The organism is Enterovibrio litoreus (genome assembly GCF_045679545.1).
Classification (GTDB): Bacteria; Pseudomonadota; Gammaproteobacteria; order Enterobacterales; family Vibrionaceae; genus Enterovibrio.
In genome coordinates, this window is record NZ_CP166195.1 from 519044 (window position 1) to 576714 (window position 57671).

40 protein-coding genes (2 of these 40 running past the window's edge) are annotated in these 57671 nt (G+C 46.7%); 26 read left to right on the forward strand and 14 right to left on the reverse strand.

Annotated elements, in window-relative coordinates; all coding sequences use genetic code 11:
- The 3 genes from AB8599_RS17870 to AB8599_RS17880 all read left to right on the forward strand — a co-directional run.
- Positions 1 to 3275: the 3' portion of a VCBS domain-containing protein gene (locus AB8599_RS17870; RefSeq protein ID WP_407334250.1), read on the forward strand. It extends 6994 nt beyond the left edge of the window; 3275 of the gene's 10269 nt are visible here — the last part of the coding sequence; its start codon lies off the left edge, out of view; its stop codon occupies positions 3273 to 3275.
- A 171-nt stretch (positions 3276 to 3446) separates the two neighbouring features.
- On the forward strand, positions 3447 to 4076 hold the full coding sequence (locus tag AB8599_RS17875) for a thiol:disulfide interchange protein DsbA/DsbL (RefSeq protein ID WP_407334251.1): 630 nt from the start codon (positions 3447 to 3449) through the stop codon (positions 4074 to 4076).
- 84 nt (positions 4077 to 4160) lie between these two features.
- On the forward strand, positions 4161 to 4469 hold the full coding sequence (locus AB8599_RS17880) for an antibiotic biosynthesis monooxygenase family protein (protein WP_407334252.1): 309 nt from the start codon (positions 4161 to 4163) through the stop codon (positions 4467 to 4469).
- Positions 4470 to 4544: 75 nt separating this feature from the next.
- Here AB8599_RS17880 and metC read toward each other — a convergent pair whose 3' ends face one another.
- A complete protein-coding gene (gene metC, locus AB8599_RS17885; RefSeq protein WP_407334253.1) occupies positions 4545 to 5732 on the reverse strand; it encodes a cystathionine beta-lyase in 1188 nt (395 codons plus the stop codon).
- 279 nt (positions 5733 to 6011) lie between these two features.
- Between metC and AB8599_RS17890 the strand changes: the two genes are divergently transcribed.
- Together AB8599_RS17890 and AB8599_RS17895 are read left to right on the forward strand one after the other, a co-directional pair.
- Positions 6012 to 6887: a phosphate/phosphite/phosphonate ABC transporter substrate-binding protein gene (locus AB8599_RS17890; RefSeq protein ID WP_407334254.1), complete on the forward strand. Its 876-nt coding sequence runs from the start codon at positions 6012 to 6014 to the stop codon at positions 6885 to 6887.
- A 21-nt stretch (positions 6888 to 6908) separates the two neighbouring features.
- The gene (locus AB8599_RS17895) at positions 6909 to 9545 is read left to right on the forward strand and encodes an ATP-binding protein (protein WP_407334255.1); all 2637 of its coding nucleotides are present in this window, start codon (positions 6909 to 6911) and stop codon (positions 9543 to 9545) included.
- A 99-nt stretch (positions 9546 to 9644) separates the two neighbouring features.
- Here AB8599_RS17895 and AB8599_RS17900 read toward each other — a convergent pair whose 3' ends face one another.
- From AB8599_RS17900 to AB8599_RS17910, 3 genes are all read right to left on the reverse strand, one after another.
- Complete coding sequence (locus AB8599_RS17900; RefSeq protein WP_407334256.1) at positions 9645 to 10583, reverse strand: aminoimidazole riboside kinase; 939 nt, start codon at positions 10581 to 10583, stop codon at positions 9645 to 9647.
- A gap of 133 nt (positions 10584 to 10716) precedes the next feature.
- Positions 10717 to 12105, reverse strand: a complete 1389-nt coding sequence (locus AB8599_RS17905; protein WP_407334257.1) for a PTS transporter subunit EIIC — start codon at positions 12103 to 12105, stop codon at positions 10717 to 10719.
- Positions 12106 to 12113: 8 nt separating this feature from the next.
- Positions 12114 to 13691, reverse strand: a complete 1578-nt coding sequence (locus AB8599_RS17910; protein WP_407334258.1) for a glycoside hydrolase family 32 protein — start codon at positions 13689 to 13691, stop codon at positions 12114 to 12116.
- A gap of 224 nt (positions 13692 to 13915) precedes the next feature.
- Between AB8599_RS17910 and AB8599_RS17915 the strand changes: the two genes are divergently transcribed.
- The gene (locus AB8599_RS17915; protein ID WP_407334259.1) at positions 13916 to 14863 is read left to right on the forward strand and encodes a LacI family DNA-binding transcriptional regulator; all 948 of its coding nucleotides are present in this window, start codon (positions 13916 to 13918) and stop codon (positions 14861 to 14863) included.
- Positions 14864 to 14914: 51 nt separating this feature from the next.
- On the opposite strand, the gene AB8599_RS17920 is transcribed toward AB8599_RS17915, so the two are convergent.
- The 3 genes from AB8599_RS17920 to mak form a co-directional block, all read right to left on the reverse strand.
- Positions 14915 to 15409 (reverse strand): NfeD family protein, encoded by a 495-nt coding sequence (locus tag AB8599_RS17920; RefSeq protein ID WP_407334260.1) that lies wholly within the window; start codon positions 15407 to 15409, stop codon positions 14915 to 14917.
- Positions 15409 to 16356, reverse strand: a complete 948-nt coding sequence (locus AB8599_RS17925; RefSeq protein ID WP_407334261.1) for an SPFH domain-containing protein — start codon at positions 16354 to 16356, stop codon at positions 15409 to 15411. The genes AB8599_RS17920 and AB8599_RS17925 overlap by 1 nt, the downstream gene beginning before the upstream one ends.
- 259 nt (positions 16357 to 16615) lie before the next feature.
- Complete coding sequence (mak, locus tag AB8599_RS17930; protein ID WP_407334262.1) at positions 16616 to 17515, reverse strand: fructokinase; 900 nt, start codon at positions 17513 to 17515, stop codon at positions 16616 to 16618.
- A 569-nt stretch (positions 17516 to 18084) separates the two neighbouring features.
- Here mak and AB8599_RS17935 point away from each other — a divergent pair.
- The 9 genes from AB8599_RS17935 (at position 18085) to AB8599_RS17975 (ending at position 29531) form a co-directional block, all read left to right on the forward strand.
- Positions 18085 to 18291 carry a cold-shock protein gene (locus AB8599_RS17935; protein WP_016959796.1) on the forward strand — a complete coding sequence of 69 codons (207 nt, stop codon included), beginning with the start codon at positions 18085 to 18087 and terminating at the stop codon, positions 18289 to 18291.
- 148 nt (positions 18292 to 18439) lie between these two features.
- Positions 18440 to 19300 carry an AraC family ligand binding domain-containing protein gene (locus tag AB8599_RS17940; protein ID WP_407334263.1) on the forward strand — a complete coding sequence of 287 codons (861 nt, stop codon included), beginning with the start codon at positions 18440 to 18442 and terminating at the stop codon, positions 19298 to 19300.
- Positions 19301 to 19314: 14 nt separating this feature from the next.
- Entirely contained in the window at positions 19315 to 20052 is a 738-nt protein-coding gene (locus AB8599_RS17945) for an AzlC family ABC transporter permease (protein ID WP_407334264.1), read from the forward strand.
- On the forward strand, positions 20049 to 20354 hold the full coding sequence (locus AB8599_RS17950; RefSeq protein WP_407334265.1) for an AzlD domain-containing protein: 306 nt from the start codon (positions 20049 to 20051) through the stop codon (positions 20352 to 20354). The genes AB8599_RS17945 and AB8599_RS17950 overlap by 4 nt, the downstream gene beginning before the upstream one ends.
- 127 nt (positions 20355 to 20481) lie before the next feature.
- Positions 20482 to 21477 carry a response regulator gene (locus AB8599_RS17955; RefSeq protein WP_407334266.1) on the forward strand — a complete coding sequence of 332 codons (996 nt, stop codon included), beginning with the start codon at positions 20482 to 20484 and terminating at the stop codon, positions 21475 to 21477.
- Between the two features lie 10 nt (positions 21478 to 21487).
- Positions 21488 to 25492 (forward strand): response regulator, encoded by a 4005-nt coding sequence (locus AB8599_RS17960; protein ID WP_407334267.1) that lies wholly within the window; start codon positions 21488 to 21490, stop codon positions 25490 to 25492.
- Between the two features lie 181 nt (positions 25493 to 25673).
- On the forward strand, positions 25674 to 26012 hold the full coding sequence (locus AB8599_RS17965; protein ID WP_407334268.1) for a hypothetical protein: 339 nt from the start codon (positions 25674 to 25676) through the stop codon (positions 26010 to 26012).
- A 427-nt stretch (positions 26013 to 26439) separates the two neighbouring features.
- Positions 26440 to 28026: an alginate biosynthesis protein Alg44 gene (locus AB8599_RS17970; protein ID WP_407334269.1), complete on the forward strand. Its 1587-nt coding sequence runs from the start codon at positions 26440 to 26442 to the stop codon at positions 28024 to 28026.
- A complete protein-coding gene (locus AB8599_RS17975; RefSeq protein WP_407334270.1) occupies positions 28023 to 29531 on the forward strand; it encodes a glycosyltransferase in 1509 nt (502 codons plus the stop codon). The genes AB8599_RS17970 and AB8599_RS17975 overlap by 4 nt, the downstream gene beginning before the upstream one ends.
- Here AB8599_RS17975 and AB8599_RS17980 read toward each other — a convergent pair.
- A complete protein-coding gene (locus AB8599_RS17980) occupies positions 29522 to 29845 on the reverse strand; it encodes a DUF4156 domain-containing protein (RefSeq protein WP_407334271.1) in 324 nt (107 codons plus the stop codon). The genes AB8599_RS17975 and AB8599_RS17980 overlap by 10 nt on opposite strands.
- Before the next feature lie 274 nt (positions 29846 to 30119).
- Here AB8599_RS17980 and imuA point away from each other — a divergent pair, with 274 nt between their 5' ends.
- The 4 genes from imuA (at position 30120) to AB8599_RS18000 (ending at position 42520) form a co-directional block, all read left to right on the forward strand.
- Positions 30120 to 30704 carry a translesion DNA synthesis-associated protein ImuA gene (imuA, locus tag AB8599_RS17985; protein WP_407334272.1) on the forward strand — a complete coding sequence of 195 codons (585 nt, stop codon included), beginning with the start codon at positions 30120 to 30122 and terminating at the stop codon, positions 30702 to 30704.
- Positions 30704 to 32107: a Y-family DNA polymerase gene (locus AB8599_RS17990; RefSeq protein ID WP_407334273.1), complete on the forward strand. Its 1404-nt coding sequence runs from the start codon at positions 30704 to 30706 to the stop codon at positions 32105 to 32107. Before imuA ends, AB8599_RS17990 begins: the two co-directional genes overlap by 1 nt.
- A gap of 30 nt (positions 32108 to 32137) precedes the next feature.
- Positions 32138 to 35224: an error-prone DNA polymerase gene (locus AB8599_RS17995; protein WP_407334427.1), complete on the forward strand. Its 3087-nt coding sequence runs from the start codon at positions 32138 to 32140 to the stop codon at positions 35222 to 35224.
- A gap of 336 nt (positions 35225 to 35560) precedes the next feature.
- Positions 35561 to 42520, forward strand: coding sequence for a VCBS domain-containing protein (locus AB8599_RS18000; protein ID WP_407334274.1), 6960 nt, complete (start codon positions 35561 to 35563; stop codon positions 42518 to 42520).
- A 75-nt stretch (positions 42521 to 42595) separates the two neighbouring features.
- On the opposite strand, the gene AB8599_RS18005 is transcribed toward AB8599_RS18000, so the two are convergent.
- The 5 genes from AB8599_RS18005 to AB8599_RS18025 all read right to left on the reverse strand — a co-directional run bounded on the left by AB8599_RS18005 (position 42596) and on the right by AB8599_RS18025 (position 50776).
- Positions 42596 to 43909: an HlyD family type I secretion periplasmic adaptor subunit gene (locus tag AB8599_RS18005; protein WP_407334275.1), complete on the reverse strand. Its 1314-nt coding sequence runs from the start codon at positions 43907 to 43909 to the stop codon at positions 42596 to 42598.
- Positions 43902 to 46064 carry a peptidase domain-containing ABC transporter gene (locus AB8599_RS18010; RefSeq protein WP_407334276.1) on the reverse strand — a complete coding sequence of 721 codons (2163 nt, stop codon included), beginning with the start codon at positions 46062 to 46064 and terminating at the stop codon, positions 43902 to 43904. The genes AB8599_RS18005 and AB8599_RS18010 overlap by 8 nt, the downstream gene beginning before the upstream one ends.
- On the reverse strand, positions 46061 to 47749 hold the full coding sequence (locus AB8599_RS18015; protein ID WP_407334277.1) for an ABC transporter transmembrane domain-containing protein: 1689 nt from the start codon (positions 47747 to 47749) through the stop codon (positions 46061 to 46063). The genes AB8599_RS18010 and AB8599_RS18015 overlap by 4 nt, the downstream gene beginning before the upstream one ends.
- A 342-nt stretch (positions 47750 to 48091) precedes the next feature.
- The gene (locus AB8599_RS18020) at positions 48092 to 49450 is read right to left on the reverse strand and encodes a hypothetical protein (protein WP_407334278.1); all 1359 of its coding nucleotides are present in this window, start codon (positions 49448 to 49450) and stop codon (positions 48092 to 48094) included.
- A gap of 381 nt (positions 49451 to 49831) precedes the next feature.
- Complete coding sequence (locus tag AB8599_RS18025) at positions 49832 to 50776, reverse strand: chemotaxis protein CheV (protein ID WP_407334279.1); 945 nt, start codon at positions 50774 to 50776, stop codon at positions 49832 to 49834.
- A gap of 333 nt (positions 50777 to 51109) precedes the next feature.
- Between AB8599_RS18025 and AB8599_RS18030 the strand changes: the two genes are divergently transcribed.
- The 5 genes from AB8599_RS18030 (at position 51110) to AB8599_RS18050 (ending at position 56255) form a co-directional block, all read left to right on the forward strand.
- Entirely contained in the window at positions 51110 to 52033 is a 924-nt protein-coding gene (locus AB8599_RS18030; RefSeq protein WP_407334280.1) for a chemotaxis protein, read from the forward strand.
- Between the two features lie 204 nt (positions 52034 to 52237).
- On the forward strand, positions 52238 to 52546 hold the full coding sequence (locus AB8599_RS18035) for a DUF496 family protein (RefSeq protein ID WP_407334281.1): 309 nt from the start codon (positions 52238 to 52240) through the stop codon (positions 52544 to 52546).
- Positions 52547 to 52672: 126 nt separating this feature from the next.
- A complete protein-coding gene (locus tag AB8599_RS18040) occupies positions 52673 to 53296 on the forward strand; it encodes a TnsA endonuclease N-terminal domain-containing protein (protein ID WP_407334282.1) in 624 nt (207 codons plus the stop codon).
- Positions 53296 to 55179 (forward strand): Mu transposase C-terminal domain-containing protein, encoded by a 1884-nt coding sequence (locus AB8599_RS18045; protein ID WP_407334283.1) that lies wholly within the window; start codon positions 53296 to 53298, stop codon positions 55177 to 55179. The genes AB8599_RS18040 and AB8599_RS18045 overlap by 1 nt, the downstream gene beginning before the upstream one ends.
- Positions 55179 to 56255 (forward strand): TniB family NTP-binding protein, encoded by a 1077-nt coding sequence (locus AB8599_RS18050; RefSeq protein ID WP_407334284.1) that lies wholly within the window; start codon positions 55179 to 55181, stop codon positions 56253 to 56255. The genes AB8599_RS18045 and AB8599_RS18050 overlap by 1 nt, the downstream gene beginning before the upstream one ends.
- Here AB8599_RS18050 and AB8599_RS18055 read toward each other — a convergent pair.
- Positions 56252 to 56566, reverse strand: coding sequence for a helix-turn-helix domain-containing protein (locus AB8599_RS18055; RefSeq protein ID WP_407334285.1), 315 nt, complete (start codon positions 56564 to 56566; stop codon positions 56252 to 56254). The two genes, AB8599_RS18050 and AB8599_RS18055, sit on opposite strands and share 4 nt — an antisense overlap.
- A gap of 101 nt (positions 56567 to 56667) precedes the next feature.
- Between AB8599_RS18055 and AB8599_RS18060 the strand changes: the two genes are divergently transcribed.
- Both AB8599_RS18060 and AB8599_RS18065 read left to right on the forward strand, forming a co-directional pair.
- The gene (locus AB8599_RS18060; protein ID WP_407334286.1) at positions 56668 to 57225 is read left to right on the forward strand and encodes a hypothetical protein; all 558 of its coding nucleotides are present in this window, start codon (positions 56668 to 56670) and stop codon (positions 57223 to 57225) included.
- On the forward strand, positions 57219 to 57671 hold the 5' end (the start) of the coding sequence (locus AB8599_RS18065; protein ID WP_407334287.1) for a DEAD/DEAH box helicase. Its footprint extends 912 nt past the window's final position; only the first 453 of its 1365 coding nucleotides appear in the window; its start codon is at positions 57219 to 57221; its stop codon lies beyond the right edge, outside the window. The genes AB8599_RS18060 and AB8599_RS18065 overlap by 7 nt, the downstream gene beginning before the upstream one ends.

The following is a 57671-nucleotide window of genomic DNA, read 5'->3' on the forward strand; positions in this document are numbered from 1 at the left end:
AAAACACCACGATTGAAGGAGAATACGGTTCGTTAACCCTGACTGACGGGGAATGGACATATACCCTAGACCCAGATAAATCTCAATCTGTGGGAGAAGACCAAACCGCAACAGACACCATCACACTGACGGCGACTGATGGCACAACCCAAGACATCGTTATCTCGGTAACGGGCTCAAACGATGCTGCTGTGATCACTGGCGATACCACCGCGGCGATCATAGAAGATGTGGGCACACAAAGCGCCTCAGGAACACTCAATATCGTGGATCCTGATTCGAACCAAACGCCGACTTTTACCAACGAAACCATCACGGGTGTATACGGTAGCCTTACGATGGTGGACGGCGAATGGACCTACACGGTCAACAGCGATGCGGTTCAATCGCTCAATCAAGACCAAGAAGTCACGGATACCATCACGGTGACCGCTAGCGATGGCTCAACACAAGACATCGTGATTTCGTTGACAGGTACGGATGATGCGGCAGAGATAAGTGGCACGACTACCGCAGCCTTGGCAGAAGGTAATGCTGGAGACACCATCACCGCAAGCGGCACACTCACGGTGACTGACCTTGATGGTGATGCGGTAGACTTCCCTAATAGCAGTCACAACGGCACTTATGGATCACTGGAAATGGTGAACGGCGAGTGGACCTACACCATGAACAACGACGCCACTCAGTCACTGAATGAAGGACAGGTGGTGCAAGACACCATCACCGTCACCGCCTCTGATGGCACGACCCAAGATATTGTTATCGATATCACAGGCACAGATGATGCTGCCGTGCTTTCAGGTACATCAACAGCAACCATCACCGATACGAGTGCTTCTTCTCAAAACGTCACGGTTGGTCGAGGAAGTGACGGTACGTGGGATGTTAGCAATGGCGATAACTTATACCTTAACTTGAGCAATGTTGGCTCTGACGCCTCTTATAGCAACAGTGTGGGTTACTACGTGCTGGATGCAGGCGGTAATGTCGTTCGCGCAGCCATCATCTTTGATAATGCCCATTACACCAACGGCACCAGCGTTAACATCAACACCGCAGGCGGCGAAAAAGTCGGGCTGTTTATAATCCCAGATGGCGACAGCAAAGGCTTCAATGTTGGCAGTGTCAGCCTCAGCTTTGGGGGAGGCGGTGTGACGGCCTCTCAATCCGGCGCATCAGGCACTGCCTTTGTCTCTGATGCATCGAAGAATGGCGGCTATGACTACGAGTATAATTCGGGCACCTATTCCGCTTGGGAAGATATCGTTGGCGGGGGTGATAGAGACCACAACGATGTCACCTTCTACGTCACCGCCACCCAACAGCAGGAAAGCCCGATTACCGCCAGTGGTTCAGTGTCTGTCTCGGATGTGGATTCTGGCGACACGCCAACGCTGCCAAACACCACCGTTCAAGGCGAGTTTGGTTCGTTAACCATGACCAATGGCAACTGGACTTATACCTTTGACCCAGACAAAGCCTCGGCGATTGACGAAGAAACATTAGAAACCATCGTCATCACGGACTCCGAAGGTGGCAAACATGAAATCGTGATTGCCATTCAAGGCACCGATGATGCGCCGATTGTGACGGGCGTCTTCTCGGGTGCCGTAACCGAAGGCGATGCGGATGATGTGATCAAGGTAAGTGGGACGATTTCGATTTCTGACGTGGATGCCGATGACACGCCCGAGTTTGAAAATACTACCATTAACGGCCAATACGGCTCGCTCACCCTGGTCGATGGCGAATGGACGTACACACTGGATCCTGTCAAATCTCAAGTCCTGTCGGACACGGACTTTGTGCAGGATACCATCACGCTCACCGCCACTGATGGCACAACGCAAAATGTGGTTATTTCGGTGACAGGCACTGATGATGCGCCGTTTGTGGTGGGAACAAATTCCGCCACCATTGTCGCGCCTGACTCAGCAACGCAGGATTACATAGACATCAACAATGCCTTTGTGCTCGGTGATGGTTATTCGTTCTCCGGTGGCGATATGCAGTACATCGGTAACGAGCCGACACTGAATTTCCATGACTCAGGTTCTACTATCCGAATTTATGATACCGACAGCCGAATGGATGGTGATGCCTATTCAAACGAGTACGTTCAAGACTCATCACAAAAAGTGGAAATCAACGGCGTGCTATACACCGCCTCCTATGATTATCAGTTTGATTACCAAGACAGCAGCGGCAACATTTATTCTTTCGCGGTTCTCGATGTGGACTTAGACCGGGACGGCGGCTACGAATACGATGCAAACGAACAAGGAAAAGTGATTATCCAGATTGATGGGCCAACTATCACACCGGGTATTTCAATGGAGTACATTCGAGATACACCCAACCAACCAAGCTCAATGGCATATTCCGACTTTGTCGATGGTGCCGTTGCTTCGCTAGCGGCTCATGGCACACTATCATTGCTCGATGTCGACGCCAACGATAGCCAAGCTGTATTTGCCAATACGACGGTCAGTGGACAATACGGCTCACTGGAGTTGGTTGATGGAAGTTGGACCTACACTCTGGACCCACGTTCGACACCTGCATTGGGCGACAACGATACTATTACCGAAGTCATTACACTCACGGCGACCAACGGGGCACAAACCGAAGTCAATGTGACGATTGGCGGTTCAGAGAACGCAATTACTAACGCCTCTCTGAGTGGTCTCAGCCAATCGTTGTCTGATGTCATTTCACTTGACGATGTGACCTTCTCGGGCGGTGACAGTAATGACCGCATCGCAGGAAGCAACAGCGCAGATGTTCTTCTGGGTAACGCAGGTCACGATATCATTCTTGGTGGCACGGGCAATGATTTCATTGATGGTGGACTCGGCGATGATCTGATCCTCGGCGGGCAAGGCAATGACGTCATGGCGGGTGGCGCGGGGTCAGATACCTTTGCTTTCCTTTATGGCGACCAAGGCACATCCAACGAGCCTGCGGTTGACCACATTGCCGATTTTGATACCGCGCAAGATGCGATTAATTTATCTGACTTACTGCAAGCCGAACAAGCTGACACGCTCGAAAGCTTTTTATCATTGATAGACGACGGTGAAGGCCATGCCGTGTTAAATATTTCAACCAACGGGGATGGCAGCGTCGACCAACAAGTTGTCTTCGATAACATGAGTTTGGAAGACATGGCATCCGCCTATAGCGTCGACATTTCCGGCATGACATCAGAGCAAGTCAGCACCTCGGTCATCGATGCAATGGTCATGCAAAGCAAGATGATCATTGATTAACCTAAAACAACAATAAGCCCAAGAGCCTGCGCTAAGCCTTTGCCAGTCAGTTCGCTGACTGGCTTTTTTATTACATTCTCCTAACCTACTAGCCGCAAAAATTGCGTTATAATCCCTGTTCTTAATTTCCCGCTTGGCCTGGTGCTGGCTAACAGAAAGTGATGAACAAACATGAAACTAACACGATTTTTACTGCCTCTTTTTGCCGCTGTTGCGTTGACCGCTTGCAGTGATGATGCTCCGTCTGCTTCTGAAAAATACACCACATTAGAAGTGCCTGTTACTGTGGAAAATTTACCCGCTGTGACCGAAGTATTTAGTCTTTCTTGCGGCCACTGTCGTTCCATGGAAAGTGCTATCCCCACCATTGAAGCCGCTGCCGGCGTTAACATCGGCAAAGCCCATGTCACTTTCAATGAAAGCGCCACCTTTGCAGCACTGATCTATTATGCCGCCGTCACTCAAACTGATGGCAAACCGTCTGAAGAACTGGTTCAAGCTCTATTTAAGTATGTCCAAGAAGGGCAGACAGATGACGCTGAAAAAAACAAAGCGCAGTTGGGCAAAGTATTTGAAGATTTCGGCTTAACTAGCCCGTACGATCTCAACGAAACACAACAAGCCGAGCTATTTTCTGCGCTAGAAGAAGCAGACCAAATCACCACTGAATCGGGCATTGTTTCAGTACCTACTTTCCTTGTTAATGGCAAATACATTGTCAATACCAGTGCTCATGATAGCGCTGAAGATTTGGCTGCAACATTGAAAATGCTGAAAAACAAAGACAGCCAAGCGAATTAAAAATACGCGCTGCTTTGTCTAGGAGGATTGTTTTAGCGACCAACGCCAAGACGATTGCGCGTCGATGATGTTCAAGGAGAGAAGATGATTCTAGAAGTCGCCATACTCAATGTCATTCCCGGACAAGAGGCAGAATTTGAAGCAGCTTTTGCCAAGGCACAAGCCATTATCGCGTCACAACGCGGTTATATCAGCCATGATATGCGCCGATGCATGGAACAGGCGAATCGCTATGTGCTGTTGGTGAATTGGAAAACATTGGAAGACCATACTGAGGGTTTTAGGCAATCAGAAGGGTATTTGGAATGGAAAGCATTGCTTCATCATTTCTATGACCCGTTTCCGACGGTCGAACACTATGAATCAGTAAAAACCCGACAACCTATCCCATAGAAAAACGGCGCATTGCGCCGTTTTTGTGTTTTTCTCGGAATCCTTTCCGCTTCTTTCGTTTGCCGCATTGCTCAATCAGGCAATGCGTTCAAAACCCGCTTGCAGATCAGCAATCAAATCTTCAACGTCTTCCAAGCCAATATGCACACGTACTAGCGTACCTTCAAAATCAACAGGCCCAGCGGGTCGAATGGCATTGAGCTCTTCGGGCTGATTCGCCAGAATCAAAGATTCATACCCACCCCACGAATACGCCATGCTGAAATGCGTGAAGTTATCCAAATACGCAGCGATTTGTTCATCAGTCAGCTTCTTGTTCAACACGAATGAGAACAAACCACAGCTTCCAGAAAAATCGCGCAGATAGTTTTCATGCCCTATTGCTTCAGGCAAGGCAGGATGATTCACTCGCGCCACGTCAGGGTGACCACTTAGCCATGTCGCCACCGCAATGCTGCTCTCGTGATGTTGCTTAAGACGAATACCTAACGTGCGAAGGCCACGAGATGCCATGTAGGCTGTATCGGCATCAACCATTTGTCCCATCAAGTAGGAACGTTCACGAAGACGTTCCCAACAACGTGCATTCGCTACCGCGGTTCCAATCATGGCATCAGAATGCCCCACGATATATTTCGTGCCCGCTTGAATAGAAATATCAATATCGTGCTCGAACGCGTTAAACAAAATACCCGCCGCCCAGGTGTTATCAATCATGATCACCACATCTGGGTTAACTGCACGAACAGCGCTGACAATCGCGGGAATATTTGGCACTTCCATGGTGATGGAGTTAGGCACTTCCAAAAATACCACCGAGGTGTTTGGCGTCATCAGCGTTGCTACATCTGCACCACGCATGGGGTCGTAATAAGTGGTCGATATACCCATGTCAGCCAATATCGTGTTGCAAAAACCCTGAGTCGGCTCATAAGCGCCACCTGTCATCAGTACGTGATCGCCGGCCTTAACGAATGAGAGCATACTGTTGGCTATCGCCGCTGCACCACAAGGATACAAGACGCAACCCGCCCCCCCTTCTAACTCTGTCATGGCATCTTGAAATGCAAAGTGGGTCAAGGTACCGCGACGACCATAAAACAGCCCTCGTTCGCCCCGCTGCTTGGTGGCGGATTTCTTTTGCTCAACTGACTCAAAAACAATCGACGAAGCACGTTGAATCACGCTGTTAACACTGCCGTGGCAATATTGTTTCTTCCTTCCTGCTGACACTAATTTAGTGTTCAGTTTTTCTGATGACATGAAATCTCCCTTTCAACCAAGCCCAGCTTCGTTTTGCGAGCTCAGTACAACCAATATTCCTGCTAACCCCAAAGGTTACCGTAGAACTTTGTATTTTGCAGCGCCTAATCATCACGTTGAAAAAAGCGCATCGTGATTTTTCTCGCCACACGAACAAAAAAACCATTACACCCAAATCACAAGTTGGTGTATTCACGGGCGAATCATGCAGCCAGCCAAGCGCAAAAGAGACACACTGTACTATAGTTAGGACATACTTATATTAAGGTGATATTTGCAATGAGATCAGTCAGTAAACGTCAGCTCGCCTCAATAACTTTATGGCATATTGCCCTACTTATTGCATCTATAATTTGGCTAGCCACGGCGCTATCCGCCCAAGCAGCAACGAAACTTGATGGGTCTGAACCCCTAGTGTTTGGCATTGTGCCACAACAGTCTTCTGCCAAGCTCATTCGTGATTGGAGCCCAGTGATAAAACAAGTCAGTGAGCTATCTGGCCTGCAAATTCGCTTCGCAACCGCCCCCAATATTCCTGAATTTGAAAAGCGGCTAGCGGCTGGTCAGTACCATCTGGCTTACATGAACCCTTACCACTTTACTGTGTTTAATCAATCTCCGGGCTACCAAGCCATCGCCCACGTGAAAGATAAGCGGATCAGAGGCATTTTAGTCACCAGCAAGCACTCCAACACTACCTCGCTGAAAGACTTGGACGGTAAAAATGTCGCCTTTCCCGCGCCTGCTGCGTTTGCAGCGACTTTGTTAACACAAGCAGCCCTAAAAAATGAAGGCGTCACGTTTAAGCCTTACTATGTGGGCTCTCACGATTCAGCCTACTTGGCCGTTGCCGATGGTTTGTTTGATGCGGGCGGTGGCATTATTCGTACATTGGGCGCAACGCCAGAGAATACAAAAAAGAAACTCAACGTCCTTTTCACCACCGAAGGGTTCACACCGCATGCAGTTGCCACGCACCCCTCGCTTTCCGATGACACCAAGAAACGTCTGCAAGCTGCGTTTGTTGCTCTCGCTGATAACCCCGAAGGAAAAGCTGCACTAAAAACCCTCAATATGAAGGGGTTTCAATCTGCGACCGATGCAGACTGGGATGATGTTCGAGCGCTTAATATTTCTGTCATTAACCCTGACTAGAAAGAAAAAGGGGCATAATTGATGACGTTTCGCCTCAAAACCATATTAGGCATCGCACTGATCGAAGTGGTGTTACTGGCCATTCTCATTGCCTCGGGTATCGGCTGGCTTCGTGACTCCAATGAACAACAAATCATCGCCAACGGTGAGCGTTTGTCTGACACCTTTGCCATTGCCGTTCGAGATGCCATTATCTCCACTGACTTGGCGAATCTCCGCGCCTTCAGCAAAGAGGCCACAAGCAACCGCGACATCGCTTACATTCGTATATTCAATGATCAAGGCCAACTGTTGGCACAATCATCAAGCGTTTCAGACGACACCCATATTCCTAATTACAACCAACTTCCTTCTGAAACCAAAGATGGCATTTATGATATCCGTGCTGACATCAAAATTGACCAATGGAAAGTCGGACAGATTGAACTGGGGCTAGACGTCAGAGCGTTTAGCCAGCTGATCCAAGACGCGCAGAAATACGCCGTCTCATTGGCATTGCTTGAAATGGTGCTGGTCGCATTATTCTCACTTGGATTTGGCTCACTGCTTACCAAGCAACTGCTTCAACTGCAACATGGCGCATTGGAAATTCAACAAAAGGGCCCTGGTATTTCAGTGCCTGTGAAGGGTAACGATGAGGTCGCACAGGTTGCCCGAGCGTTTAACAATATGTCCGTGACGCTGGCAAAAACCTATGAAGAACTCTCTCACGAAAAGAATCGGTACAAACAGCTAGCCGTGCAGAATAAATTACTCGCGGACATCGTCGAACAGTCGCATGAAGCCTATTTGATCACTGATTTGAACGGCCATATTTCCAGAACCAACAAAGCATTGAACGAATTGATTGGCTATGAAGAAGACGAGATTGTCGATAAATACGCTCAAACACTGCTATTTGGTGAGCATGCTGACGTTGAGGCGGCGTATGACATCGCTGACGCCATGGAAATTGGTGCAATCATTACCATCACGGCGAAATGCCTAACCAAAACTCACAAAACAATATGGGCTGAAATCAGTGCCTTTCCTATTCTCAACAGCGCAGGAACAATAGACCGTTACGCGCTGATTGTTCGCGACATTAGCGAACGTCACCATTTTGAACAAAAGCTCAAACAAGCCGTCGCATCCGCAGAATTGGCCAACAAGTCGAAATCTGAATTTCTCGCCAATATGAGCCACGAGATACGTACCCCCATGAACGGCATTATCGGCATGTCTGAAATGCTAAAAGAGTCTTCTTTAACGCGTGAACAGCAAAGTTTCGCTTCCATCATCAACGGCTCTGCAAAAGATTTACTTCAGCTCATCAATGACATTCTGGATTTTTCAAAATTAGAAGCAGGTAAACTCTCTCTCAACAGCGCCCCCTTTTCTGTTCGGGAACTGGTAGAAAGTACCGCCACGCTATGTTCTATCAACGCAACGAAGAAAGAACTATCGGTGGTCATTGATATTCCCCCTGAGCTCACCACTGACGTTATCGGAGACGAACTCCGGTTACGTCAAATCATGCATAATCTACTTGGCAATGCAGTCAAATTTACGGAACACGGATACATCAAAATACTCATTCGAGGCGAGCCCGCAGAGCGAGGCGGTTATCTTAAATTTACGTTCTGTATTGAAGACACGGGCATTGGCATTCCCCAGAGTAAACTCGGTGATGTCACCAAGGCATTTGAACAGGTTGATGGCTCAACCACGCGACGTTACGAAGGGACTGGGCTAGGACTGTCCATCACGCAAAGCCTACTTAAGCTGTTTGACAGTAAGTTAGACATCTCATCACAAGAAGGTAAAGGCAGCCGATTTTCGTTCACCATCACCTTGGCAGCCCCTAAAGCAAGCGACGCTGGCCAAGGTGTGTTGTCGGGTAAGAATATCGCCATTGTTAATGCCGATCCCCTGCACCGCGCTATTCTGGACCGATACTTTGCATATTGGCAGGGAGAGATTACGTATCTCACCTCGATTGAAGACATTGCACATACCCAGAAGCAGTTCGATGTTGCTGTCGCACTGCTGTCCATCGACAGCGAGTGGCAAACGACTCAGGTGTGTCCCGTTATTGGCGTCGTTCCCGAAACCAAGCAGTTAGAAATGGCAGCGAATCATTCCGAAGCACACTTCATCGCCAAGCCTCTCCGCATGTTGCAGTTACTCTCAGAATTGCAGTATGTGTTGAAAGAAACGCTCTCTGAATCGCCAAACTTATTACAAGGCAACGTGCTGCCAATGCTTCCTGAATCACTACAAACCTTGTCGATCATTGTGGTGGATGATATTGAGTACAACCGAGATGTGCTGCGTCTTTACCTTGCGGATATCGCAGACAATATTGAATTCTTTGCCGATGGCAGAGACGCCATTGCGCGATACAAACAAAACCTTTTCGATATTTTGATCACTGATGTGTCCATGCCGCACATGGATGGCTACGAAATCACCCATCAAATTCGCGCTTTTGAACAAGATCATAAAGTAGCGCCAATGTTCATTATTGGCCTATCCGCACATGCCAGTTCAGAAGATCATACGCGTGCAATTCAAGCTGGGATGAATGCGTATTTAACCAAACCTATCAATCGATCAGATCTGATCCAAACATTGAGTGATGCCGCAGACCAACGAGCATCCATACACAGCCATTAAGTGCCGCTATGACGGTAAAAAACGCGGGAACTTTTGTGTATCCCGCGCTTTTGTGAGCGTTTATCGATAAAGCTGTTGCTTGCTGCATGGCATGGCAATCTAGCCGGCAATAAAGGCCTCTAAACTGGTCAAGTCTGGCAATGCCGTCATTGCGCCTTTTTTCGTTGTCGCCAACGCGCCACAGGCATTTGCCCAAATCACCGCTTTTTTCGCTGTTTCAGGGTTAGCAAGTAACTGGGGTTCTGACGATTGTTCTTTGGCGAGATAAGCCAGCAATCCTCCTACAAAGGCATCTCCTGCACCTGTGGTGTCGATAGGTTTTACCACTTTACCTGTGATCAGTGTTTGTCGGTCACCTTGCACCAACAATGCCCCTTTCGCCCCTTGAGTGACCAAAATTAACGGGTTGCCTAACGTGGCCACCTCTTTCAGCGCGGATTGAAAATCTGGTTTTTGAGTCAAAAATAGCAGCTCATCATCAGAAAATTTCACCACGTCAGCCATGGCAACTGCGCGCATCACAGTTGGGATAATCTCGCTTTGGTCTTGCCACACTTCTTCACGAAGATTGGGATCAAAGCTAACAAAACCACCTGCCGCTTTGATCGCTTCCATTGCCATAAACGTGCTGCTTCGGCTTGGTTCATTCGCCAATGAAATCGAGCAAGTATGCAGCCACTCACCAGCAGAAAACGTCGGGATATCTTCCGGCATCATAAATTGGTCAGCGCTGGGTTTCACCATAAAGGTAAAACTACGCTCGCCATTGGCATCCAGATCCACCACCACGGTAGACGTGCGCTTGTCCTGATCCAGCACGAGATAATCAATGCCCACGCTTTCTTGTTTTAGTGTGTCAGCAAGAAAACGACCAAACGGGTCATCGCCAACACGCCCAAAGAAGCCCACATCACCACCAAGGCGTGATACCGCCACAGCCACATTCGCTGGCGCACCGCCGGGGCATTTTAGGTATGTCATCTCAGTATCAGGGATCAAATCTACTACCGCGTCGCCAGTCAACCACACTTTACTCATTGAATACGTTCCCATAAAAACATGTTCTAAAATCATAGACCGCATTCAAGCGGTCTATTCAAGCACGACTTAGCCTTTTCGTAAAAAGGCTGCCTTATCAAAAACAAGCGTTTTGCAGGCGATAAACGACGGGTTAACCTTGTGCAGTCTGCACTGGATTGTTGATGCGCGTAAGAACAAACGATGTACAGAACGCTGAAGCAATTACCGCAAGGTACATAAGTAAATCCATCACCGAACTGGTGTAAAGCAACATGCCAGGGATGAAAGTAATCCCCATACCCGACGCGCTCACATTGAAAATATACGCCACCATACCGCCGACAGAACCACCGATCATACCCATAAGGAAGGCTTTACCGTATTGCAGGTTCACACCGAACAACAGAGGCTCGGTAATACCAAACAAGGTTGAAACCGACGCACTATAGGCATTCGCTTTTTTCACTTTGTTTTTAAGCAGCGTCGCAATCGCAATGGCGGCACCAAACTGACCAGCCATAGACGCTGTGATCAATGGGTTAAGCGGATTTGAACCCGTTTCATTCAACAAGCCGATTTCAATCACGCCCAGCGCATGATGCAAACCAGAGATAGTGATGACTTGTTGCAATGCGCCCACCAGCATGTAGCCAATACCAAATGGCAAATCTAGACCAAGCACGACCAACTGAGTGGACTGATGCTCCACGGCTTGAAGCATTGGCCCAACGATAAATATAATGACACTGATAGCGATCAAAATGGTCAGAAACGGCGTGATAACCAGATCCATAACTGCAGGTACGACGCGGCGTAAACGCTGTTCTAACCACGCGACAAACCAACCTGCAAAAATCGCCGGCAATACCGTACCCTGATACCCCACCAGCGGAATCGTGAAACCAAAAACGCTGACAGACATCGGATCTACATGACCACCCGCCACTGCCCAAGCGTTGGGTAATTGAGGGGCAACCATCATCAAGCCGACCACAATACCGAGTACCGGATTGCCACCAAATCGTTTAACCGCAGAATAGGCAATCAGGACCGGCAAGAAGGCAAATGCTGTGTCTGTCAGCATACTGAACAAGGCCAAACCATTGTCAGTGAACGGCACCCCTAATTGCAGCATGAGCCCGCGAAGACCCATCAACAAGCCCGTAGTAACAAGCACAGGGATTAACGGGATAAGAATGTCGGCAAAGGTACGCACCACTTTCTGCATCACCGTCATATTTGCGTAAGCATCTTGTTTGAAGTCACCAGATGATTCACCCGAATCGTCGCTTTTACCTAGAAGCTGGCTGACTTCGGCATAAACGTGGCTTACCTTGCCTGTACCAATAATAAATTGGTGTTGGCCTGACTGCGCAAAATAGCCGCTAATTTCTGTGATGCCTTTGGCGGCATCCACATCCACCTTCTCAGGATCAACCAACACAATGCGCAAACGCGTGGCGCAGTGCTCAGCATTTTTTATGTTGTCTTTGCCGCCGACAGAAGCGATGATCTTCTCGGCTACGGAGATATAGTCCATGATTATTCCTATGATTCTCTGGTTGGTTCCGTGTGTAAATCCAGCTGAACAAGCGCCTCTGCGGTTATCGGGGCTGTGTTCACTGAAGGAGAAATTTCGAATGCATTGAAGCGGTAGTGAATATTCGACGTCGAATGCAGTTCAATCTGGCTGCGAGGCGATTGCGGAAAAACCCGTGCTGTAAACGCAAGCCGGCCGCCATCAATAAATATCTCCGCAATACTGCCGTCAATCAGCACATCGATTTCCAGCGTTTCACCCACTGGATAAAACACACTGCGCTGCTCGCCCCACTGCTTTGCAAAGCGCGAAGACATACCACTGCGATCGAGCGTGATGCGGTTTTCATCCGCATCGATGATGAGATCTAGTGATTCGTGTGCAGTCGCCAACAAACTCAGTGTGGTAAGGCGCTGCACGCCATCTAGCGTTAGTGTGAAGCGATAACGGTTTAGGATATCTGCTGCCAATGCCTTCATGCCTGAACCCATGCCTTCACCTTGCTGATGTTCAGCGTAAAGTGCTTGAATGGCGTCAACGGGCCGCTGGCAAAGCTGATTGTCCTGAATGGTCAGTGCTCTTGGGAACGTTAGGCAGTTGCTCCAACCTTCACGATCACTCGGGTAATCGGGGTCACCACATCCCGCCCATGCAGACAAAATACGTTCGCCAAAAGGATGGTTATCCATGGTTTGTGCCGCATAGAAATCAAAGCCGCGGTCCAGCTCCTGCATCACCTCAACATCAAAAGTTAGCGTGCGCCAATCTGCTCGACCCAAGCAATACACCACGTTGAATTCATTGCGGAAGCGTTCGCCTTGTGGCGCGACACCTTGTGGCGAAAACACCAGCACATCACGTCCATCCAGTTCAAAGAAATCCGGGCATTCCCACATGTAGCCGCCAATGATGTCATCGTCGTTTGTAAAACGGACGTCCAACTCTCCCATTAGCTCCCATGCCATGGCATCGTCACTGCGATAAACCAAGACGCAGCCTTTTTCTTGCTCGGTCTGCGCGCCAAGCAACATGCGATATTCATTGCCAACTGCGAAGACTTTCGGGTCTCGAACATGTCCGCTGTAACCTGCAGGCACCGCTGGGATCAGTGGGTTTTTGTCGCTTTTAGTCACCACGCCATCTTTGGAAAGGGTTGCTACACACTGTGTCGCGTCACGAATATCGTTTTCGTATTTCAGGTTGCCCGTGAAATAGAGCAAGCATTCTTGCTCACCGTTTTCTTGCGTTACACAGTAAGCCGCACCCGAGTACACACCGCGAGCGTCGTAAGCGGTATCTGGGGTCATTGCGAGTGTGGGTGAAGACCAGTTCACTAAATCGTCAGATTTCACATGTGCCCAATGCTTCATTCCGTGAGCAATACCAAACGGATACCATTGGTAAAACAGGTGGTACTCATTGTTGAAAAAACAGAATCCATTCGGGTCGTTCAACAGCCCAGCCACCGGAGAAATATGGTAGCGAGGACGCCAGTGGCTTGATGCCACTTCATGTTGGTATTCATCGAATATCGACCATGTCGCTTTAGTCAGCGCAACATACTTCGGGTCGGACAGTAGTTTCAAAACAAGGTCTCCAAAAAGTGTTGTCTCCTTCGCGGAGCAGATCGCAAGCTTACGGCAGGTTTTTACTGACAGCATCAGTAACAACTGCTTTCAGAGGTTCTTTGTTTTGGTTTCGCTAAGAGAGGATTGGAACTGTGATGTAACAAATAATTTTTGTTACATTTTGGTCTACAATGTCGGTGGCTTTCCATCAGAAAAGTTCAATATATGAGCGGGTAACAAGAATGAGCACAGTGAGAGAAATCGCCAAACTAGCGGGTGTTTCCACCGCAACAGTTTCGCGCGTAATGAACAAGCCAGACACTGTCTCGCCTGACCGCCGGGCAAAAGTGGAAGCTGTCATGACAGCATTTAGCTATCAACCACATCAACGCAAGCGCCCCAAACCCACCAATTTGTTCGGCGTAATAGTGCCGGATATTACGAACCCATTTTTCAGCCAGTTTCTTGATGTTCTAGAAAGGGAAGCCTATCTACACGGCCGCAGCATTTTGTTTTTTAACAGTCGGCATGATCGCCACCAAGAGCGCATTTACCTTGAAGAGTGCGCCCGACACAACGTTGATGGGGTGTTCTTGCTTCCGCTGACATGCGAAACGGGGTTCCTTGAACATCTTCAGGCTTTGCCGTACCCCGTTGTGATGCTGACTCGTACCTCTTCACTTATTACCAGCTTCGCGGTCGATCATGAAAAGGGCGGACGACTTGCCGCAGAGCACCTGATTAAAAAGGGGCATCGCCAATTTGGCTATGTGGGCGTGAGGGCCGGCCTTGAAGCGAAGTTGAATGGCTTTTCCAAATACTTAACGGAACGTCATTTCATACTGCCAGACGAACGCTGCTTCGATGTAAAAGCGGATGGTGACTTGAATGCCTTTGTCATGCGTTGCTACCAAGAGAAAAAGCCACCCACCGCCTTTTTCTGCATGAATGATGTTACTGCAGAAAAGTTGCTTATTTCTTTGCAAAAACACGGGATCAAGGGGGTGGATGTCGTTGGGTTTGATGACAGCATGACAGCGAGGCTAATGGCATTTAGCAGTGTCGCTCAGCCTATACGTGAAATGGCATATCGAGGATTTGAAGAAATGTTGGTGCTCGTCAAAAACAAAGGTGAAAAAAGCAAACCGTATACGTCTTTGCTCTTCCCACCCAAGTTAGTTGTAAGGTGATCAATTTAGTTGTGCGGCAATCACGTTGAATACACGTGAAAATGGTGGTCGCTATTCGGCTTCTGTTTCCACAGGCTCGACGGTAAACCTCCCAACATCAACCGCGACCACTTTGACTGAAGCACCAGCAGGCACAGTGGCATTGAGATACTTAGGGCCAAGTACAAGCTTCCAATTTACGCCTGAATACCTAACTGTAGCCGGATTTGTTGCGTCTAGCTGCGCATCCAAGACAAAGTTCAGCCCCATCAAATCGCTATGGATATTGTATTCGCGGCGAACCGTTTTTTGCATGTTCTTCATTGGCCACCACAGCAAGACGGTTAACACCCCAGCTCCAATCCCGGAACCTGCAATGACAGCCGTCAGTGTGGCAGGCATCACCCCAAACCACACCAATGCGCCAGTGGTAACGGTTGACACCCCTAACGCCAGCAAAACAATGGTCGACAACCCAAGTATCCAGACTTCTACGATCAAAAGTACCAAGCCAGTGATCACAGTGACTTCAGCCAAATGTTCTTGAATATACGCCATTAGATCCATTATTTTTTGCCTGCGTTCAAGGTATTAATAATACTCATTGCTTCTGCCACAACGCCTGCAGCGCTCGATTGGCTGTCTGGAAGCAACACCACGGAAGACTCCTTCGCGATGGCTTTTTTGGCTTCAATCGCTTTAACAGCAAGATCCAATTGAATCGCCTTTTGACCTTCTTCCGTTGACGCCGTACGACCGACAACTTCAAGTGCTTCAGCTTGTGCCTGCGCAACCGCCAGAATTGCCTGTGCTTCACCCTCAGCTTGCAGAATTTGTTCGGATTTTTCCGCTTCTGCCGCTAATACACGGGCCTGTTTGTTACCTTCCGCGACGTTAATTTCAGACTGACGCGCGCCTTCCGATTCAAGAATAACAGCACGTTTTTCACGTTCCGCTTTCATCTGGCGCTCCATCGCATCCAAAACAGAACGCGGTGGATCAATGTCTTTAATTTCATAACGTAGCACCTGCACACCCCAAGGCAGTGCCGCTTCATTGATGGCAGAGACAATGGCAGTATTTAAGCTTTCACGTTCTTCAAACGTTTTATCCAATTCCATACGGCCAATTTCTGAACGCATAGAGGTTTGCGCCAGTTGAGTGACAGAAAAAATATAGTCATCTACGCCGTAACACGCCTTAACGGGATCAACAACTTTGATATAAAGCACACCATCGACAATCAATGAAATGTTGTCTCGAGTAATTGCCGATTGGCTTGGCACATCAAATGCTTGCTCTTTTAATGTGCGAACGTAGGCCAAGCGGTCGATAAACGGCACGAGGATGTTCAAGCCCGCTTCCATTGTTTTGTTATATTTACCAAATCGCTCAATAACATAAGACGTGTTTTGCGGCACAAACTTCACTGCTGAACGCAAGAAGATGACCACCAAAATAGCCAAAATGACCCACGTATTTAGCAGTTCGGGTAACAGCGCAATAAAATCCATTTTTGTTTCCTTAACTATCTGAAATCTTGGCCCATCATAACGAAATGTGCTGACTAAAAATGCATCAAAGGATGGAAATTGGGACTGGACTAGGATTATTAACGGAAAGAATTTCTTTGCTAAAGAATGTGCGGTGAATAAAGGTGAATCTAAATGAAAAGAAAAGAAGAAAAGAAGAAAAGAAGAAAAAGGCAAGGTGATGGATTACCTTACCTTCTAGTGACTCAGTTCGTGACTCAGTGGTTCACAATGAGAGGGCTTACCAAAGCCACGCCGCGCCACGCACGCCGCTAGAGTCCCCGTATTTGGCTTTCACGACAGGCGTCGCACACTCGCCACCAAGCACCCATTGCGACATTCGCTTAGGCACATTGGTATACAGCCTTTCTACATTGGACATCCCGCCACCTAGTACGATCACGTCGGGGTCAATCACATTCACCACAGATGCCAGCGCACGCGCCAACCGATCTTCATAACGCTGAATACAGGCTTCGGCTTCTTCATCGCCTTGCTCAGCCAATTGGATAATATCGGGGCCACGCAGTGTTTGTGCTGTGGTCAGTTCAAAATCCTTCCAAAACCCGGTCCCTGAAATAAACACTTCTAAGCAACCCGGTTTGCCACAATAGCAGGGAATTTCCGAGGCTTGCTTAGTGTCTAACTGATTTTGCCAAGGCAAGGGATTGTGCCCCCATTCACCAGCCACACCATTTCCACCTACGTGAACGTGGCCATCGATCGCGATACCCCCACCACAACCTGTACCAATAATCACACCGAAAACCATCTGTTTGCCTGCGCCAGACCCATCAACCGCTTCTGATACAGCGAGACAGTTAGCATCGTTAGCAATACGAACTTCCCGGTTGAGTAATTGCCCAAGATCTTTATCGAGAGGCTGACCATTCAACCACACGGAGTTGGCATTCTTCACCAAGCCAGATACCGGGGATAAGGTGCCTGGTATTCCCAGGCCAACGGTACAGGTTTGACCGACAGCTTCTTCTGCATCATCGACTAAACCTTTGATTGCTTGTAGCGTTGCCTGATAGTCATGCTGAGGCGTTGGAACACGTTTGCGAAAAACTTCTTCACCACTCTCAGTGATAGCCATCACCTCAATTTTGGTCCCACCTAAATCTATACCAATTTTCACTGTGTTCCTCCACGCGTAGAAAACGACAAATATGCGCCAAAACAACTATGTCGTGTCTGCAGACACTCTATTCATATCAAGATATGGGAAAAGCTCAACGCTTAGCAAGGCTTACTATACCTGACAACCTGCGCCGAAAGGTGTTGAATTATCGATATAAATACGGCGCCAAATATAGCTATAACCACTTGATTAATAGCTGGAATTGAGAATTCTTTTTAAATTTCGAGAGATAACTCACTTTCTTTTCTCTAAATTCCTACTATTTTTATAGGGTGCACAATGTCATCTTAGCCGTTCTTTGATAGCGCGATTTGAGTGACAAAACGCACACGGTGATGCAGAGATAATCGACACTTGTTTTACATTCGATTTCTCCGCTGTAATATTGTTCGACCTGGTTAATAGAGCGTTTTATGCTGCAATTGAATACTCACTTCGTTACACCCTACCTTCGCATAAGTAAGTTGTCCTGAAGATATTCGTTAAATTTGTCACCATAAAAGATTCATTAGTAGGTCCACATGCTTTTTGCAAAGTAACAGATAGAAATATATTCAGGAGACAACATGTCTAAATCTACCGGTACAGTGAAGTGGTTTAACGAAGAGAAAGGTTTTGGTTTCATTCAACAGGAAAATGGCCCAGACGTATTCGTTCACTTCCGTGCTATCACTGGCGACGGTTTCAAAACTCTGGCTGAAGGCCAGCAAGTAACATTTGAAATCGAGCAAGGCCAAAAAGGCCCACAAGCTGCAAACGTAGAAAAAGCATAATTTTTCTAACCGCAGAGAATTTAAAAGGACGCTTTCGGGCGTCCTTTCTTCGTTTTGCCTCTTTCATGTGACCAATTCCCGCAATTTCGTACAAATTTTCATCCCGGTTTTGCCTTATACTAAGCGGCTAAGGCAATGAAGGTCTGCAATGGAACATGCAAAATTTAATGCTTCTCCTTTGCTTGGTGGGCTAGAACTCCTGCAAGCAACGTATGAAAAGCAGGCGTTTTCACGCCATACACATGAAGGTTATACAGTCGGTGTGATCCGCCATGGCGCGCAGCGTTTTTGGCGAAATGGAAGCTATCACGTTGCGCCAACAAGTAGCATTATCATGGTCAATGCGGACCAAATTCATGATGGCCATTCTGCCAGTGAAGGAGGCTGGGCCTATGAAGCTATGTATCCCACTAAAGAACAGTTTCAAGCAGTGACAAAAGATCTTGGGCTGGCATCAGATGTCCCCTATTTCCCTTTTGCGGTAGAACAAGACCCGAAACTGGCTAACCAACTCCTGACACTTTTTGCCTTGCTGCGAAACAATGAAGACACCTTACTCACGGAAACCTTCACACACCACATACTCCTAACGTTAACCTGTCGTTTCAATAAGCATCCTCAGCAACCCGTTGATATCGCGAAAATTGGGCCACAGTTGGACGTTGTTAGAGAGTATCTCCATCAGCATGTCACCGACACTGTAAATCTTGACACCTTAAGCGTTCTGTCCGGTATCAGTCCGTATCATCTTGTTCGCCAGTTCAAGGCTCGCTTTGGGCTTCCCCCTCATGCGTATCAAATACAACAGCGTATTCGTCTCGCGCAATCGATGTTGAAAAATGGCCTATCTCTCCTTGATTGCGCTATCGCCAGTGGGTTTCACGACCAAAGTCACTTGCATCGCCATTTCAGACGCGCCATCGGTGTCACACCCAAACAATACCAGCGCGCAATTTCATGCAAGCTTTCAAAACCGCGCATTGATATAACGGCTGTCATGTCGTCATAACAAAAGACTAAAACATGCAAAAGGAATCGTCTGTGTCTCGCCCCTCGAAAAGCACATGGTTAAGTGCCTGTGCAGATATGCTCCCTCTGAGTCTTGCTGTTCTACCTTGGGGTGTGCTTTGTGGCTCTCTCGGAATTCAAGCGGGGCTGACGCCGTTTCAAGCTCAGGCCATGTCGCTCTTTGTGTTTGCAGGTGCTGCGCAGCTTTCAGGGGTCACCATGATGGCTGCAGGTGCACCCGCGAGCACCCTGTTCGGAACCACGTTTGTGATCAGTGCGAGGCACCTCCTCTATTCCGTTAACTTGCGCCAATATATTCGGGTTCTCCCTTTACGCTGGCGTGTAGCGCTCGGCTTTGTACTGACAGATGAAATGTATGCGGTGAGTGCTGTCCACACAGAAAAGATGGGGCATTTTGATCGCCATTACGCGTTGATCACCGGTACTTTTTTTTATCTCTGCTGGAATCTTGCCACCTTGGTCGGCGTGCTTGGCGGTAGCCAGTTTGACAACATTGAAGATCTCGGCCTTGAGTTCGCCATTGCGGCCACGTTTATTGCACTCGTTATTCCCACCATTAAGGATATTCCGATTTTGGTGAGCGTGGTGGTGTCTGCCGTCGCGATTGTCCTGCTGACCCTTGCTGGCATTAGCAATGCCTTGATCGTGGCCGCGTTAATGGGAATGGTTGCGGGCTTTTTCTGCGAGAGCCTGCTCCCCACAAAAAACATCACCAAGGAGGATAACCAATGAACACATGGATAATGATCATCGGCATGGCATGCATCACGTTTTCTGTACGCTATTTTTTTCTCGCCAAAAGCATTCCATTTCGTGTCACGCCGGTGATGCAGCGCATTTTGAAATACAGCGCACCAGCGGTGCTAACGGCTTTAGCTGTCCCTTTTTTGGTTTTTCCTCAGGGTGAATTGGAGATTTCAGTTCAAAACCCTTTCTTGATTGCAGGTATCTTTGTATGTGCACTTAGCCTGCTGCGATTGGGCACTTTATCTACTGTTCTAATATCAATGATTTTCTTTTGGTTTATTCGATAATTTCACAAGAACGAGACCCACCTCCGACACACGAAAAATACTCATGAGACAACTGTCTCTTTTATTGAAAAATCAGCGATATAGGCTATCTCTTAAATAGGTGCATGTAAGTAATTGGAGAGCCTAGATGTTAGAGAAATGCCTTGTCGTTGATGATCATGACATGATTCGTGAAACAATTGCGATTATGGCGAAGTCGCTCGGCTTTAAAGAGTCGATTACCGCTGTTGATGGCGCCGATGCAATCTCTAAGCTTTTTCATCACCGTCCTTCTCTGATCATTACTGATTTACAGATGGAGCCCATTGATGGGCTTGAAATGCTACGTCTGATCCGAAGCGGAAGGTATGGGCTACCTCATGACATTCCAATCATCATCCTCACCGCGAATGCGTCCGAGCATGTCATCGCGCAATGTATCGCCTTTGACGTTGATGCTTTTCTGGTCAAGCCGGTCAACCGTCAATCATTGCAAGACCGAATTACTCAACTCTCACAACAAGCAAAACCAAAGAAAACCATTGAGCATTACTTCTCGATGTATCAACAAGATCCTGCTAAATCCACCGCATTCCAAGTTAATGGTACGGTCGCTTTTAATGACCAGGATCTTAAAGAATTCGATATGCTTTTGCATGGGCAAAAAGCAGATACTTCGCAACCGTTGCATGCGCAAACTAGCCCCACCCCTGAAGCATCCAAGCCCGAAGAGGATGACCGCAAAAAATTCATTAAGTGGCAAGACCGCTTCACCGTCGGAAATGAAGAGCTGGACACGAGCAACAAAGAGCTGCTCAACATTATCAATGATACCTATGACCTTATCGTCACCCATCATGAAGGCCATGCTTTCGAAGATGTCTCAAATCGCTTCCAGCACTACGTGAAACAGCACATTTTCCGTGAAGAAGCGTTATTGGAAGAGCGTGATTATTCTCGTCTGAAGATACACCAAGATATTCATGCAAGGCTGGTGAAGCAAGCAGACTTCTTGGTGTTGAAGTGCCAAGCCGATCCAAGCTTTTATAAGACGGATTTCTTTAAGCTTTTGCGCTTTTGGTGGGTGAAACATGTCGTGCAAGAAGACACAAAATACAAGTCCGTTTTCTCTGGTGAAAAATAACGAGGACTAAATGCGCTCACACCTCCTCCTTTCTAGCCCCGAGTCTCGTCATACAATTGCCCAGCTGTTTATAAGTGGCGGTGCTGTGATCATTCTTTTGCTACTGACCTTTCTTTGGTTCTATCGCGCCATCCATCAAGATACTGAACTGAAAATGAACTATTTCTTACAGGCCGAGATGAGCAGTTTGAATAGCGCTATCAGCGATTGGCAAGAACACAGAGAAAGAGAATTACAAATCATTGTCCGAGACAAACAAGTACGAAGAATACTGTCGGACAGTGGTATCTATGACGGCAGGGAGCTTCACAGTACGGACTTCATATACACCGCTTTTGAACGTTATGCTGACAGCTTTCAATTTGATAATCTTGCCGTTTTCTCCCCAAAAGGAGAGCTAGTATTAAGCCTGAAACCCGACAATCTCGAGTTACTCAGACAGGCCTACATTCGCCATGCAAGCGTCATTCAATCCCAACAAACGTATATCTCCGCACCAGAAATACTGACTGACAATGAAGCCGCCTCCATCACGATGGGCACAGTGCTACAAAATACCGACAACCAAAGCCATTCACCAATATTGTTAGTGATACGAGACACCCACGATTTCGACAAACTGTTCGTGACACAAGAAGCAGGCCCCACTCGTTTAACATTTGCTGTGAATACCGACGGGGAAGTCATCTCATCGCCAGCAGATTCATTTGCGCTGCCTACTCGCCTTGAAGTCGCGCCTTCGCCTGACGAGAACAATATCCCCACTCCTTCAGACTTAATGGCGTCTACATCAAAAACGTTCATGATAAACACGCTTGGATTTCGTGGTCACTTACCAGAGCAATCCATTGGTATTTGGCAGTGGCACAGCACTTACCCTGTTGGTCTTGTGATTGAATTCAGAGCAGACAAGGCGCTAAGTGTCGTTACTTATACGCGCACCTATTTGGCCATTGCGTTTCTGATTGTTTCCCTCGCGTTTTCAATTTTCTTGTGGCGACACGCCAAATCTGTTCTAAAAATCGGTTTTAGCCAACGCTACTTGGAATCCATCCTTCTCAATTACGCTGACGGCGTCATTGTTGTGGATGAATCTGGTCATACCGTCTCCGTGAATGAGCGTGCGAAAACACTGATCGGTCTTCCACAGAACATCCCACGCAATGGCCCATTGGCCGGTCTAAGATCCAGCCACAACACGGCGTTAATTGATGTGCTAGAAAATGCAAAAGAACGCGCACTTGAACATGGCGATTTCAATAAAATTCAGAGACAAGGAAAAGATGCAGATGCCATCTACCTAAATATAAAAGCGAAAAAACAGCAGATCAGTGACAGTTTTTACGTGGTGATCAATATTCGGGACATCACCCAACAGTCAAACACCGAGGCCACACTAAGCAGAAGCAATGCGCTTTATTCTGTATTCAACACGGTGCAAGACATGTACATGACCACGGGGAATTCAGAGCGCTCTTTCAAAAAAGCACTGGTGGTTTTGGCAACCTTCACAGAAAGCAAAGTCACCGCCATGCTAGAGATAAAAAAGGGTGAACAGACACTGTTATTTAAACATCAAGTCGCAGGGCTTGTCAGCGACTTCTCCGCGCTTCCTAAACATCTTCTGCCGTTCGCAGAGTCGGCGATTTCCCTGCGCCGCACGGAGTATTCATCTTTACATCAAAATGATGACGTCGACGATGAGGGCTTTTTTCCCAACTATGCTCTGTTGCCTTTAATCACTAAAGGGGAAGCCATTGGTGTCATTGTGTTGGCTGGGCGAGAGCTACCGTATTCGGAAGAGCACATCAACTGGATTGCCCCCGTGGTAAAGAGCATTTGCAGCATGTTGTATTCCGACAAGCAAACGCAACTTAACCAAGAAGTAAATGAAGCGCTAATAAAAACCAAAGAAGAAGCGGAACAAGCCAATGAGGCGAAATCTAATTTCTTGGCCATGATGAGCCACGAAATACGCACACCGATCAATGGCATTATTGGAATGTCGGAAGTGTTAGACCATACACAGTTGTCCTATGAACAACGCCACTATAACGACACCATTTCAATCTCTGCGAATGCCCTTCTTGATATCATCAACGACGTTCTCGATTTATCAAAAATCGAAGCCGGAAAGATGTCGATCCGAGAAGAGACCTTCTTGGTGAATGAACTGATGGAAAACGTCACCAATATTGTGGCGCCTCGTGTTAAAGAAGGGGTCAGTTTCACATCGTTTACCGATCCTGAATTACCGCCAGAAATCACATCAGATTTTGGCAAACTCAGACAGATTTTGGTCAATATTGCTGGCAACGCAGCTAAATTTACCGATACCGGTTTCGTGGATGTTTCCATTGTTCAACTCCACCGCTCCGCCAGTCACTGTGCTATTGAAATCACAGTGACGGACACGGGTATAGGCATTAGTAAGGACAACCTCGATAAAGTATTCGAAAACTTTTCCCAAATTGATAATTCCAGCAAGCGGCGCTATCAAGGCACGGGGCTTGGCTTGCCCATTTGCCGCAAGTTTGTTGATCTGCTTGGTGGAGAGATCAGCGCAAAAAGTGAGATAGGCCGAGGTTCATCGTTCTCAACACGTCTAACAGTCAGTATTCCTGAAAGTGACCACGCGATTCCAGCACAATCTGAAATATTAAAGCCTCACCGAATGCTATTAGTCTCTCGTTGCGTCAGTCAAATAACGAACATTCAAAAATACCTCGATTTCCATGGTATACAAACTGTCATTGCTCGAGATAATAATTCGGCCATACGTGCTCTTGAGCAATCGGCAGGCTTTAGTGTGACTGTGATAGATCACACCTTATCACTCGATGAACTCCAAGCGCCGCTAACGTCATCAAACCAAACCAAACACGTCTTATATTTAGCAGACGTCAAAGGATTCTTAACCCAAAACAATCTGCCTATTTCAGCGGTGCTTACCGCCCCCTTCAATATTTTCAATCTCACCCAAGCACTTGAGAGTATCCTCTCTCTTGACCAGCAAGGGTTGTCACGCGACGAAATCTATCGTCATATGACGCATCAAGAGCACACCTCAAAACGACCTGATGACACATTGCTGCGAAGCGGCCTGTCTATTTTGGTGGCAGAAGACCATCCTGTTAATCAGGAGCTGATTGCAACTGTACTCAAAAATCTGGGGTGCAAAACAACCATCGCCGAGAACGGCGCGATTGCGTTCGAACGATTTATGGCAAACCGCTATGACATGGTGTTTATGGATTGCCAAATGCCAGTGATGGATGGCTATGAAGCCACCCGGAAAATACGCCAGTTAGAAACGGAGAATAACCTTCCACCTATCCCTATCATTGCCATGACCGCAAACGCACTGGTTGGCGACCGAGAACGTTGTTTGGAGGAAGGGATGACTGAATACATCTCTAAGCCATTCAAGCAACAGGCCCTAATTACGATGATGAACAGCTTGATGCCTGCACTTGGCGAATCAATTGGCAGTAGCATTGGTGATAGCACTGTTGATAGCAGTGGTGATAGCAGTGACGTCGCCAGCGATGCTGAAACGAACGCAGAGCTCCCCCCTGTTGAAGGCGTAGTAGCGTCATCACCGATGCGCTCTCCAGCATCAGAATTAGTAGACGTCGCAGAACAGCATGACAACACAGCCACTATTCAAGTGGAAAACACTTCCTCGCTGTTCGATCTCAGTACACTGAAAGAAACCACAGGCGACGATCCTGCGCTCATTGGGATGTTAATCGACCGCTACTTGGAATCACAAGAAAACGACATGGCAGCGCTTGTAGATGCATGGAACAGCGCCCAATTCGTTGATGTGAAAAAGATCGCGCACAAAATGAAAGGGGCCGCATTAATGGTGGGGGCTGTTGATTTTGGGAGTCTGTGTAAAGAGCTTGAGCAATATGATTTTGAAAACAATAGCTTGCCAGAAGGCTTATTTGAAAAGGCGCAGAAAAAATCCGCATTTTTATGCCAAAAAATGCTCGAATCAAAGCCGTAGTAGAGCATTGGAAATTATGCAAGCTTGAAAAGGTTGCTTTTTAAGCCCTTTTTGTAAAGATTGCTAACTAAGCTCCACTATCTTCAGCCCAGCCTAGGCAAATGGGCATTTTTTAATTAATTTTAAGACAAATAATAAAAAACATAATTTCAATAAATTAAAAATTTTTAGAGAGTACGCTATGCCGACTGTTATTCATTTTCCAACCGAAAATGTGCCACCCGCGCCGGAGACATGCGCGTTAACGGATCTGATCCGCGATGAGCTTTGCCACCTAAGCTCAAGTGAATATATGGTGAATTGCATCCTTGAAAGAATGAAGCCCTTTATCGCCACCTTAGATTGCGATTTGGAGTTAGATGTGGAAATTACCCCAGAGAATGAAGAAGGTGTGATGCAAATGATCCCTTCTGTTCAATCACTGCAAGCGCGTTTTGACGGCATCATCTCTGAAATTATTTCTGAACGCATATTGCATGAGATTCATCTTTTTCACATTGAACGCGCGTCAAAGCTTTGATAGCAAACACTCTGATAACAAAAGATCTGTCGCTCTATCGTCAAAGCGGAAACAGCAAACAATCTCACTAGAATTAACAAAAACGAGGAGAAGGCTAAGACTTCTTCTCGTTCTTTTTTAGAGTCATTTTGCGAAAAGCGCATTTGGACACCTCGCAGTTTGCAACCATCCCCTTAGCCAAGCAGGTATGATTATTCATTTTTTCTCGGCGAGCACAAACACACCTTCCTCGACAATTTTTTGTCAGTAACGTATCAAGATTTTCCTATACCGCACATTATTAGCGACATTTCGTCCCAACACGCTCATTAACTAATACACTTATCACTAGCCTCAACAATGAGATACCGGGTCAATTTATATACAAATGTTGTTTTGGCGCAACAATTGCATTTACCAGGTATAAATCATTGTGTCAGGAGGCACTATGGGAGTAGCAGCGATAAGCACAGGTTCGATTCATACTTTTCAATCTCGTTCTGGTGCGCGAAAATTTCCACGAATTGAATTTTCCGCACAAATCGAAATTGATGGTGTCCTCTACCCGACAAAGGAATGGAGTGTCGGTGGTTTCTCCATTGATGATGAAAAATATCCAGGAAAGAAAGGCGATAAACACCACGGACACCTCTGTTTCGAACTCCCTGTTGGCCGTTTTTCTACCCCTGTTCAATTCGAGGTGATGCGTGCTAGCGAGAAAGGCTATGCGCTCGGTTGCCAATTCTATTCTCTAAATTCCGGCCACCAAAAAACACTGCAGAGTATTGTTGATACCTATCTGACAGGCGAAACCATTTCTCTTGAAAGTGTTACGTCATATGGTGTGAAAGCCCAGCTTCACGAAGAAGAAGTGAAGCGCATGCAACAAAACTGGTGGCGCTTTGCCATTGTCGCACTGGTATCTGTCGCTTTAGTGATCACTGCTGCGCTGATGGTTCAATCCCGTATTTTGTCTATCGCGTCAGCACATGCGGCTGTCAGCCAACCTGTACTTACTCAACGCAGCTACAACAACGGCGTACTCAGACTTGGTGACTACAAGCCCGGGCAGTTAGTGAAGAAAGGAGAATTACTGTTCACTGTCTTTACGGAAGAAGGTACCGATCTTCTCGCCAAAGATACCCAGGCGTTAAGCAGCATCAACAGTGAAATTAGCTACTTGCAGACGCTATTACGTCAAAGCAAAGAATCCGTTGCGCGTTACAACTCCCGCCTTTTCAAAGAGCTTCAGATCCTCGCGGAAAAACGCGAATTATTAGTACAAGAACTTGCGACGCGTGAGCAAATTTTAGCGCTTTATAATACCGGGGTAAAAAGAGGTACGGTTGATGCTGTTTCTCGTGAACTCGAACGGGTTGAAACATTTGAGATCAAACGTGCAATCCTTAGCATGGATGCAGAGATGGAGGAAATTGAAAACCAGCTTGACCAAATTTTAATCGGTTCGCCTCCTCGTGAAGCACAAGCGGACATGAAATCTCCGTTTGAGATTCAGAACAAGCTTGAAATATTGGTCACCAAGAAAGACCGGATCCTCGAAGAGATCGAAAGGCTGAAGACACGTGGTCTCGCTTATGCGCCATGTAATTGCTATATCGTGACCATCAATGCCTCTGATGGACAAGTCGTCCAAACCGGTACTTCAGTGTTTGAGTTGTCTCCTGTCGCCCAACAAAACCGCACAGCGCGATCCATCTTGGCGCTGATGCCGCTTGAAGGCGCCGAGCTATTGAAGATCGGTATGCCTGTAGAATATCGACTCGCCAGTAGAGATGAAAAATTGGTCGGCACTATCGATCACATTCAATACTACAGCGCATCTAACAGCGACATCTACAACGAAGAAGGCGAGTCACTCAGCGGTTTACCCAAGACCCTTCCGAGGCTTCAGCAGTACACCTTGATTAAGGTGCTGCCTTCAGAATTAGACCGTGACTCTATCGTCAATGAGCCCGCCACTGTGATTGCCACTGTGAGCTGGAAAGACATCTTCAAACATTGGTTTAACCTATGAACGTCGACAAGCTGGTTGTTAAGAACTTCCACCGTGATGACCCCAGTCATGTCACGATCTTATGGTGGTTGTTCTTTGCCGCATTCCTGTTGGGGTTATGGGCGCTCTACACCCTCTTACCCGCCGACAAAGTGCAGCCCGAAGTGCTTTATACCCTTGGTGTTATCGGCCTATGGCGCTATGGCTGGAAAAGCATCCACCTTATGCGAGGACTCTATTATCAATATGTACGTTACCCCGCGCTATCAAGCTTGGCGGACATGACGCAAAAACCCAGCGAAATTCTTCTTGTTATCCCGTGTTACAGAACAACGCCAGAGATCAGTGCGCCTGTTTTTAAAGCACTTATTGATGAAATTGGTAATTTTGGTGTTGCGTGTCGTGCGGTAGCCTGTGTCACGGATGAAGCCGACCTCAATATCATCGAATCGCAATTTAACAAACTACAGCAACGCGTTCCCGTCAGTCTTTACATCATTGATCAAGACGGTAGCGGCAAGCGAAATACCATGGCAGATGCGCTCACCCTTCTGGCCGAAGAGCGGCCCGTGTCGAAAGACAGCATCCTGATTTTAATGGATGGTGACACGGTATTACCTGAAGGGATTTTGACCAAGGTATCAGGTTTTCTGATGCGTTATCATGACCTCGGCGCTCTCACCACTCACAACAAGCCGATTGTGAAAGGAAACTCTCTGACTCGACAATGGTATCGTCAGCGAATGGCGCAACGACACTTTTACATGAGTTCTTTAAGCCTGACTTACCGCGTTTTGGTGCTGACAGGTCGCTTTTCAGCATACCGCGCCTCGTTGGCGCTATCCCCCGACTTTATTGACAGCCTTCGGTATGACCATGTGAAACACTGGCGTTATGGACGCATACGCATGTTGACGGGGGACGACAAAAGCACCTGGTTCTTTGTCTTAAAAGAACAATGGAAAATGCTCTACCTCCCCGATGTTTCTGTCACCTGTTTAGAAGATGCCCCATCCGGCAGTTTCGTCAAAACCAGCATGTCTTTAATGACACGTTGGTACGGCAACATGTTGAGAAGTAACATTCGCGCCATTCAACTTGGCCCCAGAAAAGCAGGATGGTTTTTATGGTTTTGCTTGTTGGATCAACGCATCAGTATGTGGACAACTTTAATAGGCCCCTCATTAGCCTTGGTAGTAGCCACCTATATGGGCACCAAAGTCGTCATTGCCTACCTGTTTTGGGTTATTGCGACACGAAGTGCAAACGTGCTACTTATCTCGATACAATCAGGACAGTTCCATCCCATTTTCGTCCCTTTGCTGTGGTACGAACAATTGGTGGGATCTTTGGTTAAGGTCTACCTATTTTTCCACCCCAACATCCAACGTTGGACTCGTCAGGGCATTGATGGGAAAACGGAAGATAACTCGATATCTCAAAGGATTAAGCGATGGCTCCCACATTTGCAAACCACCGCTGCATTCAGCGCACTGCTCATTTTCGTGATGTGGCTTTATGGGTGACAGCGATACGCCTTAGCGAGAAATGTCACTGAGCTAGCAAAGGGTCGAGGGGGGTAAAGTAGAACGGTATCCGCATCGAGCATCATCGCTCTATTTCGCAATTCGTTTACTGCCCCTGCCGTCAGCACATCATCAGCAATCAACCAAAAGTCATACCAATGCCCTTCTGAACTCACGACAACTCCTTTGTCTTCGCAGTCTGTCATTTCCAGCGTATCACCCCATAACACATCAATATTTTCACTGTCCGGCTCTGCGGTTGTCACACACGCTGAGAGTAAAAATGGAACAAGAAGTGACAGCCATTTCTTCATGATTTTCTCTACGTTTATTATCAAGTTAAGTGCAAACAGTATATGCACTTCATTCTGCACTTGCGATATTTTCAAGATGCAATCGTCATAATTGATACGGACATCATGTATCAAAACGCACTTGCTCTCCCGTTGATCTCACTCTAGAATAATACTGTGCATATATACAGTATTATTAGTTATGATGGATAGCATTCTCGCATTACATTCTGGGATCTGGACAGCGAACCGCCTCTACCAACCCAAGACAAATTTTCGTCCCAGTGGCCATGCCATGATTGACGAAAAACTAGATGGAGGTTGGCCTGAATCCGGCGTGGTTGAGCTACAACTGCCTTGCTTTGGCATTGGTGAACTCCGCTTGGTGTTGCCTGCCATCGCGCATGCACTCAAAGACACTCAACTCGTGGTATTTGCTTCACCACCCGGCGATCTCAACCCGATTGCCTTGCGCCAAGCCAAACTTGATTTGAACAAAGTGGTCATCTTGAATGCCTCTTTACCGTCAACATTATGGTGCGTTGAACAAGCACTAAAAAGTGGCTGTTGTCGCGCCGCCGTCTTATGGGGGAAATCATTGTCAGTCACACACGCAAGGCGCTTACAATTGGCAGCAACCGAGAATGACTGCTTGCTGTTTATGTTCACGCATACAAAAAGTACGCAGGGTCTTCCAATCAGTTGCCGACTGGCCGTGACACCATCAGAAAATGGACTGACGGTGAATGTTGTTAAGCGTCGTGGGCTACCTGTTCCACCTTTTTCACTCACGCTTCCTGCGGTTTACAGTACCTATGCGCGCCATAATGCGCCACACACTGACTCAGCCAGTACCAACGTCATACCGCTGTTTCGCTAATGCTGTGGCTATATCTGTATTTTCCTGACTTGCAGCTCAATACCTTGGAACGGGATAACAGCTCTGAGTCACCTTTGATCGTGCTTTCCCGAACGAGCGGTGGAGTGTATCAGGTCAATCTTGCTGCCCGCGAACAGGGTGTTGCTCTTGGCAATGATTTAGGTACAGCCAGTGCGCTATGTCATGGGTTACAGGTGGTGGATTACGATGAGAAAAAAGAAACCGAACGCCTTCTGCAACTGGCGGCTTTGATTTATCACGTCAATGCCGACATTGTGGTTTATGCCCCCAATGGGCTGTTGATGAAGGTCAGCCCTATGCTCAAGCTTTATGGCTCGCTTGACCAATACTGGCATACGCTGTTACCTGTTTTAACCCGCGAAAACATCAGCTTTCATTTTGCGTTTAGCCCTTACCCAGAAGCCGCTAAACAACTGGCAAAAGCGCATGCTGATAAAGGATTTCTGACCAAGGAAACGACGCAAAGCGCACTCAAGATGCTGAGTGTGCGCCAGTTAGGGTTTACCGACAAACAAGCCGTTCAACTAGAACGAATGGGGATACGCCACGCCAAGCAGTTGTTTGACCTGCCTATCGCTTCTCTCGGCCAACGTTTTGGTAAAGCCTTTCCTTTGCATCTTCGCGCTCTGACACAGAGCCAAATCGCACAGCAAACGTTCTTTTCACCGCCGGAGTATTTTCATCAGTCACTCGAATTACTGCATAAGATTACCAACAGCCAAACCCTCAGCTTTCCACTTCAACGCATGCTAAAAGAAATGGAGAAATTTCTTTCCATCAGGGAAGCCGTTGTACCGGACATCACCGTCACTTTCCTGCAACGCGAGAATGACGATAAGGTCATCACTCTCTCAGCAGCCACACCTGAATCAGCAGCAAATCGATGGATGCCTTTGCTGCTACTGCATTTGGAAACCCTGAAACTCGATGCCCCCGTCACGCATATTCGCCTTGATGCGAAAACCTTGCTCCCCAAGCAATCACCCACACAGGATCTCTTTGCGGGTAATCGCGGACAACTGACGCCAGGAGAATTAATCAGTCTGATGCAGGCCAAAGCTGGCAAGCAGGCCGTATACAGTTTGTCACTGGAAGATGACCATCGTCCTGAACGCGCATTTCGTCGCCAATCGCCCTTGCAACCTTGTGTGCAAGCTTTACCTGATCACCTTCCTTCTCGCCCAGCCCTGTTGCACCCCACCCCACACCCGCTGCTTTCTCGTCCATACACTCTGGCTGGGCCTGAACGCATTAGTGGTGGATGGTGGGACAAAGACCCCATACAGCGTGACTACTTTGTTGCCCGCAATAAGCGCGGACAGCTTTGCTGGGTCTTCCGCACCGCAACAGGCGAATGGTTTGAACATGGTTTGTTTTGTTGAGGAGGAATAGGCATGCCGCATGAACACAGGCTGGCGTTTGGCGAACTCCACTGTAAAAGCAATTACAGCTTTCTCACTGGCGCCTCCCACCCAGAAGAGTTAGTCGTTCGCGCGGCAACCTTGGGTTACAAATCACTCGCGATTACTGATGAATGCTCATTCGCTGGCGTAGTACGTGCTTACACTGCCATTCGAGATCAGCAACTAGACCTGACCCTGATCATAGGCTCAGAAGTTCTCTTTCAGAACGAAAAACTGGTGCTGCTTTGCCCCAATCGTACCGCCTATGGTGAGCTTGCACGATTAATCACCCAAGCTCGCATGCGAAGCGAAAAGGGACACTATCAAGTGCATAGTGACGACTTTCGTCATATTGCGCATTGCCTTTGCATCTGGCTACCCACTTTGAATCACGAGGGAAAAAGCGACACCGCACAATTCCAATACTGGCTCAAAAAAACCTTCGATGGTCGGCTTTGGATTGGCGCAGAGCGTCTTCTTCTCCCTGATGAAGCCCATTACCTAACCCTATTAGACACTCTCGCTAACGCCTTAGACATCCCTGTCGTCTGCACTAACGATGTATTAATGCATCACCCAAGGCGCCAGCCTTTGTTGGACGTGCTCACGGCCATTCGTCTGAGAAAGCCGCTAGATGAATGCGGCTTATCCCTGCCACGTAATGGAGAACAAGCACTGAAGCCTCTCGACAAGATTGCCAAGCTTTATCCAGAGGCATGGATACACGAAACCGCTCGCATCACGAATCGTTGTCACTTTTGCTTAAGCGAATTGCGATATGAATACCCTGCCGAACTGGTTCCCGACGGGTTTACCATTAGCCAATACCTTCGTCACCTTGTAGAAAATGGGATCATTCTCCGTTTTCCTGACGGCATCAAACCCGAGGTTCGCGACATCATCGAAAAAGAATTGGTGCTGATCGCCGAGCAAAAATACGAGTACTTTTTCCTAACGATTTACGACATCGTTCAATTTGCGAAATCCCAAGGGATTTTGTACCAGGGACGGGGATCAGCCGCTAACTCCGTGGTGTGCTATTGCCTTGAAATTACGGCGGTAAACCCAGAAAAAATCAACGTACTCTTTGAACGCTTTATCTCCAAAGAACGTGACGAGCCCCCCGACATTGATGTGGATTTTGAGCATGAACGTCGTGAGGAAATCTTCCGCTATATTTACCAAAAATATGGCCGTCAACGCGCAGCATTGGCGGCGACCGTGATCACCTATCGCTTCAAAAGCGCCTTTCGTGATGTCGGCAAAGCACTTGGCATCAATGAAACGCAACTGGATTACTACATTAAAAACCTTAACCACAGAGACAAGGAATTAGACAAAGCCGAACAGCTCAACAATCTCGGACTAGACACCCACTCTCACCTTGGACGCTGGCTATTAGAGTTGGTGGAAGAAATCTGCGGCTTTCCGCGCCATTTAAGCCAGCACGTAGGCGGGTTTATTATCTCGGCAGGGCCATTGTATGAACTGGTTCCGGTTGAAAACGCTGCCATGGCTGAGCGCAGTGTGATCCAATGGGACAAAGATGATCTGGAATCTCTAGGCTTATTGAAAGTTGATATTCTCGCCCTTGGCATGCTCAGTGCGATTCGAAAAACATTTGCCATGATCAATCAGCATCATCATCGGTCGCTGTCCATCGCAGATATTACTGCGATGGGTGATGATCAAGCGGTATACCAACAACTGCAAAAAGGCGATTCAGTGGGTGTATTTCAGGTGGAATCACGCGCACAGATCAACATGCTGCCAAGACTAAGACCTTCCTGCTACTACGACTTGGTCATCCAAATCGCTATTGTGCGCCCCGGCCCGATACAGGGGGACATGGTGCATCCTTACCTCAAACGTCGCTGGGGACAAGAAGCCGTTTCATGCCCGTCCAAAGAAGTGGAATCAGTGCTCGCGCGCACCATGGGTGTGCCCATTTTTCAGGAGCAAGTCATTCAACTGGCGATGGTTGCGGCAGGTTTTTCCGGCGGTGAAGCCGACCAACTTCGCCGTGCCATGGCGGCATGGAAACGCAATGGGAAATTAGCGCCGTTTCGCGAGAAACTGATCGATGGGATGCAAGCACGCGGCTATGACCTCGCATTTGCCGAGCAAATTTTCAAGCAGATACAAGGCTTCGGCGAGTACGGGTTTCCGGAATCTCACAGCGCTTCATTTGCGGTGTTGGCATATACCTCGGCATGGCTCAGACATTACTACCCCGTCGCTTTTTACTGCGCCTTACTCAATAGCCAACCCATGGGGTTTTACAGCCCATCCCAGCTATTACAGGATGCAGCACGTCATGGTGTGAAAGTCTTACCAGTGTGTGTCAATCGCAGCCAATGGGATCACCAGCAAATACTGGAAAACGACCTACCCGTTTTACGCTTGGGTTTTCGTCTCGTAAAAGGCTTTTCCGCTCAAGGTGGCGAGTTGTTAGTGTCTCGTCGTCCCCAGCACGGATTCCAGCACTTGAATGCCCTGCGTCAAATCGGCCTCAGTCGCGGTGATCTGCAAGCACTTGCCAGTGCCAACGCTACGCAGATACTCGCCAACAACCGTTTTTCTGCGCGCTGGCAAATGATGGATGACACACACACGCTACCACTACTGAAAAACACCACACCGACAGCCGATGACACCCAAGCCATTATTTCGCCCACCGCGATAGAAGATGTGATTGAAGACTACGCCGCAACAGGGTTGACGCTTGGCAAGCACCCAATAGCCTTGCTGGATGAAAGTGCAGCGCTAGGAAAGCACCGCCTTGCCAACGAGTTAACCACCATTCGATCCGGCACTGCGGTTACGGTGGCTGGGGTAGTCACAGGACGACAACGCCCCGGCACCGCAAGCGGCGTTACCTTCATGACCTTGGAAGATCAAACCGGCAATATCAATGTGGTGGTGTGGTTAGCCACAGCGCGAGCGCAAAATACGCCGTTTGTGACTGCGAAGATTTTAAAAATAAAGGGGATTTTGGAGCGAGAGGGCGATGTGGTGCATATTATTGCGGGTCGCCTGATTGATATGACTCCAGCACTTGATCAGCTACTTATCCAAGCGAGGGATTTTCACTGATTCCGCCATGACTCACGATGGCTAGGCTCATAAATTGACATTTCCAACGAAATATCATTTTTGCCACTATTTGGGATGATTTTCATATAGCCTCGCGATTAGGCGCTATACAAACACGATTAAAGTGATCACCCTAAAACGTTTCGACAGATAACTAGTCATTAAAGAACGCCTTAGCCTGCATGATATTATCCGGGTAATTTATGTTAAATATAACGCCTTCACACCTCCCCCAGACAACCACATCAATTCTTGAATTTTTCTATCAATATTATGAAATTAGCTAGCGGAATTACGATCTGTGTATTTTACTTAACGTTAGAGTAAGGAAAGTTCATGGACGGAAAAATGACTAACGAAAACAACGTCAAAAAAAACTCAAAACTGGATTCAGTTGAGCCATCTAGGGCCCAATCAGAACGAGCAGTAAAACAGAGAAAACGTAAAAAAGTCCGATTGCATTCGAGAATTCAGGTTAATGTGCCCTTAACTCAGTCTTTGATGCTGATCCTTCCTTCGTTAGCAAAACATGATTCAGCTGAAACGACGAACATCACTGAAACTGTCAACATCGCTGATGATGTCACGTCGGAGAATCAAAAGTCCGTCAACAATCAAGAAAGTACCGCTCGTAAAACCACTGATATTTCTAAAGACCAAAATCAAAAACCAATAACAAGAAATATTCTCGAACCCGAAGACACTATTGTTCATGAACATACCTCTCAAGGCGGAGGGAGCACTCTAAGGCCTTCACATCACCTTTCAAACGTATCTCACCCTCAGGTGCATTACGTCCCTGCAAGTTCGCTCGCCTCTATTGAACCAGGTGGAGTCGTCACACCAAGCAACAAACCACCTACAACGCCCAGCGTCCCTGTCACCTTTACTCAGGAAGTTATTAAAGGAACCTACGGAGAACTTCACGTTGATGCGAGCGGTAAATACACCTTTGTATTAAACCCGCTTTCGCCTCAGTACATTTTATTGCACCAAAATCAACCTGGCACAGATAAGTTCGTGCTTCACTTATCGAATGGCTCCAGTGTTGTTGTACAAATACCGGTTGCAGGAAAACAAGACAGTCCATCCATTTCCGGAGATTTACACGGCATTGTGACTGAAGATCGGAACGCGGATTCTAACGGCTTATTGAATGCGGCAGGTAAGATTGATGTCGTCGATCCTGACCACGATCAGAGCGCTGTAATTGCTGAAACGATTATAGGTAAATATGGCACTCTGACTATCGACGCCAATGGGGCATGGCATTACCAAGTCGACAACTCACTCCCCAACATACAAGCTCTGACCTCACTCACTAGTCTTCATGAATCGTTTGTCATTCATACGATAGATGGCACGCCTCAATCGCTCGAAATGACAATTGGTGGTATTGATGACAACGCCGTTGTCACTGGCCTAGATAGCGGGACTTTAATCGAAGATGCAACCACACATATTCATGGGCAACTGGCCGTTTCAGATTCAGATTTAAACCAAGATCACTTTCAAGCGGAACAACTCCAAGGCCATTGGGGTAACTTATCGATTCGAACAGACGGCTCTTGGACTTACGATTTAGATAATACCAACCCAAAGATTCAATCGTTGGCGAAAGGCTCCACAGAGACAGACATCATCACTGTTCACTCAGCTGACGGCACACCGCACCAAATTACGTTGACGATTAGCGGCACCAATGATGCCGCAACCGTGAGCAGCGCTAGCGTTGCATTCAGCGAAACCGACACTCACATTACCACTTCAGGCACCTTAACCAGCACCGACATTGATAACCCTGATAACGCATTTATCGCTAGTTTGATTACAGGAAACAATGGCGACTTAACCATTGATGCAAACGGTCATTGGGTATTCACCGCGAACAGCGCATTTAACCAACTCAATGTGGGCGACAAGGTCGAAGAGACATTTACTGTAGCTTCCGTTGATGGCACTCAGTCAACCATCAAGGTAACCATCAACGGTACGAATGATGCCGCAACCGTTAGCAGTGCTACGGTTTCTGTAGATGAAACCGACTCTGCGATAATCACATCTGGCGCCTTAACCAGCACCGACATTGATAACCCTGATAATGCATTTACACCAGATTCGATCACGGGTACTCATGGCAACTTAACCATTGATGCAAACGGTCACTGGGTATTCACCGCGAACAGCGCATTTAACCAACTCAATGTGGGCGACAAGGTCGAAGAGACATTTACGGTAACGTCAATTGATGGAACTCCATCCACCATCAAAATCACCATCAACGGCACCGACGACAAAGCTGTGATTAGCGGTGTCTCAACGGACTCAGTTAAAGAAGACATCGATCCTGGCGTTAACTCTTATGGCAACTTTGGTGGTAGCAATTACGCTAGCTCGCATTGGCATCAATTAACAATTACCGATAGTGACAATAGCGTCGATCAGGTCAACATTGAATTTGGCGGTAAAACTGTCACTTGGCAAGTTGGCTCGCCTCTTGATATCCAAACCAATTATGGCAAGTTCGAGCTCACAACATTTTCGCATGGCCCTCACAAGGGGGAGCTAGTTTGGTTGTATAACGGTGATAATCGCAACCCATCGATTCAAGGTTTAAAAGAAGGAGAATCTTTACACGAAAGTATCACTTTAGTTGCGCCAGATGGCACTCGCCAGTCCTTATCTGTCGAAATTAAAGGGACCGAAGATCACGTTGTTATCGATTCACCCAATCATCTTGGTGATGTGATTGAAGATCAAAACGCGGGTGCACAAATTACAGGACAGCTACTCGCACATGATACTGACACACATGACTCTGTGAGTTGGACTGTTACCCAAGCAGCCGGTAAATATGGTGATTTTTCGGTTGATGCTGATGGCAACTGGCAGTTCATTGTTGATCAATCTAAAGCGATATCTTTAGGTGAAGGCGATGAATGGAACGAGCATTTCACCATTGAAGCGCTATCGACTGATGGAAGCAAAGTCAGTAAAACGGTCACTGTGGTCGTGCACGGTAGTAACGATGCGCCAACTGTGACCGGTGGACTTGTGTTAACCCAAGGCATTGAAGATAAACAGGTTATATTAACCCAACAAGATTTGTTAGCCCATGCCAGTGACAGTGACCGCAACGATCAAGGCTGGCTAAGAGCCACCCACTTAAGCGCCGACCATGGTTCAATCAGCACCAATGCCGATGGCAGTTTCACCTTTACGCCAGAAAAAGACTACAACGGAGATGTGCACTTTACCTATGATGTCATTGATCGCCACGGGGGGGCTACGCACACAGACGCAACGATCAATTTAGTTGCTGTCAATGATGCTTCCGTACTTGCGAATGCGTTATCTAGCAACGAAGTAATTGAAGATCATCTTAGCGGTTCCTCTTCTCATACGTTAACTTCTTATTGGAAAAATCTTGATATTACTGACACCGATGCTCAAGCAGATGCACAAATTGTCAAAATTGAAGTTAATGGTGTTGAGCATAGCGTCCCCGCCAATTTTGCAATGACTTTACAGGGTGCTCACGGTTCATTTGTCACCACTCATGGCTTTGATGGACATAATAAATGGCGTTATATCGCAGATAATAATCACCCTGAAATTCAACAATTAAAAGATGGTCAAAGTCTCACCGATCACATGACATTGATCACCGCAGATGGCACACGCATTCCTATTACTGCGACGATTAAAGGCACAGATGATAGCGTCATTATCGATACTCCTGATTCGTTAACAGCATCGATAGGCACTGCCATTGAAGATCAAAAAACCTCCCTATCGGGCACATTACAAGCACACGATGTTGATAAAGATGACAGCGTGCATTTTCAAACGCAGAATTTAACCGGTAATTTTGGCAGTTTCAGTGTCGCGAAAGATGGTACTTGGCATTACCAATTAGATCCGGCCAAAGCACAGCACTTAACGGCGGGACAAAATCAAACAGAAGGATTTGATATTGTCGCTATTTCAAGTGATGGCTCTACAGCAACACAACATATTCAAATAAATGTACAAGGTAGTAACGATTCTGCGATCATCGCAGGTGTCGATACTGGCAGTGTTACCGAAAATTCCGCCGGTAAAGACATGTCTCCTGATTATGCACAACCGGGTATGGCTCACCTTGGCCGCAACCCTCTGTATGCCAGTGGTACATTAACCATTTCAGACGTGGATTCCGGCGAAGCAGCCTTCAACACTCACGGCGTCGGCTTTACCTACTCGGGTAAATTTGGTGATCTACTGCTGCAAGAAAATGGTCAATGGACCTATTATGCTGATGCTGGCGGTGTGCGTATTAAAGGTGGCTACGCGTCCAACAGAGGATCGACGATTGACCGGCTCGGTGAAGGGCAAAGCCTGACCGATACCATTACCGTTTATTCAAAGGATGGGACATCTCATGACATTGTTATCACCATTCATGGCAGTAACGATCGCCCTTACTGTTCATCTGAAGTGGTGCTTGCAAATGGTAGCGAAGACACACGCCAAACTCTGACGACAGCGCAATTGTTGGCGAATACCGTCGATGTTGATAAAAATGATGCCGGACTGCTGAGCATTGAAAACCTGCACGCCGACCACGGTTCTATTTTAAATAATGCCGATGGTACCTTCACCTTTACGCCAGAAAAAGACTACAACGGAGACGTGCATTTTACTTATGACGTAAAAGATGCTCACGGTGGTATTACACATACAGGCGCCTCCACCAACCTAGCGGCCGTTGATGACAAGACAGTGTTTGGCGGTGTCTCAACGGACTCAGTTAAAGAAGACATCGATCCTGGCGTTAACTCTTATGGCAACTTTGGTGGTAGCAATTACGCTAGCTCGCATTGGCATCAATTAACAATTACCGATAGTGACAATAGCGTCGATCAGGTCAACATTGAATTTGGCGGTAAAACTGTCACTTGGCAAGTTGGCTCGCCTCTTGATATCCAAACCAATTATGGCAAGTTCGAGCTCACAACATTTTCGCATGGCCCTCACAAGGGGGAGCTAGTTTGGTTGTATAACGGTGATAATCGCAACCCATCGATTCAAGGTTTAAAGGAAGGAGAATCTTTACACGAAAGTATCACTTTAGTTGCGCCAGATGGCACTCGCCAGTCCTTATCTGTCGAAATTAAAGGGACCGAAGATCACGTTGTTATCGATTCACCCAATCATCTTGGTGATGTGATTGAAGATCAAAACGCGGGTGCACAAATTACAGGACAGCTACTCGCACATGATACTGACACACATGACTCTGTAAGTTGGACTGTCACCCAAACTGCCGGTAAATATGGTGATTTTTCGGTTGATGCTGATGGCAACTGGCAGTTCATTGTTGATCAATCTAAAGCGATATCTTTAGGTGAAGGCGATGAATGGAACGAGCATTTCACCATTGAAGCGCTATCGACTGATGGAAGCAAAGTCAGTAAAACGGTCACTGTCGTCGTGCACGGTAGTAACGATGCTCCAACTGTGACCGGTGGACTTGTGTTAACCCAAGGCATTGAAGATAAACAGGTTATATTAACCCAACAAGATTTGTTAGCCCATGCCAGTGATAGTGACCGCAACGATCAAGGCTGGCTAAGAGCCACCCACTTAAGCGCCGACCATGGTTCAATCAGCACCAATGCCGATGGCAGTTTCACCTTTACGCCAGAAAAAGACTACAACGGAGACGTGCACTTTACCTATGATGTCATTGATCGCCATGGTGGCGTGACACCCACGGACGCAAGCATGAACCTGGCAGCGGTGGCAGATAGCGCATCCTTCTCTGGCCAGTTGCAAGGAGAGGTTATTGAAGATAAAGGCATGCTCTCAAATAACAATAATGTTATCGAAGTAAGCGGGCATATTTTTGTCAATGACCCCGATGCAGGTGAACAAGGGTTTCGATATGGTACGGGAACAAAGATCAATGACCCTTTTGATGGTGTTCTGCATATCTCAGCCAATGGCACTTGGACATACGACGTACATAACGACAAACTACAGCACCTTTCAGCCAACGAAGAGGTACTGGTCACTCACCGCGTATACAGTAAAGACGGTAGCTCACAAGATATTGTCATCAAAGTCACCGGCACCAATGACAAACCGGTCGTAACAGAGGTACAGCAAGGCCCTCATGTTATTAGCGAGGATTCAAATCATGATGTATCAGGCCAGATAACGATTAGCGATGTTGATCATAGCGATCAACATTCCGTCACTATTGATAGCCAACATCAGCCACAGTATGGTTCTGTTACCTATAACAGCAATACACAAACTTGGGTCTATACACTTAATAACAGCAATAGCCATGTTAATGCTTTAAATAATGGTGAACAATTGACCGATAAGTTTTCTTTGTTGGTCGATGATGGACACGGGGGCGTTACAACTCAAGAAGTTGAAATGCGTATTGATGGACACAGCGATGTTCCACCAATGCCAACCCTCGTTGCCCCTGCAAAAATTACCGGCAGTGCCGGCAATCAGAACCTGCATGTGTCAATTGGAGTTCCTCCAATTATTCACCAAGGTACCCCTACGTCAATGACAGGCTGGGGAATATCGGATGGCCATGGGCATTCATTGACGACCTTACATGGGCAATTCGGCACTTTGCATGTCAACCCTGCAACGGGAGAGTTGAATTACGATTACCAACAATCTTCAGGGGTGGTTAAAACACATACAGGAGGCTCATACGGTAGTGGTACAGACGAAACCGACTCGTTTGTTTTAACCTTAGGAGGCGATCAAAACTCACAAGTCGCGGTGCACCTGCATTTGCATTCGCAATCCGTCCATGGAAACAGTGGACATCACATCGACCAAACCACGCTAACTGGCATGGATTTATCGCCAATCGCCCCACCACCACCTCCTCCAGCACCCGGCATGAGCCAAGCGGATGAACCGGATGCCTCTTTCAGCCCCCCTGATGAAGTGACTCATCATTTTGATGAGGTGACGGCAAACCTGGAACATACAGCGATAGGTGAACACGAACAGCGCTCTGGTGCCCATGCCTACCTCGACGCTCTGGGTATTAATGTTGACTCATCGTCTATGGATTCACCGCTACACCATGAGCCAATGGCACAGGATATCGATATCATTTTCAGTGAAGCCGAGAGTGCTTCTGAGGCCGAGCAAACTGACGATGGTATGAGTGATGGGGCGTCTCACCATGCCGATAACCCATCTATGGATGATTCTTTACACCATCATAATGACGTTGACGGACTGCCTGACATAGACCCAAATAACTAGAACATCACCCCTTCGGTTAGAAAAAAAAGGAGCACGGCATGTGCTCCTTTTTTATGCAAGCCAGAGTGGAGGACTTTACCGCTCTCCAAACGCCACGCTCACATTGGTATAAATCGGTTTCCATAAGTATTGGAACACCGACTTCTCGCCAGTTGTGATGTCTACTTCACCCGTCATACCCGGCAGTATGGAAAAGCTTTCAGGGTTATCACGGAAGTAAGGCGTATCAACCGACACTACAACTTCATAATAGATCTCGCCACGTTCGCTTTGACTTGTGGTCGGTGAAATACTCTCTACCGCCCCTTTTAAAGCCCCAAAGCGGCTGTAATCAAACGCATCAATCTTGATTCGAGTGGGCTGCCCAACACTCACAAAACCAATATCTCTTGGGGACAAACGTGCTTTGAAGTCAGCGTTCCCTCCGACAGGCACAATTTCAACTACCGTGCCACCCGGCTGAATAACACCCCCATCCTGTGTGCTTGGTATGCTTTGCACCAAGCCTTGTAGCGGTGACACTAACAGGGTGTTTGTCAATTTCGCTTGGCTTGAACGCACTCTGGCATTCAGTGCAGATAAATCAGACACAGCTTTAGAACGTTCGTCGCTCACTTTTACTTTCGTCTCAGCCAAAAGTTGTTCAATTTTTTGATCATTGCTGTCTGCTTGCCTAATCAATACCGACTTTTTGCCACGAGCTTCTTCAATTTTCTGCTCGATGCTGGCCAGTTTTTGGCGCATTTCGAGCACACGCAAACGAGAAATATTGCCCGACTTATAGCCATCTTCCAGTAAGTTCAATTCTTGTGTGGTGGCGTCGAGTTCTTTCTCATAGCTAGGTAAAGACTTTTCAACACTGCGAAGCTGCTCTGCAATTTGCTCACTTTCTTTCTCAAGTACCACTCGTTTTTGGAAATAGAGGGCTTTTTGCGCGTTCAACTGCGCTTTTTGTTGGCTGACGATCTCTGGATAATCGACCTCAAATTCAGCCAGATTCGGCTCACGTTGTTCAAGTAAAGCATTCATACGCTCCACACTGGCGAGAAGCGTGACTTGTTGAGACTTCAATTCTTCAAGTGCCGAGCGCTGGAAAGTGGCATCGAACTCAACAAGCGGCTGGCCTTTCTCAACCAATTGGCCCTCTTTAACGAGAATCTGCTTTAACTTCCCACCGATTTCACTTTGTAATACTTGCTTCTCGCCCTCAGGAATCACCGCGCCTTTTGCTTTCGCAATTTCATCTACTTGAGTGATAACAGACCAAGTGACAAAAGCAATCACACACAAAGCAACCGACCACGTCGCTAGCGACAATGTACGAGCCGTATTTTGTGATTCCACAAGTTCACCGAAGCGCTTGCCCTTCTCGATAGGTTGTTTAGCCATTAGCGACTCCTTGCTTGGACTCTGATTGTTCTTGATGGGCTGCATTTTGTTGAGCAGACGGTTTTTGAGACGATTGAGGTTCTGAAGGCTGCTCTGCTTCTAATGGGCCTGAATAAACCACGGCACCTTCATTTAACACCACGACTTTATCGGCAAGCTTGATTAAATCCGGATCGTGGGACGTGAAGATCACCGTTGCTTTTCCTTTTTTGGATTGCACAAACTCACCAAATATACGCTTGGCATTTGGATGCGCATCAGGCACTGGGTTATCCATTAAGAACATTGGGTAGTCATAAACCAGCGCTTTCGCATCAATGAGGATCTGCGCGACACTGCCTGACAACATGTCAAAAAGGCTATCCGGCTGAATACTGCTAATGGACATATCTAGCCCGCCAGGTAACGTCTCGAACCAACGCTTCCCGCCCACCATTTCAATCGCAGAAATCATTTTCTGATCTTCGACTTTATGTCCATCACTTAACCACTCCCGAATACTCAAGGTGAGCAAGTCAGGGTATGCTGCACGAATAAAACACCAATGGCGATAAAGCTGCGGGTCGTATTGCGCGAGGTTAACGCCTTCAAGCTCAACCATACCGTTTTGTATAGGCTGTAGGCCCGATAGCACTTCGATCAACGTTGATTTACCACTCCCAGAAGGGCCAGTAATCGCGACAATTTCACCCGCTTCAATATCAAAGCTCACGCCATTCAATGCCGGACGACTCTGCTTGGGATAACGCAGCGTCACCTGCTCTAATTTCAATCTAGGTGCTCGCATTGGCAACGGGTGATGCTGATAACTAAATTCACGCTCCGACGGTTGAGACAGAATACGATTCACCTGCAACTTGGACTGATTAAAGCTATTAAAACGCATCGCGCTATTCGCCAATACCTGAGCAGGGCCTGTCACTTTAGATATCAACATCATGGAAGCAATCAAACCACCGGGCGTCATGATTTGTTCAAAAATGAGCCCTATCCCTAACCCCATTACGGCTAATGTCGAGCCCACACCAATGAAGTAATAAATAGAGGTATACCGACTCTGGAGAACCGATTGATTGAAAGTCACTGTAGAGGCGAGAAGATTGGCCTTTTTAAAGCGTTGAATCCAGTGCTCAGAGAAGCCAGCACTGCGAATAAAGGCAAGCTTAGAGGACAGCTCATTCGTCATGTTTTGACGATTAGTACCAGCAACCGTCGATTGCATTGAGCGCTTGCTACTGGCGCGGATAGAACGTTTTGCCAATAGGTAATAAAGAGCCAAAGACACGATAGGAACCAGGACTAACCAACCGCCTAGCACACCTATCGCAAACACGAAAATAACAATGAATGGCAGATCAAACAGCGCATTTCCGAGTGGCCCTGACAACACATTTGAAATACGCTCAGACAGCATCACTTGGTTTTGTTGGCTAGAAGACGCCATTTGCTGATTTTGAGCATAGCTATTGCGAAGCAGGCGCTGAACCAGAGATTGAGATATCTCGCGGCTCACTCGGTTTGACACTGAAACAAAAACTCGGCTACGCAATGTTCTTAGCCAGCCCATCATCACAAACAGCAATGCCGCACCAATGGCAATCCCCTGTAGTTCGTGTCCTGCATCACCACCAATAACATGGTCATAGATCGACATCGTAATGAATGGAACCGCAAGTGCAAACAAGTTGGTGACAAAACTAACCAGCAGTAATTTAGGAATGATGGGGAGAAACGCATGTAACCTTTCGCCAACCCAATCAGGAGAAGCCTTCTCTAAGGGAGGGCCATCTATCACAATACAAAACTGCGGGGCATCGGCAATGTGCCCACTCGTGTTGGAAGCAACAAATCGCGTGGATTCTATATAACCGGAAACCAACTCGTTTTCACCAAGTACCAGTAATACTAACTTGTGATCACCTACCTCATTTAGGTTAGCAACCAATCGATATGGCAATGCAAGCCTATCGAACATGGCAAACATATCATCTATTGATTCAATGCCATTCTCATCGACCCATTGATGAGCGAACAACTGGATATTGGCGTTAACTTCCAGTTGTTTCAGAACAGAAATACTCTCGGTTTCTAAATGGCTCATTACCTTTTGTCGACTGTTCGTGTCTACACGATTACCAGCATCTATACGATTCATGCAGCAGCCTCCCGATCACTTGGGTTTTCAGTCTTAATTGCTCGACTCTCCACTGTGATGATTCGATTCGCTAATTCACGAAGTTTCGGATGATAGCTCACCATCAGTATCGTGCGTCCTGCCAACACTTCTTCTTCCAACACCTTTACTAGGTTTCCAAGGGCGTCTAAATCAAGAGATGAATCTGGTCTGTCCAACATCACTACGGGCTTATCACTGGCTAGCTGAGCCGCGATATTGAGCATCTTCACGTTGCCCATACTCAACAAAGAAGCACTCGTATGGCCAACGTGTGTTTCTAACCCATCAGGTAAGCGAGTCATTTCTTTTGTTAATCCCAAACGCTTAGCGTAGTCGTTGGCGCTTTGCGTTTTTTCGGGATCAAAGCCACACAAATTATCGAGTATGGTGCCCGACACCAGTTGCCCTTTTACTCCACAATAAGCTGCAATCTTGTTTACGGATGCTATTGAAACGGATTCCCCATCGATGAAGCACTCTCCCGTTGTCAGAGCATCAATACCTGCAATCGATGATAAGAAATGACTGTCTATATGGCGATTCTCACTCTCCAGCAATACCCATTCGCCTTTACTGAGCGTGATGTCTGAATAAGTAAGTTCACCATACCTTTCAACGGTTGCTTGCTTGATCTCGAGCACTTGAAAATCGCCCACCGCTCCAAGACCAGTCAGTGTAGTTTGAGATTGCTCAGAAATGAGCCGCTCGGAAGTGGAACCTTGATACGTCGAAGAATCAGAGAATTCACTTAACTTTTCTATTGCCTGATTAGCACTGTGTATAGAACTGAGCTTGATTCGAACACCCACCAAAGCGCTTAACGGTGCGACAGCTCTACCCGACAAGATGGAACATGCGGCCAATCCACCTGTAGTTAACTGACCATCCAATACCCACAAGCTACCGGTAATCACCAGTAAGACGGAAGTTGCTAACGCTGCGAGCTGAATACACTCTTGAGCAAAAGCGTTATGCTCTTCTTCCTTTGCTTTAGACTGAGATCGAACATTATTGAGGGATTTAAACTGATTAAATACTCGAGATTCAACGGCCTGACGTTTTATTCCCTGAATGGTTTGGCTTAGCAAGTTCAAGAACGCTTTTCGCTCCTGTTCATCTTTGGAAGCTTCTTCACTTAAGCTTTTAACGCGAAGAGAAGATAGCCAAACAATCCCCAATGTAATGAGCCAAACTGCCAAAGGTATCGCCACCAATCCGCCGCCGATGTAAGCCACCAAACCCAAGAAAATCAGCGCAAAAGGAAGGTCTATAAAGCCTGCAATTACCCCACCCGAATACCAATCTTTAACTTTGGATACGGCGCCAAGTCCCTCTTCAATGCCACCAACACCAAGTTGACGAATATGACGAGATGAAGTGCTCGTCACTCTTTCTACCAATGTTTGATACGTTGCTTTTTCGGTATTGCTCGCCGCGGCTGACAACAACCAAGTGCGCACAAATCGAATGATTGCTTCCATGGCAACGGCCAACGTCGCGCCAGCCAATAGTAGCGTGGCCGTACCGTAGCTTTGGTTAGGTAAAATACGATCGTAAATTTGTAAAACCGTTAACGGCACGGCGAGAGAAAGAAGATTTATGAGCAAAGTAGGAAGTAGGACTTTCCCTACCACTCCTTTGTTTTTCATTGTACGTGAGGGCATACACAATCCTTATCCATGCTTATGCAATAAGGTTGGTACATAGTGTCCGGTTTCGCAAGGTAAGGCGCTGATTTAATTTAACTTTAAAAATAAAAACAAGTCCTCTCCCTCGTACACGACAATGACCCCATAATGTCATGGCGAAAGACCACAGACACGATGTAATGCGGAAAATCACCGCGAAGGCGAGAGGTGTTCTATGACAAGACGGATATACTGCCTATTCAATATTTTAAATTTACTGCCCCAAAATAGGCCATGACAGCCTACATGAACCAAATGTTATCTTGGGGTCCCAGCCACATTTGTGCTGATCGTGTGTGTTTCAACAACCAGCATCAATCAACCAAAAACTTCTTCTACATCAACAACTTTTGAGCGATTCACTGTTATCTTCCAACGTTGTAGCGTCATGCTGCCATCTTGGTTTTTCTGCTTAGAAATCAAATTGAACTGATGACGTTTATCAATGGATTCTTGGGTGACTTTCCCTTCATTTAGGGTATAGAAGCGTTGCTTACCACGCGCCATTAAGCGAGAGAATGGGCGAAAATCGACTCTCCACACTTCACGTGTCATGTCATAGCCACTGAGAAATTTCGTGGTCGACATCTGCGTGACCATTTTAATGCGAACAACCGATTCTTCTCGTTGACGTAGCTTTCCACGTCGCACTTTTCGCACATCATCAGGGATCTTATCGAACGGAATATAATCGAGCCACTCAAGCTGGTTGCCGATTCGCTGTCCCGATGTTGGGTCTGTAAACAACTTACGCCACTTGGGGCGACCCTTGCGTATCCAGCGCCACAATACATCACGAAGATCATCTTTAAATATTTCGCGTAATGCATATAAACCCGCCATTGCGAGGACAAACGACAGGGTAATTTCACCCAGAAAACTACGCATACGGATAATCGCGATTGTGACGAAAATCATTACCAAGCCGGTAGCAGTTCCCTTAGCGAGTTTATTCAGCGTTTGCCCTAGCACCACGTCGTTTTGTCGAATGGTCACAGGGTATTCAATCAAACGTCGCGCCAGTCGCATTTTGTTCACCATGCGAGTGGGATCATTCTGTGCTTTAAGCGAGTTGTAATTTTGATCAAGACGATACGTTGCTTCTGATTCACAGAAGGTGATCAACTGCTCGCGAATCGGCTTAAAGGCTGCGCTTCTCGGCATGTGAGCCACAAGAGAGAGAAAACGCTGTTCGGTCAGCCAGGACAAGTAGTTATCGATATTGTTGAAGTACTTGATCAAGCTGTCATCTTTTGGCTTATAACGACGCAGACGACGCAGAATTTCCACTGCCATGTCCGTGATCACTTCAAGCTGCTCAACCGCTTCCTCTTCCTCGAGATCTTTCATGGAATCAAAAAAGCGGTGGGTCGTTTTCTCTAAAGACAATGAATACTGGTAAGCATACAAACTCAAGCTGACGCGATATTTATCTGACGGAAGTTTGTCCCGGCTCGCCAGACGTGATTGCACCAAAGGAAGATTATACTGAGACGTAAAGTACGTACGTGTGTTGGACAATACGGTGTTGTAAAAGTCGTCTTCACTCAGGACGTTGTTAGAGAAGTTAAGCTCCCCCGGAACAAAAAGGTAGAATTCGACATCCTGTCGTTTTATCTCTTCATTTAATATCGCGATCCGTGCGGTTAATCCCTCATATTTTTCAACAGAGATCAATGATGTACTCCAAAATTGTCATTTACGGGCCTTCTGCCACTTGCGGTACAGTTTAACGAATTTGCTTTTCAATGCCGAAGTAAAAAGTGAAGAGTAGTAGGAAAAAAAGAGAGCGAACAATTTATGACCACCTCTTTCCCATCATGCGGCAGTTCCCGACTTTAAAGGGCAAGCGGATTGAAAACAGACAACACTCACTGAGTTATCCACAGAAAAAGTGAATAAGATCGGTGTCAGAACAACGTCACGGAGGAATGACCTTATTGAAAGGCTTTCATTCGGTGGACACACTGAAAAGTACAAAGGCCTGCTGCGCTATCAAATGAGAAGCCAATAAATACGCGACGCACAGATGTCTCACCTTCCCCCTGTTTTCTCTCTCTATTTTTGCTCGAGCACTTGACGCATGCGCGTTTGCACCACATCAACTAGGAGGTCAGGTTGGAACTTAGACACAAAACGATCACAGCCGACTTTCTCAACCATGGCTTCATTAAAGCTGCCACTGAGTGAGGTATTCAATGCAATATACAGATTACTCATTCGGCTATCAGCACGGACTTCAGAGGTAAGCTTGTATCCATCCATTTCTGGCATCTCTGCATCGGTGATCATCAGCAAGATTTCATCGGTCACTTTCTTGCCTTCGTCACACCATGACTGAAGCAATCTCAGTGCATGCGCCCCGTTTTTCATTTCAATGCATTCAATGCCAAGCTGTTTCAATGTTTCGGTGACTTGTTTTCTGGCCGTAGACGAATCGTCAACCACTAAGACTTTTCTGCCCACTAAATGCTGGGACAAATCCTGATCCAATACTTCCTCAGAAATACCAATGTCGTAAGAGACAATCTCAGCCAAGACTTTTTCAACATCAATGATCTCAACCAGCTTAAGTTCGTTTTCATGCTCAAGCTTGGTAATGGCCGTCAAGTAGTTGCCGCGCCCAGTGCTTGGGGGCTCCATGATTTCATTCCAGCCCATATTCTTGATATAGACCACTTTCCCCACCAGAAAAGCCTGAATCGAGCGATTATATTCCGTCACGATAAGGTTGGCTTCTTTATCGACTTCAAGAGGACGCATTCCTACTGACTGACGCATATCGATAACAGGGATGGAGTGGCCTCGGATAGTTGCCACACCGCGTATCTTAGGATGAGCCCCAGGCAGCTGATTGAGGTGCGGCACTTTCAGTACCTCTCGCACCTTAAACACATTAATCGCGAAGAGCTGTCTGGTGCCTAGTTGAAAAATCAATAGCTCAAGCCGATTTTCACCTACAAGGCGGGTTCGGGAATCTACAGAATCTAAAATACTTGTCATGAGTATACTAACCGCTCGGTGATCACATCAGTGTGTGATTTCTCATTGTCTATGGAATGACAAGAGTAAAACACATTTGTATTCACTGCTCATCATAGCGTCACTATTTAGCGCGTAACTTATCAATTAACCTTAATAATAGAAAAACTCCTTGAATAAAGCGAAACCCCAACACCTTGCATGCATGACAGATCGTTACAAATCAAATCACTATCACAGAATTTTTTACCAATGTTCACTGATAAATCAGAATAACCTAGGTGTTATCGTGGCGATCAAACGCTACAATTAGAGTACAACTATAAAAATTTCTGTTTACTGACAGGCGCTAATATGAAAAGCAAGGCCAATGAATCTCAGGGAATGTTGCTCTTTAAACTTTCTGCCACGCAGACCTTTGCGATTGGCACGCTCAAAGTGCGAGAGATCGTGCCCTTTTGCCCGCTCACATTGCTCCCAGGTTCACACCATACGGTTATTGGTACTGCCAACATGCGTGGCATAACAACGCCTGTCATCGATATGGCGAAAGCGATTGGCTACGCCCCAGTGAGCAAAGATGAGTATAAAGACTGTTTTATCATCATTACAGATTGCCAACGACGCGTGGTTGGCTTTCTAGTACGTGGTATCGAAAAGATCAGCGAGTGTGATTGGCGAAACATTGCACCACCGCCGAGTTCGCTTGGTACAGGTGCATTTTTAACAGGCGTCATGCAGGTTGAAAAAAAGACGGTGCAGCTGCTCGATGTTGAGCTCATCATGTCAAAAGTATTCCCAACTTCTGCTGATAAGCTTCACCCGATTCTCGCCGACGTAGATCGCGAAAAGCTAAAACCAATGCACATCCTGTTGGTGGATGACAGTGCTTTGGCTAGACGACAAGTGTCCGAAGCGCTCGATAGCATCAATATCCCTTATGTGGTGAGTGCCGACGGCCTTGATGCGCTCGACAAAATGAAAGATTCTGCCTTAGCCGGGCGACCTTTTGACATTGTTGTCAGTGATATTGAAATGCCCGGTATCGACGGATATGAGTTGGCGTTTGAGATTCGGAGCAACAACTCAATTTCAGAGGCTTACCTGATACTTCATACCTCCTTGTCGAGCGAAATCAGTGTTGACCGTGCAAAGCAGGTCGGTGCACATGAAGCATTGGAAAAATTCGATGCCACTGAGCTGGTTAATGCCATGCTAAGAGGGGCCAACATGAAGACCGAGAATGAGCACGTTCGATTAGAAGGCACTATCGAGTAATTTATTTTCATTTGTCATCATGTTGCATGTGTCCCCCCCAGACGGACATGCGCAACATGATGAGCAACTTATCCCAATACTTATCTGCACTTCACGCCAATTACATCTTTCACATTACTCACTTTTCCTTGATCAAAAGACTGTTTCCGGCTGCCTCAATGTGGTTTAATTTCGTCAGGATCACACATAGAAGGTTAAAGACCTATGAACAATGTATTCGAGATCGTTAAGTTCTCTCGTCGCAAAAATAAACTGAAGCGGGAAATTCAGGACAACGAGAAAAAAATCCGCGACAACCAAAAGCGCGTCACCTTGCTTGAGAACCTGCTTGACTACATTCAGCCAAACATGACTCACAATGAGATCGTAGAGATCATCAAGAACATGAAAGCTGATTACGAAGATCGTGTTGATGACCACATCATCAACAGCGCAGAGATTTCAAAAGAGCGTCGTGAAATCAGCCGTCAAATCCAAGAATTGACGCGTCTTGAAAAAGAAGGCAAAAAATAAGCATCTTGATGCTTGATGCTTGCAGTGTAAGTCTGCAAACATTGTACTCATAAGCTGCATATTTGCAGTAATAGTCAGCATAACCTACGTTTAGTAGTAACTTTACAACGTACGGTTATGCTGAATATGTTTGATCAAACTAATAAAGCCTCATTTGTCCACAACATCAGAAAGTTTATGAGCTTGAAGAACGATGCTGTCGTTCGCACGATGTCTGTACTCGAATACGATTTTTGTCTTCACCTCGAATACAATCCAGATGTTCACTCGTATGTCTCCCAACCCGATGGCTTTTTCTACCATTTTAATGGTCGAAAATGTCGATACACTCCCGATTTTCAAGTTTTCGACAGCGCCGGAACCTCAGCATTTTTCGAAGTAAAACACTCTAGCAAAATATCTTCACCAGACTTTAAAGCCCGATTTGGAAAGAAAGTTCGCGTTGCCGATGAGTTAGGACACGCACTTGTTCTTGTCACTGAAAAGCAAATCCGATTCGACCCAATCATCAATAATCTCAAGCTGTTACATCGATACTCAGGTCTCCACACCGTTACTGGAATACAAAAAAGTGTTTTGGCGTTTGTTCGCAAAAGAGGGGCAGTTAAGCTCTATCAAGTCGCTGATGAGCTTGGTATTTCAGAGCACGAGACCTTGATATGCTCTTTATGCTGGATTTCTTCGAAAAAAATCAATGCAGATTTAAGGCAAGAGCCGTTCAGCTTAAACACGCTTGTATGGTGTGACTAATGAGTGATGAAAAAAGCGCTGCTTTTGGGTATGACAGTGCTTTTGGGGCATCTCCTGACAAAAGTGACGATGATCTTTTCGAAGATTTGTTCAAAGGATCTAATACTCATCACCTCATTCGGTCTTTAGACTCCTACACAGAGAAGGAACAACAAGCGGCCATCGCGAAACTTAAGATCATACGTTTCGTGGAGCGTAGGATTAAGGGTGGGTGGACTGAAAAGAATCTTGTACCGATACTGGCTGAAGCAAAATGCTCACTAGGTATAAAAATACCTAGCTGGAGAGCACTTGCGGATTGGAAAAAGCAGTATTACGAATCCGGTAGGTCGATTCATTCCCTCGTGCCCCAGCATCGAAAGAAAGGAAACCGGAACCGGAACCGGCATACTGACTCACAGCAATACATAGACGAAGCAATCGAGAAAAAATATCTGACTCGAGAAAGGCTAACAGTTGCTGAGACCTATCAATACTACAAAGACCAAGTTCTGCTAGCCAATAGAAACATTGTTGACGGTAAAATCACGCTGCTGAAAGACAGGGCTTTTTATGACCGAATAAAAGAGCTCCCTCCTTACGATGTCGATTTGGCAAGGTACGGCAAGCGATATGCTGACAGGAAATATCGAAGTGTTGGTGAAATGGTTCCTGCCACATACCCTCTAGAATATGTTGAAATCGATCATACGCCAGCGCCCGTGATTCTAATCGATGATGAACTTGATATCGCTGTCGGCCGCCCCTACCTGACCATACTTTTTGACCGATACACAAAGTGCATTGTTGGTTTAAGCGTTAACTGGAGAGAGCCTAGCTATGACTCTGTACGGAAAGCATTTTTAAATGCTGTCTTAAAAAAGGATTGGCTGAAAGAGCGCTACCCGATGGTCGAAAATGACTGGCCCTGTTTCGGGAAAATTGAACACTTAGTGGTTGATAATGGTGCCGAATTTTGGAGCGATAGCTTGGAGGACGCCTTACGACCTCTTGTTACAGATATCGACTATTGCAAGACAGCTCACCCGTGGGAAAAGCCTGGTGTAGAAAATGTGTTCGACCTCTTTAACAGGGGAGTAAACAATAAACTTCCCGGTAAGACCTTCACGAACCCTGAACAACTTAAAGATTACAATCCTAAAAAAGACGCAGTAATACGTGTATCTACGTTCTTATCTTTCATGCATAAATGGATTGTCGATATATACCACCAAGACTCCGATTCAAGAGAGCGAGCGATACCCTATCGTAAGTGGGACAGTAGTAAGTGGCGCCCCAACTTTTATGAAGGTAAAGAAGAAAAGCAGTTGAGAATTGAATTGGGGTTATTAAGGCATCGCACCATCCGGCTAGGTGGTATACACCTACACAGTATTCGATATCAATCGGATGAGCTTATCAACTACCGCAAATACAATGCAGACAAACTCTACGTCAAGACTAAAACCGATCCTTCAGACCTTAGTCATATCTATGTTTACCTTGATCAAGAAGCACGTTATATCAAAGTTCCTGCGGTAGACAGCACTGGCTATACAAAGGGCTTATCGCTCTTTGAACATCAACGTTCGCTCCGTGTTCAACGGCTACACACGAGAAGCCTAGTCGACGAAGAAGCTCTTGCTGATGCCCGTTTGTATATTGACGGAAGGATAGATGAGGAGATCGAGTATTTCTCTCAGCCAAAGAAAGGAAAGAGAAGCTTACCTAAGTCAGGAAATGTATCAAAAATTGCAAAATTCCGAGATGTAGGCTCTGACGGCCCAACGACTATCGTAAATAAAGATAGAATGCTAACCAACGGCATTACTTCAACGTCGCCGGAGCCTACAGTCGAAAATCACCCTCCCTTACAGGACTTTACCGATATCGAGGGGTATTGATGATCCAACTAAACTCTGACCAAATGAACAGCCTGGTAGCATTTAGGTCATGCTTCATTGAATATCCTGCAATCTCAGAGATTTTTGGCGTATTTGACCGATTGCGGCTAAATCGACATCTCGGCGGTGAACAAGAGTCCATGTTACTGACGGGTGAAACTGGTTCTGGCAAAACCGCTTTAGTGAACCAATACCTCGCGAAAAACCCGACTAACTCGACCCACAGTTTCGCTGACCAAAAAATTTTAAGCACGCGAATCCCTTCAAACATCAGTGAAGAAGGCACCATTCAACAGTTTCTTACAGATCTCAATAATAAGGCCTCCTCCAGCCGAACCAACAACAGAAAAAAAGCCCCAGCCCTGGCTAAGGGAATTGTGCGCCAGATCAAAGATAAAAATGTCGAACTAATTATTGTTAATGAAATACAAGAGCTTATTGAGTTTTCAACAGCCGACATGCGTCAAGAAATAGCCAATACGTTTAAATATATAAGCGAGGAAGCAAAGGTCCCCTTTGTGCTTGTTGGGATGCCATATGCAGGAGTGTTAGCCAATGAAGCCCAGTGGAGTTCACGCCTTGGGTGGAGGAGAGAGATTGATTACTTCAGGCTTTTCAAACACCAAGATACCGAAGATAGAGAATCTCCATCTATTCCTGATATCGAGGGAAAAGAGCACTTTGCAAGATTTGTCGCAGGATTGGCTTCTAGAATGCAACTTGACCAAAAGCCAATACTGACGGGTGACGATATACTCTATCCACTCTTTTCCATCTGTTCAGGTGAATGCAGGAAACTAAAGCACTTCCTTGAAGATGCGCTGTTAAACAGTTTTCTCCAAGCAAAGCCGACAATTGATAAGAAGGTTTTGTCAGCCACTTTTGTTCAAAAATACCCGAAGCAACAAAACCCTTTCGAATGCTCAATTGAGCAGATAGAAATAAGAGAGCTAAAAGAGGTATCAAGATACAACTTATCGGCTACGTCTAAGGAGGATAAGATGTTGCCTCGTCTTTTGACCGACGCCTTGCCAACGGGCCTTCTTTTGAGCAATAAGCCATTGCGCAGGGGCTAGCTCTCGCCATCCCTACCCAAGGTCGCAATCAATGCTGCCTTCTCTTCATCACTCATTCTATCAATCACGCAGGCCAGCTCGGCACTTAACTCGCTTTCACAGAAAAAGTAATTCAGCGGCACGCCAAGCTCATCCGCCATGCGGCGGAGCGTGCCTATATCAGGCGTGTGGCGTCCTTTCTCGTAGTGGTTCATGCGACCACTGGCAGAGCTTTGTTCCATACCAATTCTTATACCCAACTCTTTTTGGGTGATACCGGCTTTTTTACGGGCTTCTTTGAGCCTCGTGGGGATTGGGTTGTCTTTTTGCACTGAGCCATATCTGGTTGACCTATGTCGACTTAGATTGTCTAAGTTTTACTGATTTCTGTATACTTAGCAATCCTAAGTTTTCGATGAGTGTAGTAGTCAAGATGAACCCAAACGTGCCCCTAAACCAGTGGTTATATAAAGCATTGATAGAGAAAGGAATGGATGGTTTCTCGATAGTCGAAGTAAGGGATTGTTTGCTGCCAGAGATAGGCGAGGAAATAAATAAGCGAGAACTGCGACTGAAGATATACCGTCAAGTTTATAAATTGGTGGATCGAGGGTACCTCATAAAAGGTGGAGATAAGGCTTCACCAGAAGCACGTTACTTTAAAACTGATGCATTTCGCGCTCACGAGTACACCTCAGCCAATCGCACGAAACTACCAAAAGAAACGGCTTTAGTTGTATCAACTGAACCATCGGCTTCAGTATCGACAAATGACGAACTATTTCTGGGGCAGCTTTCTCGCGATAAAGCGCAATCAGAGGCTGAACTGCGCATTACCTTAGGTGAAGTTGAAGAATACAAACGCGTCCTCGATTTATACCCAGAACAAGCAGCGCTTATTGAACCGCTCTATTCGAAAACCAAAGACCAATCTGCCGAGCTTCTAGGCCGTATTAATGCGCTTAGCAAATTGGTGACGAGCAAATGTTAAGAAAGTGGCAATCGGCTTGTGCTGAAAGCGCAATCAACAAGTATTCTTCAGGCCACCGACATTTTCTCTGCCTCGCAACCCCTGGAGCGGGAAAAACCGTTATGGCAGCAGAGGTTGCTGCGCGGTTATTACATCAAGACATGATAGACGCGGTACTTTGCTTTTCACCGTCGGTGAATATTGCAGATGGAATTCGTTACACCTTTTCATATCGACTGAACTGCAGCTTTAATGGAGGGCTGGGTGAGGTTGGCGCGTCATTGACGTATCAAGGTTTATTTCACCTCAACGACAGCTTTTGGCACTCTCTCAGCAAACTGAGGTTGCTCGTGGTTTTTGACGAAATACATCACTGTGCAGGAGGAGAAGCGCCAAATGCCTGGGGCAGCAAAATCATTGCCAAGCTTCAGCAGTATGCTCGCTATACGCTAGCTCTCACTGGTACG

Bases quoted from the DNA above. Each gene is read 5' to 3' on its own strand.
- AB8599_RS17875 (WP_407334251.1), top strand. From the start codon at position 3,447: ATGAAACTAACACGATTTTTACTGCCTCTTTTTGCCGCTGTTGCGTTG.
- AB8599_RS17880 (WP_407334252.1), top strand. From the start codon at position 4,161: ATGATTCTAGAAGTCGCCATACTCAATGTCATTCCCGGACAAGAGGCA.
- metC (WP_407334253.1), bottom strand. From the start codon at position 5,732: ATGTCATCAGAAAAACTGAACACTAAATTAGTGTCAGCAGGAAGGAAG.
- AB8599_RS17890 (WP_407334254.1), top strand. From the start codon at position 6,012: ATGAGATCAGTCAGTAAACGTCAGCTCGCCTCAATAACTTTATGGCAT.
- AB8599_RS17895 (WP_407334255.1), top strand. From the start codon at position 6,909: ATGACGTTTCGCCTCAAAACCATATTAGGCATCGCACTGATCGAAGTG.
- AB8599_RS17900 (WP_407334256.1), bottom strand. From the start codon at position 10,583: ATGAGTAAAGTGTGGTTGACTGGCGACGCGGTAGTAGATTTGATCCCT.
- AB8599_RS17905 (WP_407334257.1), bottom strand. From the start codon at position 12,105: ATGGACTATATCTCCGTAGCCGAGAAGATCATCGCTTCTGTCGGCGGC.
- AB8599_RS17915 (WP_407334259.1), top strand. From the start codon at position 13,916: ATGAGCACAGTGAGAGAAATCGCCAAACTAGCGGGTGTTTCCACCGCA.
- AB8599_RS17920 (WP_407334260.1), bottom strand. From the start codon at position 15,409: ATGGATCTAATGGCGTATATTCAAGAACATTTGGCTGAAGTCACTGTG.
- AB8599_RS17925 (WP_407334261.1), bottom strand. From the start codon at position 16,356: ATGGATTTTATTGCGCTGTTACCCGAACTGCTAAATACGTGGGTCATT.
- AB8599_RS17935 (WP_016959796.1), top strand. From the start codon at position 18,085: ATGTCTAAATCTACCGGTACAGTGAAGTGGTTTAACGAAGAGAAAGGT.
- AB8599_RS17940 (WP_407334263.1), top strand. From the start codon at position 18,440: ATGGAACATGCAAAATTTAATGCTTCTCCTTTGCTTGGTGGGCTAGAA.
- AB8599_RS17945 (WP_407334264.1), top strand. From the start codon at position 19,315: ATGCAAAAGGAATCGTCTGTGTCTCGCCCCTCGAAAAGCACATGGTTA.
- AB8599_RS17950 (WP_407334265.1), top strand. From the start codon at position 20,049: ATGAACACATGGATAATGATCATCGGCATGGCATGCATCACGTTTTCT.
- AB8599_RS17955 (WP_407334266.1), top strand. From the start codon at position 20,482: ATGTTAGAGAAATGCCTTGTCGTTGATGATCATGACATGATTCGTGAA.
- AB8599_RS17960 (WP_407334267.1), top strand. From the start codon at position 21,488: ATGCGCTCACACCTCCTCCTTTCTAGCCCCGAGTCTCGTCATACAATT.
- AB8599_RS17965 (WP_407334268.1), top strand. From the start codon at position 25,674: ATGCCGACTGTTATTCATTTTCCAACCGAAAATGTGCCACCCGCGCCG.
- AB8599_RS17970 (WP_407334269.1), top strand. From the start codon at position 26,440: ATGGGAGTAGCAGCGATAAGCACAGGTTCGATTCATACTTTTCAATCT.
- AB8599_RS17975 (WP_407334270.1), top strand. From the start codon at position 28,023: ATGAACGTCGACAAGCTGGTTGTTAAGAACTTCCACCGTGATGACCCC.
- AB8599_RS17980 (WP_407334271.1), bottom strand. From the start codon at position 29,845: ATGAAGAAATGGCTGTCACTTCTTGTTCCATTTTTACTCTCAGCGTGT.
- imuA (WP_407334272.1), top strand. From the start codon at position 30,120: ATGATTGACGAAAAACTAGATGGAGGTTGGCCTGAATCCGGCGTGGTT.
- AB8599_RS17990 (WP_407334273.1), top strand. From the start codon at position 30,704: ATGCTGTGGCTATATCTGTATTTTCCTGACTTGCAGCTCAATACCTTG.
- AB8599_RS18000 (WP_407334274.1), top strand. From the start codon at position 35,561: ATGGACGGAAAAATGACTAACGAAAACAACGTCAAAAAAAACTCAAAA.
- AB8599_RS18005 (WP_407334275.1), bottom strand. From the start codon at position 43,909: ATGGCTAAACAACCTATCGAGAAGGGCAAGCGCTTCGGTGAACTTGTG.
- AB8599_RS18010 (WP_407334276.1), bottom strand. From the start codon at position 46,064: ATGAATCGTATAGATGCTGGTAATCGTGTAGACACGAACAGTCGACAA.
- AB8599_RS18015 (WP_407334277.1), bottom strand. From the start codon at position 47,749: ATGCCCTCACGTACAATGAAAAACAAAGGAGTGGTAGGGAAAGTCCTA.
- AB8599_RS18025 (WP_407334279.1), bottom strand. From the start codon at position 50,776: ATGACAAGTATTTTAGATTCTGTAGATTCCCGAACCCGCCTTGTAGGT.
- AB8599_RS18030 (WP_407334280.1), top strand. From the start codon at position 51,110: ATGAAAAGCAAGGCCAATGAATCTCAGGGAATGTTGCTCTTTAAACTT.
- AB8599_RS18035 (WP_407334281.1), top strand. From the start codon at position 52,238: ATGAACAATGTATTCGAGATCGTTAAGTTCTCTCGTCGCAAAAATAAA.
- AB8599_RS18040 (WP_407334282.1), top strand. From the start codon at position 52,673: ATGTTTGATCAAACTAATAAAGCCTCATTTGTCCACAACATCAGAAAG.
- AB8599_RS18045 (WP_407334283.1), top strand. From the start codon at position 53,296: ATGAGTGATGAAAAAAGCGCTGCTTTTGGGTATGACAGTGCTTTTGGG.
- AB8599_RS18050 (WP_407334284.1), top strand. From the start codon at position 55,179: ATGATCCAACTAAACTCTGACCAAATGAACAGCCTGGTAGCATTTAGG.
- AB8599_RS18060 (WP_407334286.1), top strand. From the start codon at position 56,668: ATGAACCCAAACGTGCCCCTAAACCAGTGGTTATATAAAGCATTGATA.